The 56,640-nt window shown below is 73.9% G+C and carries 46 protein-coding genes, 3 pseudogenes and 1 riboswitch (1 of these 50 only partly in view); of the genes and pseudogenes, 20 read left to right on the forward strand and 29 right to left on the reverse strand.

Going from position 1 to position 56,640, the window contains the following annotated elements:
- Positions 1-101 precede the first annotated feature (101 nt).
- The 4 genes and pseudogenes from K7G61_RS17455 to K7G61_RS17470 all read left to right on the forward strand — a co-directional run.
- Positions 102-288, forward strand: a pseudogene (locus K7G61_RS17455) (helix-turn-helix domain-containing protein); the annotation flags it as partial.
- Between the two features lie 662 nt (positions 289-950).
- A complete protein-coding gene (locus K7G61_RS17460) occupies positions 951-1,103 on the forward strand; it encodes a hypothetical protein (protein WP_225847798.1) in 153 nt (50 codons plus the stop codon).
- Between the two features lie 167 nt (positions 1,104-1,270).
- The gene (locus tag K7G61_RS17465; RefSeq protein ID WP_225847799.1) at positions 1,271-1,543 is read left to right on the forward strand and encodes a hypothetical protein; all 273 of its coding nucleotides are present in this window, start codon (positions 1,271-1,273) and stop codon (positions 1,541-1,543) included.
- Positions 1,544-1,627: 84 nt separating this feature from the next.
- Positions 1,628-2,323: a hypothetical protein gene (locus K7G61_RS17470; protein WP_225847800.1), complete on the forward strand. Its 696-nt coding sequence runs from the start codon at positions 1,628-1,630 to the stop codon at positions 2,321-2,323.
- Between the two features lie 178 nt (positions 2,324-2,501).
- Here the strand turns inward: K7G61_RS17470 and K7G61_RS17475 are convergent.
- Positions 2,502-2,741: pseudogene (locus K7G61_RS17475) on the reverse strand (SCO4848 family membrane protein); the annotation flags it as partial.
- Positions 2,742-3,000: 259 nt separating this feature from the next.
- On the opposite strand from K7G61_RS17475, the gene K7G61_RS17480 reads away from it, so the two are divergent.
- Positions 3,001-4,323, forward strand: a complete 1,323-nt coding sequence (locus K7G61_RS17480) for a D-alanyl-D-alanine carboxypeptidase (protein ID WP_263984521.1) — start codon at positions 3,001-3,003, stop codon at positions 4,321-4,323.
- Between the two features lie 310 nt (positions 4,324-4,633).
- Here K7G61_RS17480 and K7G61_RS17485 read toward each other — a convergent pair.
- From K7G61_RS17485 to K7G61_RS17500, 4 genes and pseudogenes are all read right to left on the reverse strand, one after another.
- A pseudogene (locus K7G61_RS17485) lies at positions 4,634-5,557 on the reverse strand (YihY/virulence factor BrkB family protein); the annotation flags it as partial.
- Between the two features lie 9 nt (positions 5,558-5,566).
- A complete protein-coding gene (locus K7G61_RS17490; RefSeq protein ID WP_225847966.1) occupies positions 5,567-5,986 on the reverse strand; it encodes a GtrA family protein in 420 nt (139 codons plus the stop codon).
- A gap of 56 nt (positions 5,987-6,042) precedes the next feature.
- Complete coding sequence (locus K7G61_RS17495; RefSeq protein ID WP_225847802.1) at positions 6,043-6,990, reverse strand: decaprenyl-phosphate phosphoribosyltransferase; 948 nt, start codon at positions 6,988-6,990, stop codon at positions 6,043-6,045.
- Entirely contained in the window at positions 6,983-7,528 is a 546-nt protein-coding gene (locus K7G61_RS17500; RefSeq protein ID WP_225847967.1) for a phosphatase PAP2 family protein, read from the reverse strand. The genes K7G61_RS17495 and K7G61_RS17500 overlap by 8 nt, the downstream gene beginning before the upstream one ends.
- Positions 7,529-8,068: 540 nt before the next feature.
- On the opposite strand from K7G61_RS17500, the gene K7G61_RS17505 reads away from it, so the two are divergent.
- Positions 8,069-9,442 (forward strand): FAD-binding oxidoreductase, encoded by a 1,374-nt coding sequence (locus K7G61_RS17505; protein WP_225847803.1) that lies wholly within the window; start codon positions 8,069-8,071, stop codon positions 9,440-9,442.
- A 40-nt stretch (positions 9,443-9,482) separates the two neighbouring features.
- Positions 9,483-10,238 carry a decaprenylphospho-beta-D-erythro-pentofuranosid-2-ulose 2-reductase gene (locus tag K7G61_RS17510; protein ID WP_225847804.1) on the forward strand — a complete coding sequence of 252 codons (756 nt, stop codon included), beginning with the start codon at positions 9,483-9,485 and terminating at the stop codon, positions 10,236-10,238.
- A gap of 143 nt (positions 10,239-10,381) precedes the next feature.
- Here K7G61_RS17510 and K7G61_RS17520 read toward each other — a convergent pair whose 3' ends face one another.
- The 3 genes from K7G61_RS17520 to trpS form a co-directional block, all read right to left on the reverse strand.
- Positions 10,382-11,005, reverse strand: a complete 624-nt coding sequence (locus K7G61_RS17520) for a histidine phosphatase family protein (RefSeq protein WP_225847805.1) — start codon at positions 11,003-11,005, stop codon at positions 10,382-10,384.
- Between the two features lie 167 nt (positions 11,006-11,172).
- Positions 11,173-11,748, reverse strand: coding sequence for a 2'-5' RNA ligase family protein (locus K7G61_RS17525; RefSeq protein ID WP_225847806.1), 576 nt, complete (start codon positions 11,746-11,748; stop codon positions 11,173-11,175).
- A gap of 215 nt (positions 11,749-11,963) precedes the next feature.
- Positions 11,964-12,977, reverse strand: a complete 1,014-nt coding sequence (gene trpS, locus K7G61_RS17530) for a tryptophan--tRNA ligase (protein ID WP_225847807.1) — start codon at positions 12,975-12,977, stop codon at positions 11,964-11,966.
- Between the two features lie 187 nt (positions 12,978-13,164).
- Here trpS and rocD point away from each other — a divergent pair, with 187 nt between their 5' ends.
- Positions 13,165-14,415 (forward strand): ornithine--oxo-acid transaminase, encoded by a 1,251-nt coding sequence (gene rocD, locus K7G61_RS17535; protein WP_374204159.1) that lies wholly within the window; start codon positions 13,165-13,167, stop codon positions 14,413-14,415.
- Positions 14,416-14,602: 187 nt separating this feature from the next.
- On the forward strand, positions 14,603-15,511 hold the full coding sequence (locus K7G61_RS17540; protein WP_225847969.1) for a hypothetical protein: 909 nt from the start codon (positions 14,603-14,605) through the stop codon (positions 15,509-15,511).
- On the opposite strand, the gene K7G61_RS17545 is transcribed toward K7G61_RS17540, so the two are convergent.
- Positions 15,444-15,974, reverse strand: a complete 531-nt coding sequence (locus tag K7G61_RS17545; protein ID WP_225847808.1) for a carboxymuconolactone decarboxylase family protein — start codon at positions 15,972-15,974, stop codon at positions 15,444-15,446. The two genes, K7G61_RS17540 and K7G61_RS17545, sit on opposite strands and share 68 nt — an antisense overlap.
- A 50-nt stretch (positions 15,975-16,024) precedes the next feature.
- Here K7G61_RS17545 and K7G61_RS17550 point away from each other — a divergent pair, with 50 nt between their 5' ends.
- Positions 16,025-17,488 (forward strand): PLP-dependent aminotransferase family protein, encoded by a 1,464-nt coding sequence (locus K7G61_RS17550; RefSeq protein ID WP_225847809.1) that lies wholly within the window; start codon positions 16,025-16,027, stop codon positions 17,486-17,488.
- Positions 17,489-17,574: 86 nt separating this feature from the next.
- Here the strand turns inward: K7G61_RS17550 and K7G61_RS17555 are convergent, their stop codons facing one another.
- The 4 genes from K7G61_RS17555 to K7G61_RS17570 form a co-directional block, all read right to left on the reverse strand.
- On the reverse strand, positions 17,575-18,564 hold the full coding sequence (locus K7G61_RS17555; protein WP_225847810.1) for a malate dehydrogenase: 990 nt from the start codon (positions 18,562-18,564) through the stop codon (positions 17,575-17,577).
- A 237-nt stretch (positions 18,565-18,801) separates the two neighbouring features.
- Positions 18,802-19,743 carry a helix-turn-helix transcriptional regulator gene (locus K7G61_RS36485; protein WP_263984515.1) on the reverse strand — a complete coding sequence of 314 codons (942 nt, stop codon included), beginning with the start codon at positions 19,741-19,743 and terminating at the stop codon, positions 18,802-18,804.
- Between the two features lie 270 nt (positions 19,744-20,013).
- On the reverse strand, positions 20,014-20,427 hold the full coding sequence (locus tag K7G61_RS17565; protein WP_225847811.1) for a DUF3017 domain-containing protein: 414 nt from the start codon (positions 20,425-20,427) through the stop codon (positions 20,014-20,016).
- Entirely contained in the window at positions 20,417-21,295 is an 879-nt protein-coding gene (locus K7G61_RS17570; RefSeq protein ID WP_225847812.1) for a bifunctional methylenetetrahydrofolate dehydrogenase/methenyltetrahydrofolate cyclohydrolase, read from the reverse strand. The genes K7G61_RS17565 and K7G61_RS17570 overlap by 11 nt, the downstream gene beginning before the upstream one ends.
- Before the next feature lie 280 nt (positions 21,296-21,575).
- Here K7G61_RS17570 and K7G61_RS17575 point away from each other — a divergent pair, with 280 nt between their 5' ends.
- A complete protein-coding gene (locus K7G61_RS17575; protein WP_225847813.1) occupies positions 21,576-22,280 on the forward strand; it encodes an RDD family protein in 705 nt (234 codons plus the stop codon).
- 128 nt (positions 22,281-22,408) lie between these two features.
- On the opposite strand, the gene purH is transcribed toward K7G61_RS17575, so the two are convergent.
- The gene (purH, locus tag K7G61_RS17580; RefSeq protein WP_225847814.1) at positions 22,409-24,007 is read right to left on the reverse strand and encodes a bifunctional phosphoribosylaminoimidazolecarboxamide formyltransferase/IMP cyclohydrolase; all 1,599 of its coding nucleotides are present in this window, start codon (positions 24,005-24,007) and stop codon (positions 22,409-22,411) included.
- Positions 24,004-24,630, reverse strand: a complete 627-nt coding sequence (gene purN, locus K7G61_RS17585) for a phosphoribosylglycinamide formyltransferase (protein WP_225847815.1) — start codon at positions 24,628-24,630, stop codon at positions 24,004-24,006. Before purN ends, purH begins: the two co-directional genes overlap by 4 nt.
- A 368-nt stretch (positions 24,631-24,998) precedes the next feature.
- Here purN and K7G61_RS17590 point away from each other — a divergent pair, with 368 nt between their 5' ends.
- Entirely contained in the window at positions 24,999-25,892 is an 894-nt protein-coding gene (locus tag K7G61_RS17590; protein WP_225847816.1) for a hypothetical protein, read from the forward strand.
- A gap of 52 nt (positions 25,893-25,944) precedes the next feature.
- Here K7G61_RS17590 and K7G61_RS17595 read toward each other — a convergent pair whose 3' ends face one another.
- From K7G61_RS17595 to K7G61_RS17620, 6 genes are all read right to left on the reverse strand, one after another.
- The gene (locus K7G61_RS17595) at positions 25,945-27,348 is read right to left on the reverse strand and encodes a DUF6350 family protein (protein WP_225847817.1); all 1,404 of its coding nucleotides are present in this window, start codon (positions 27,346-27,348) and stop codon (positions 25,945-25,947) included.
- A 1,393-nt stretch (positions 27,349-28,741) separates the two neighbouring features.
- Positions 28,742-29,626: a succinate--CoA ligase subunit alpha gene (gene sucD, locus K7G61_RS17600; protein ID WP_225847818.1), complete on the reverse strand. Its 885-nt coding sequence runs from the start codon at positions 29,624-29,626 to the stop codon at positions 28,742-28,744.
- 26 nt (positions 29,627-29,652) lie between these two features.
- Entirely contained in the window at positions 29,653-30,825 is a 1,173-nt protein-coding gene (gene sucC, locus K7G61_RS17605) for an ADP-forming succinate--CoA ligase subunit beta (protein WP_225847819.1), read from the reverse strand.
- A gap of 362 nt (positions 30,826-31,187) precedes the next feature.
- Entirely contained in the window at positions 31,188-32,354 is a 1,167-nt protein-coding gene (locus K7G61_RS17610; protein ID WP_225847820.1) for a VWA domain-containing protein, read from the reverse strand.
- The gene (locus tag K7G61_RS17615) at positions 32,347-34,962 is read right to left on the reverse strand and encodes a DUF5682 family protein (protein ID WP_225847821.1); all 2,616 of its coding nucleotides are present in this window, start codon (positions 34,960-34,962) and stop codon (positions 32,347-32,349) included. The genes K7G61_RS17610 and K7G61_RS17615 overlap by 8 nt, the downstream gene beginning before the upstream one ends.
- A complete protein-coding gene (locus K7G61_RS17620) occupies positions 34,959-36,182 on the reverse strand; it encodes an AAA family ATPase (protein ID WP_225847822.1) in 1,224 nt (407 codons plus the stop codon). The genes K7G61_RS17615 and K7G61_RS17620 overlap by 4 nt, the downstream gene beginning before the upstream one ends.
- 161 nt (positions 36,183-36,343) lie before the next feature.
- Between K7G61_RS17620 and K7G61_RS17625 the strand changes: the two genes are divergently transcribed.
- Positions 36,344-37,696, forward strand: a complete 1,353-nt coding sequence (locus tag K7G61_RS17625) for an SWIM zinc finger family protein (protein ID WP_225847823.1) — start codon at positions 36,344-36,346, stop codon at positions 37,694-37,696.
- A 68-nt stretch (positions 37,697-37,764) separates the two neighbouring features.
- On the forward strand, positions 37,765-39,378 hold the full coding sequence (locus K7G61_RS17630) for a DUF5691 domain-containing protein (protein ID WP_225847824.1): 1,614 nt from the start codon (positions 37,765-37,767) through the stop codon (positions 39,376-39,378).
- Between the two features lie 621 nt (positions 39,379-39,999).
- On the opposite strand, the gene K7G61_RS17635 is transcribed toward K7G61_RS17630, so the two are convergent.
- The gene (locus K7G61_RS17635; protein WP_225847825.1) at positions 40,000-40,413 is read right to left on the reverse strand and encodes a cobalamin B12-binding domain-containing protein; all 414 of its coding nucleotides are present in this window, start codon (positions 40,411-40,413) and stop codon (positions 40,000-40,002) included.
- Between the two features lie 366 nt (positions 40,414-40,779).
- Between K7G61_RS17635 and K7G61_RS17640 the strand changes: the two genes are divergently transcribed.
- Positions 40,780-41,673, forward strand: coding sequence for an alpha/beta fold hydrolase (locus K7G61_RS17640; protein ID WP_225847826.1), 894 nt, complete (start codon positions 40,780-40,782; stop codon positions 41,671-41,673).
- Positions 41,674-41,827: 154 nt separating this feature from the next.
- Positions 41,828-43,438 (forward strand): M23 family metallopeptidase, encoded by a 1,611-nt coding sequence (locus tag K7G61_RS17645; RefSeq protein ID WP_225847827.1) that lies wholly within the window; start codon positions 41,828-41,830, stop codon positions 43,436-43,438.
- A 79-nt stretch (positions 43,439-43,517) separates the two neighbouring features.
- Here K7G61_RS17645 and pcrA read toward each other — a convergent pair whose 3' ends face one another.
- Entirely contained in the window at positions 43,518-45,992 is a 2,475-nt protein-coding gene (gene pcrA / locus K7G61_RS17650; RefSeq protein ID WP_225847828.1) for a DNA helicase PcrA, read from the reverse strand.
- A gap of 303 nt (positions 45,993-46,295) precedes the next feature.
- Here pcrA and K7G61_RS17655 point away from each other — a divergent pair, with 303 nt between their 5' ends.
- Both K7G61_RS17655 and K7G61_RS17660 read left to right on the forward strand, forming a co-directional pair.
- A complete protein-coding gene (locus tag K7G61_RS17655) occupies positions 46,296-47,438 on the forward strand; it encodes a C40 family peptidase (RefSeq protein WP_225847829.1) in 1,143 nt (380 codons plus the stop codon).
- A 215-nt stretch (positions 47,439-47,653) separates the two neighbouring features.
- Positions 47,654-47,809, forward strand: a riboswitch (cyclic di-AMP (ydaO/yuaA leader).
- 6 nt (positions 47,810-47,815) lie between these two features.
- On the forward strand, positions 47,816-48,874 hold the full coding sequence (locus K7G61_RS17660) for a C40 family peptidase (protein ID WP_225847830.1): 1,059 nt from the start codon (positions 47,816-47,818) through the stop codon (positions 48,872-48,874).
- Positions 48,875-48,975: 101 nt separating this feature from the next.
- Here K7G61_RS17660 and K7G61_RS17665 read toward each other — a convergent pair whose 3' ends face one another.
- The 3 genes from K7G61_RS17665 to K7G61_RS17675 all read right to left on the reverse strand — a co-directional run bounded on the left by K7G61_RS17665 (position 48,976) and on the right by K7G61_RS17675 (position 52,106).
- A complete protein-coding gene (locus K7G61_RS17665; protein ID WP_225847831.1) occupies positions 48,976-49,557 on the reverse strand; it encodes a Uma2 family endonuclease in 582 nt (193 codons plus the stop codon).
- Positions 49,558-49,970: 413 nt separating this feature from the next.
- Positions 49,971-50,774, reverse strand: a complete 804-nt coding sequence (locus K7G61_RS17670; protein ID WP_225847970.1) for a GH25 family lysozyme — start codon at positions 50,772-50,774, stop codon at positions 49,971-49,973.
- Positions 50,775-51,563: 789 nt separating this feature from the next.
- Entirely contained in the window at positions 51,564-52,106 is a 543-nt protein-coding gene (locus K7G61_RS17675; protein ID WP_225847832.1) for a DUF2231 domain-containing protein, read from the reverse strand.
- Positions 52,107-52,474: 368 nt separating this feature from the next.
- On the opposite strand from K7G61_RS17675, the gene K7G61_RS17680 reads away from it, so the two are divergent.
- Complete coding sequence (locus K7G61_RS17680) at positions 52,475-52,786, forward strand: hypothetical protein (RefSeq protein ID WP_225847833.1); 312 nt, start codon at positions 52,475-52,477, stop codon at positions 52,784-52,786.
- A gap of 22 nt (positions 52,787-52,808) precedes the next feature.
- Here K7G61_RS17680 and K7G61_RS17685 read toward each other — a convergent pair whose 3' ends face one another.
- Both K7G61_RS17685 and K7G61_RS17690 read right to left on the reverse strand, forming a co-directional pair.
- Positions 52,809-53,582: a response regulator transcription factor gene (locus K7G61_RS17685; RefSeq protein ID WP_225847834.1), complete on the reverse strand. Its 774-nt coding sequence runs from the start codon at positions 53,580-53,582 to the stop codon at positions 52,809-52,811.
- A complete protein-coding gene (locus tag K7G61_RS17690) occupies positions 53,579-54,898 on the reverse strand; it encodes an ATP-binding protein (RefSeq protein WP_225847835.1) in 1,320 nt (439 codons plus the stop codon). Before K7G61_RS17690 ends, K7G61_RS17685 begins: the two co-directional genes overlap by 4 nt.
- A gap of 124 nt (positions 54,899-55,022) precedes the next feature.
- Between K7G61_RS17690 and K7G61_RS17695 the strand changes: the two genes are divergently transcribed.
- Positions 55,023-56,396: a PspC domain-containing protein gene (locus tag K7G61_RS17695; protein ID WP_225847836.1), complete on the forward strand. Its 1,374-nt coding sequence runs from the start codon at positions 55,023-55,025 to the stop codon at positions 56,394-56,396.
- Positions 56,397-56,561: 165 nt separating this feature from the next.
- Here K7G61_RS17695 and K7G61_RS17700 read toward each other — a convergent pair whose 3' ends face one another.
- Positions 56,562-56,640: the final stretch of a DoxX family membrane protein gene (locus tag K7G61_RS17700; RefSeq protein WP_225847837.1), read on the reverse strand. It continues 461 nt past the right edge of the window; only the last 79 of its 540 coding nucleotides appear in the window; the start codon falls outside the window, past its right edge; the stop codon is at positions 56,562-56,564.

Here is a 56,640-nt window from a genome sequence, read left to right on the forward strand (position 1 = left end):
CACCTGCGGCTGTGCCACCGGGTGCGCGGCGCCGGGCTAGGCTCACCCGGGTGGAGGACGCGAGGAAGGGCCGCGGCGTGGCCGAGCCGGGATCCGGGGAACTGCCGGACGGGCGGGCCCGGCCCAGGACCGGCAAGAGCGAGCAGACCAGGGCGCTGATCCTGGAGACCGCGATGCGGCTGTTCCAGGAGCGCGGCTACGACAGGACCACCATGCGGGCCATCGCCCAGGAGGCCGGGGTCTCGGTCGGCAACGCCTACTACTACTTCGAGTCGAAAGAGTTGCTGCTCATCTCCATGGCCGAAGCGATCACGTGCCCGACCTGCCATGGCACGGGGAAGATCCTGCCTCCCCCGACTGACTCGCGTGAACACCAGTCGCCGGACGAGAAACCCGGATCAACCGGGACGGCGGGGCCTGAGCACACGGACCGTGCCGGAACATCGTCAGGCGCTCCCGGCGACGATGATGAAGATCGGGTAGAGCAGGCCGAGGCATCCGGTGACGAGACCAACGGCGGACCGGCCACGGTTGAGTTTGCTGGTCAGACCGAGGACGCCGAAGGTGACGGCGAGGCTGCCGGTGAGGAGCGGGATGGCTATGCCGAGGAACCCGGAGAGCACGGCGGTCAGTAGCGTGACGACGCCGAGGACGAGTGCGACGGGCCCGTAGAGGCTCGCGGGGCTGTCGGCCCCGTCAGGGGTTCCAGTGACCATGTCGGGGCTCCTCGCTGTTCGGCACCAACGCCGTCCGACGCGCGGGAATCGTGTTCCCGCAACGCCCATGCTGGCACCGTCCGTGGCCGCATCGGTGCGTAACGCGGGCGTGGATGCCGTGAGATCAACCTCACGTACGGTCGATGAGCCGGGGCTCAACACGGCCCGCAGCCGCGAGTTCGTCCGCCGCTCCGCCCGCTCGTCGCCCGCGTCATCGGCCTGTCCCGCTACCGGGTGTTCCGCCCGCTGGTGCGCGACGCCAAGTCCCTCATACAGGACTTCATCCTGCCGACCATGGGCCGGTCCGTGCCCAAGGCGGCACCCGCGTCCGCGCCCAAGACGGCATCCAAGGCGGCATCCAAGGCCGCGCCCGGATCCGCGTCCTAGGTGGCGGGTCGGGCCTGATCGCGGACGCAGGCGCGCGGGCCGCGCGCTGGTCACCGTGATGGAGCAATGCGCGGGGCGCCACGGGGGAAGCGGAGGCGGCTGCCGCGGACGTTCACCCAAATGCCACGTCGCGGTGGATATGGGGTGTCGTTGATGAGGGTGTGACGATGCCTGAACGCCCCCTCCCTCTCCTCGCCGTCGCCGCCGACGCCGCCGCGGAGCGCCGGCCGCCGGTGGCCGGAGCGGGGCCGCGACCGCGTAGATCCGTCCTCGACAAGCAACGGGAGGGTGCGGCGGCCCGGTGTGCCGCGGACGGCGGCGGGGACTTCGGGGCGGGTTCCTGCCGGACACCGCTGGAGGAGTTGCTCGCCGCCATCGGGCGGCTGGAGACCGACTTCCGGCTGCGCTGGGACGCGGCGGAGTTGGGGGTCGCCGGATGAGGCGGGCACCCGGGGATCCGGGAACACGGCCCGCGCGGGCGGCTCGCCGTCCGTGGGAGGCGGCGCGGGCCGGGCGGTGCCCGCATGTATGAGCACGACGAGTTGTACGGACCGCCGACCGTGCGGTTCCACGGGGTGCCCGCGGACGGGCCGCTGGAGGAGCCGGCGCCGGACGGCATGCAGGCCACCACGGGGCTGGTCGGCGGGCAGTGGGACATCGACGCGGAGTTCGAGCAGCTCTTCCGGCGGCCGGAGCCGCCGGTGGAGGAGCCGCCGATGGTGGCCGCGCCGGGCCGGCCCGCGCCTCACCGCAAGCGGCGGCCGCACCGGCTGCGCCAGATGGTCAAGGGGCTGCGGGTGCCGTGGGTGTCGGTGGTCAGCTTCTGCATCGCGCTGGCCACGGGCACGATCGCCTGCGTGGTGAGCCTGCTGGGCGCGATGGTCTCCTACGATCCGCTGCGGGTCCTGGCGTACCCCACCGCCCACAACCTCGCGTCCTCCTGGCCGCTGCTGGTCTACGGGCCCTGGCTCGCGGGCTGCCTGTCCGTGCTGCGGGCCGCGGCGCACCAGCGGCACGTGAGGGCGGCGTGGGGGGTGGTGACGGCGTTCTCGGCCGTGGCCGTCGTCCTGTGCGTCGCTGCCGCGCCCAGGACGCCCACCGCCATGGCCACCGCGGGACTGCCGCCGGTAGCCGCTCTGGCCTGCTTCCACCTGCTCTACCGTCAGGTCACCCTGGTCCACCCCCGCCACGCCAGGCTGCCGCGCCAGCGCAAGCACTGACCGCGTCGCGGACCGCGGTGGGGGCCGGGCGTCACGGCGCCCGGCCCCCACCGGGGTCTCACCTGTCGCGGGGTGTCAGTACGGGCGGTTCCTGCGCGGCCCGGGCGGGACCGCCGTCCGCGCCCGCGGTCGCGCCCTCGTCCGTACCGCCCGACGGGGGCTCCCCGGCCCGGCCCTCGCGGCGCAGCGCCAGCAGCCCCCGTACCCCCAGGAGCCCGATCGCCGTCCCCAGCAGGAAGGACACGATCGCCAGGGTCAGGTGGATCCAGAAGTACGCGGTGGGGTGCGCGTGCGAGCCGTTGTGGAAGGCGAGCCCGCTGCTGTCCTTCCAGAGGTTCTTCACAAAGGTCGTCCATACGATCCACGACCACACGCCGAAGGCGGCGAGGAACCAGGAGACGCGGCGGCTGAGCTTCATACGCCCCAGTATGTGCGGTGGGCCGGAGCGGACGGGAGCGGGGGGCCGGGGTTTCCGGGGCGCGGGCGTGCCAAGGCTCACCCGAACGGGGAGCGCCCCGGGTGACCGGGACCACGGGTACGGCAGGTAGGTTCTGCGAGTGCCCAAGTCCGTACGCACCGTTGCGACCGCCCGCGCCACAGGCGCCGGGTCCGTCCGTACAGCCGTCCGTACAGCCGTCCATGCCGTCCGCGGCACCCATGCCGTCCGTGGCGCCCGTCTGTCCCGCGGGGTCCGCACCGCGCTCGCGGGGTCGGTGACCGCCGCGCTGCTCGGCGGCACCGTGCTCGCCGGGACGGCGTCGGCGACCGCGTTCGAGCACCCGAAGGACACCAAGACGCCGCCCAGACCGCCGGCGCACATGTCGACGGTGGGCGGCGACCGGCTCGGGCTGCCCGGCACCCAGGTCGCCGCGGCGCCCGGGGTGCCCGCCCTGCCGGCCCGGCTCACCGCGCGGTCGTGGATCGTGGCGGACGCCGAGACCGGCGCGATCCTGGCCGAGCACAACGCGCACTGGCGGCTCGCCCCGGCAAGCACGCTGAAGATGCTGTTCGCGGACACGGTGCTGCCCAGGTTTCCCAGGTCCGAGGTGCACAAGGTGGCGCCCTCGGACCTGTTCGGCATGGGCGAGGGCAGCAGTCTGGTCGGCATCAAGGAAAACCTCACCTACACCGTCCGCGACCTGTGGCTCGGTGTGTTCCTGCGGTCGGGCAACGACGCTGTGCACGTGCTTGCCCACATGAACGGCGGCGTGCCCAAGACCGTGGCCGACATGAACGCCGAGGCGCACGAACTGCAGGCGGACGACACCCATGTCGTCACCCCTGACGGCTACGACGAACCCGGCCAGCTCAGCAGCGCCTACGACCTCACGCTGTTCGCCCGCCAGGGTCTGCAGAACCCGGACTTCCGCGAGTACTGCTCGACGACGAGCGCGCAGTTCCCCGGCGACTACAAGAAGGGCAAGGCCGGCAAGCCGACCAAGGTCCGTGACCACTTCGCCATCCAGAACACGAACCGCCTGCTCAGCGGGGACTACGACCTGTCCCCCTACCAGGGGATAGCGGGCGTCAAGAACGGCAACACCACCAACGCGGGCGCCACCTTCACCGGCGTCGCCCAGCGCGGCGGCCGCACCCTGCTGGTCACGGTGATGAACCCCAAGCCCGAGCACGACCTGGTCTACCGCGAGGCCGCCTCGCTGCTGGACTGGGGCTTCAAGGCGGCTCCGGTCGTCCAGCCGGTCGGCACCCTGGTGCCGCCGCTGAGCAAGCTCCCGCACCCGACTGCCACGTCGACCGCCTCGTCGGGCACCCGCGTCGGCGGCAAGGGCACCGAGGCCGCGATCACCACCTCGTCGTCCCGGGGCGGCCTGTGGACCGCGCTGGGAATCGCGGGCGGCACGGCGGTGGTGCTCACCGCGGTGATCATCGTCGTACGGCGCCGGCGTCCGCTTCCGTCCGCGGGCGGAACCATCGGTGACTACCGCCGCCGCTCCGGTGGGCGGCGCGGTCGTGGTCGTCGCCGCCTGCCGCCCGTATAGCCGCCGCCACCCGCCTGACGACGGCCCTTCCCACTCCGGCACCGGGCAGCGTCCTGGGGCGCGGGGGCTTCGAGGGGGCGCCCGGTCCCTTGCCGCCGCCCTGACCCGCGCCCCTGTCGTCCTTGCGGCCGCCGTCCGTGCGGCCGCCGCCGCTCCTGCCCCCGCCGCCCTTCGCGCCCTTCCTGCCCCCCTTGTGCCCGCGGCCGCCGGGCTCCTTGGTGCCGGGTTCTTGGGCGCCGGAGTCCTTGGTCTCCGTCTCCTTGGTGCCCGTCCCCTTGGTGCCCGTCTCCTTGGTGTCCGATTCCTTGGCGCCGGACTCCTCCCCGCCCCCGCCGACCAGCGGCAGGTCGGGGGCGTCGAGCACCGCGTCCTCCGCGTCCTCGGGCGCGTGCCGCGGGGTCGCCGTCCAGGCGGCGCAGAAGAGCAGCAGCTTGGCCATGAAGTTGAACCAGATGAGGAGGGCGACAGGCGTACCGAAGGCCCCGTACATGCTCTTGCCCGCCACTTGTTGCAGGTAGCTGCTCATCAGCACCTTCAGCACCTCGAAGCCCACAGCTCCGATGAGCGCGGCGACCACCACCGAGCGCCGCGGAGGTTCGACGCCGGGCAGCAGCGTGAGCAGGTACAGCAGGATGAGGAAGTCGGCGATGACGGCGATGGCGTAGCCGACGAGGGTGAGCAGGATCCGGCCCGGTCCGTGGCTGCTGAGGTCCGCCTTGTCGGCTGTCCAGTTGACGGCTGCGGTGGCGAAGAGGGAGGCGCCCAGCGAGATCAGCGTGGCCGCGCCCAGGCCCAGCAGGACGCCGCCGTCCATGAGCTTGCCGACGAAGGGGTTGCGCTCCTCGTTGTCCTTGCCCCACACCGCCCGCAGGCAGTCGCGCACCGAGCCGACCCAGCCCATGCCGGTGACCAGCAGCAGCAGACCGGCGATGATCCCGACCGTGCCGGCGTTGGCGACCAGGCCGTGGATGTCGATCTGCTTGGAGATGCCGGGGATCTGCTGGCTGATCTTGTTCTCCAGCGTGTTGAGCTGCTTCGGCGAGAGGAGGGCCGCGCCTATGGCGGCGGACAGGGCCAGCAGCGGGAAGAGCGCCAGGAAGCTGGTGAACGTCATGGCCGCGGCCAGCCGCGACCAGTGCACCGACTGCAAGTGCGCGAAGGCACGCCATGCGTGCGTTCGCATCAGCCGCGCCACGCGCGGGCCGATCCAAGGCAGCCGGGTCAACCAGTCCATGGCGCTCGGCTACCCCCCTTCGACCCGGACACGCTCGCCCGGCGCGCCCCGATCGGGTGAGGGCCCGTTGAAGACAAGGGTGCGGGTCCCCCAGAACCGAAGGAGCGTGGCCAGGGCCATGCCGACCCCGGCGCCGGAGACCACGTCGGCGCGCTCGGAGCCGAACCCGAGGACGTAGTGCGACAGGCCCAGGCAGAGAAGCTGCACCAGGGCTCCGGCGACGTTGACGGCGAAGAAGAGGCCGTACTGCCGGACACGCCCGGCGCCATGGCCGCGGCCGCGATACGTGCCCAGGGCGTTGCCCACGTAGGCGATCGCGCAGGCGCCCAGGAAGGACAGCGACTTGGCGGTGAGCGGGCCGAGGCCGCAGGGGCCCCGCAGCCATACGAACAGGCCCAGGTCGACGCCATAGGCAGCGCCGCCGGCCATGGCGAAGCCGAGGACCTCCGACAGCGTGGGGCGGGCGGCGCGCACCACTCGCCCCCTCAGGTGTCGACCACGGCGAGTACGTACAGGGCGCCCCACGCCATCCCGATGACGACCAGCGCGCCGTCGCGCAGCACCAGGTCCTCGGGCGCGCCCGCGGCGCCGGAGTCCGCGAAGACGGCGTAGCGCAGCACCGAGAGGATGAAGGGCACCATGGACAGCTGCCGCCACGGCAGCCACCCGTGCGGCGCGGCGCCGGTCTCCATCGCCCACAGGCAGTAGGCGAGGACCGCCACCCCGGCCGCGAGCTGCCAGACGAACCGCAGGTAGCCGGGGGTGTACGAGCCCAGCAGGGCACGCGAGGCGCGCAGGTCCGCGCCCTCGGCGGCGGCTTCCTCGGACATCAGCACGAGCTCGGAGTAGCGCTTGGCGGCCACCATGAACAGCGCGCCGAAGCCCGAGGTGACCAGGAACCAGCGGGACAGCTCGATGCCCAGCGCCAGGCCGCCCGCCATGGACCGCATCAGGAACCCGGTGGTCACGATCACCAGGTCGATCACCAGGAGGTGCTTGAGCCACACGCAGTAGGCGAGCTGCATCACCACGTATCCGGCCAGCAGGGCGGCGGTGTTCGGGTTGCAGGTGACGGCGGCGACGGCGGGGGCGAGCACGGCGAGGCCGCCGCCCGCCGCATAGGCCGCGGGTACCGGGACCTGGCCCGAGGCGACCGGCCGGGCGCGCTTGACCGGGTGGGCCCGGTCGGCCTCCGCGTCCCGGGCGTCGTTGATCAGGTAGACGGCGGCGGCGCAGGCGGTGAACAGCACGAAGACCAGGCAGAGCCGGAGGATCTCGCCCGTGGACAGCAGTCTCGCGGCGGCGAAGGGCGCGGCCAGGACCAGGCCGTTCTTGACCCATTGACGCGGGCGGGCGGTCCGCAGCAGGCCGGCGGCCAGGGCGTACGAGCCGGGGACGGACTTGTCGAGGGCGGCGGCGCCGGGCTCAGCCATGGCCGCCACCGGCTTCCGCGATGCGTTCGGGCAGGGCCCACGGCCGGCCCAGGCGGGCGGCCGCGGCTCCCAGCAGGACGCCGAAGGCCACGTCGGAGGGGTAGTGCACGCCCGCGACCAGGCGGGACAGGCACACGCCGACGGCGAGCGGGCGGAAGGGGACGCGGGGCGCCAGCGCGGTGAAGGCCACGGCGGCGGCAGCCGAGGAGGCGGCGTGCGAGCTGGGGAAGCTGTGGCGTCCGGCGGTACGGACGAGGGGTGCGGACGGCCGCGCCCCGGGGCGGGGGAGGCAGGGGCGAGGACGACGGAAGAAACGTTTCAGCACCATGCTCGCGACGTGCGCGCCCGCCACCAGCGCGCTCGCCCGCAACCAGGCGTCGCGCCGCCCGGCGTCCAGGCACGCCCCGCCCATTCCGGCGGCCAGCCACACCCCCGCGTGCTCCCCCGCCCGGCCCAGTTCCCGCGCCACCGCGGCGACCCCGGGAGCGTCGCCGCAGGCACGGAAGGCGTCGAGAAGCCGGCGATCGGCCTCCCATATGGCCTCCCTGGCTCCCCTGACGTCCCTGGCCGCCTTGGCCGCCTTGGTCACCTTGGTCACCTTGGTCACCTTGGCCGCCGGACGCCTGAGCGGCGGCGGGACCGGCGGACGCGAGGCATCGGGCGGCCCGCCGCCAAGGACTCCGGAGCCGGCAGCGGCGGCACGGGCCACGGCGCGGGTCGGCGTACGGGGCGCGGAAGAGGCCGGGGCACGGCTCGGCGTACGGGGCGCGGAAGAGGCCGGGGCACGGCTCGCGGCAGGGGCCGCCGAGACACGGGGCGTGGCAGGGGTCGTCGCAGTGACCGTCGCAGGGGTCACGGGGGCCGCCCCCGTGGGAGCGGTGGCGGCGTCGGGACAGCGCATCGGCGGGCTCCCCTCACACATGGACACACAGGGTTCGCACATGGTCGAAGCGCCCTTTTCCGGACGAGGAGTGCTTACCGTGCCCCCGTGATCAACACGCCCTCCCCGCTCATCCGTTCGGGTGACAAATGCCGTATATGCCCCGAGTAGGGGGCACCGGGCGATACGGTCGCAGACATGTCCGTATCCGCCGCCACGGCCACCCGCCTGTCCGGCTGGGGCCGCACCGCCCCGACCGCCGCACGGCTGCTGCGCCCCGGTTCGTACGAGGAGGCGGTCGAGGCGGTGCGGGCGGCCGCCGACACCGGCGGCCGGGGGCTGATCCCCCGCGGCCTCGGGCGGGCTTACGGGGACGCGGCGCAGAACGCCGGCGGCGCGGTCCTCGACATGACCGGCCTCGCCCGCGTCCACGAGATCGACGCGGTCAACGGGCTGGTGGTGTGCGACGCCGGGGTGTCGCTCCACCGGCTGATGGAGGTCCTGCTGCCGCTCGGCTGGTTCGTTCCCGTCACACCCGGGACCCGGTTCGTGACGGTCGGCGGCGCGATCGCCGCGGACATCCACGGCAAGAACCACCATCTGTCGGGGTCGTTCACCCGGCACGTGCGGGCCCTGGAGCTGCTCACGGGCGACGGCGAGACCCGGCTGGTCACCCCTGAGGACGAGCCGGAGCTGTTCTGGGCGACCGCGGGCGGGATGGGCCTGACGGGTGTCGTCCTGGCCGCGACCCTCCAACTCCTCCCGGTCGAGACGTCCCTGATGACCGTCGACACCGAGCGGGCCGCCGACCTGGACGACCTGATGGCCAGGCTGTCCGCGACCGACCACCGGTACCGCTACTCGGTGGCCTGGGTCGACCTGCTGGCCCGCGGATCCAGGACCGGGCGCGCGGTGCTCACCCAAGGCGAGCACGCGCCCCTCGACGCCCTGCCGCCGCGCCTGCGCGCGACCCCGCTCGCGTTCCGCCCCGGCACCCGGCTGCCCGCCCCGCCGCGCGCCATGCCCGGCGGCCTGCTCACCCCGGCGAGCGTCGGCCTGTTCAACGAGGTGTGGTACCGCGCGGCGCGGGAGCGGCGCGGCCGGCTGCGCCGGCTCTCCTCCTTCTTCCACCCCCTGGACGGCGTCCCGCACTGGAACCGGATCTACGGACCCCGCGGCTTCGTCCAGTACCAGTTCGTCGTCGGCCGGGGCCAGGAGGAGACGCTGCGCGGGATCGTGCGGACGCTGAGCACGCGGCAGTGCCCGTCGTTCCTCGCGGTGCTCAAGCGGTTCGGCGCCGGCGACCCGGGCTGGCTGTCGTTCCCGATGCCCGGCTGGACGCTCGCCCTGGACATCCCCGCCGCGCTGCCCGGCCTCGGCTCCCTGCTGGACGAGCTGGACGAGCGGGTCGCCGCCGCGGGCGGCCGTGTCTACCTCGCCAAGGACTCCCGGCTGCGGCCCGAGGCGGCGGCGCGGATGTACCCGCGGTTGGCGGAGTTCTCCGCGCTGCGGCAGCGGTACGACCCCAAGGGCGTCCTCACGTCGGACCTGGCGCGGCGGCTCGGGCTCTGACGGCGCGCCCGCGGCCCGGCACCATACGAGGGAGGCACGGATGAAGGACGCCTTCGGGGCGCCGCAGTCGCTGCTGGTGCTCGGCGGCACCTCCCAGATCGGGCTGGCGACCGCCCGGCGGCTGGTCGCGCACCGCACCCGTAACGTCTTCCTGGCCGGCCGCCCCTCACCGGAACTCGACGCGGCCGCCGCGGAGTTGCGGGGCCTCGGCGCCGCGGTGCGGGTGGTGGGCTTCGACGCCCTGGACCCCGGCCCCCACGAGGAGGTCCTGGGCAAGGTGTTCGCCGAGGGCGACGTGGACGTGGTGCTGCTCGCCTTCGGGGTGCTCGGGGACCAGGCCCGCGACGAGACCGACCCGGCCGCGGCGGTCCGGGTGGCCGCCACCAACTACACCGGCGCGGTGTCCGCGGCCCTCGTGTGCGGCACCGCCCTGCGCCGCCAGGGCCATGGTTCCCTCGTCGTGCTCTCCTCCGTGGCCGCCGAACGCCCCCGGCGCTCCAACTTCCTCTACGGCAGCGGGAAGGCCGGTCTCGACGCCTTCGCCGTCGGCTACGCCGAGGCGCTGCGCCCCGCGGGTGTCCACGTCCTGGTCGTCCGCCCCGGCTTCGTCCGCACCCGTATGACCGCCCACCTCCGCCCCGCCCCCTTCGCAGTCGCCCCGGAAGCGGTGGCCGAGGCGATCGAGACCGCCCTGCGCCGCCGCACCGAGCTGCTGTGGGTCCCCGGGCCGCTGCGCTACGTCATGGCGGCGGTCCGCCACCTGCCCCGCCCGCTCTTCCGCCGGCTGCCGTTCTAGGCGGGCGCGGCTTCACCGTGGACAGCAGCTCGCCGGTGCGCGGGTGGCGGGCGGTAAGGTCCATCGCGCAGAACGCGCCGTCGTGGACGCGCGGCGCCAGGCGGTCACCTCCGATGGATCGGCATCGGTCCCGTCCACGGGCCTCAGACGTGGAACTCCGGCGGGAAGCCGGTCCAACGGAGATCGGCGGGGAGGTGGCCGGTGTCGTTGAAGACGAGGACCGCCGGGGGGCGGTCAGGTGCGTAGCGGATGACGGTCAGGGCCGCGTTGGCATGGTTGATGCCCAGCCATCGCCACTTCGGCGCGTCCAGGGCGGCTCGGACGAGCCAGCCGACGAGGAAGTTGTGGGTGACGACGAGCTCGTGCCGCGGTTCGTCTCCGACGACGGTCCCGGTGAACTCTGCGAGTGCCGCTGCGGCGAGCCCGGGGCCCTGCTCGCGTTCCTCGGCCGTGAACTGGTGCAGGAACTCGATCCAGGCGTCCGCTGCCTCCGGCGGCAGCTCCTCGCGTGTCGGCAGGTAGGGGAGGTAGTCGCCGGCCGCTTCGGAACGACGGCAGGGAACTCCGTCGAGCCGCTCACCGACCAGCCGGGCGGTCTGTTCGGCACGGGCGAGAGGGCCGTGGTGTATCGCCGCCAGCGGGACACCGCGGAGCCGCTCCCCCAGCAGGGCGGCCTGGCGGCAGCCCGCATCACTCAATTCACTCTCATCCGGCGATGCCTCGGCGTGGCGGGCGAGATACAGGTAGCGGGCGGTCCTACCCGGCATGGATGCGTCCTTCCACCAGTCCACAAGATCGACTTCGTGGAAGGACGCCGACCCGCCCGGACCGGTTCCACGAGGGGGGAGTCGGGCTCCGAGCCGGGTCAGCGCAGGACGCCGGCGACCGGGCCATGGCGGGTGGCCCGGGCCCTCCGGGGGCCGGGTGGGCCGGGTCAGAGGCGGGAGGCCGTCCGGATCCCCTGCTGCTGCGGAAGCGCGGGCCGCTCCTCGCCGCCGAACAGGAAGTCGCGCATCCGGCGCCAGACCCCGTCGCCCGGGTCCTGCTCGTACAGGGCGAACCCGGAGGCGGTCCAGGCCGCGCTGAACTCGGCGAGCTCCCGCTGCGCCCGGTCCATGGCGGCGTCCGCGATCCCGTGCGCGACGGTGACGTGAGGGTGGTAAGGGAACTGCAGCTCGCGGGCGACGGGCCCGGAGCGCACCCGCTCCTGGAGGTCGGCGCAGGCGGCGCCGCCCTCCGCGACCCGTACGTAGACGACCGGTGTGAGCGGGCGGAAGGTGTCGGTGCCGTGCAGCCGCATGACGAAGGGCCGCCCGGCCGCGGCGACCCTGGCCAGGTGCAGCCGGAAGGCCGGCAGCTCCTCGCCGGGCACCTCCGTCGGGGGCAGCAGGGTGATGTGCGTCGGGATGCAGTACGCGGCCGGATCGCCGAAGGCCGCCCTGGACTCCTGGAGCAGCCGCCCGTACGGCTCCGGGACCGCGATGGACACGCCGATGGTCGTGACACCCACTGCGTACACCCCTTCCCCAGGTCGCAAAGGCGGCCCCGATCACGGGGCCTGTTTCAGTGTCGCGCGCAACCGGGCGTACCGGACAGCGGCGTACGTCACAGCGGACGTACCGCCCGTTCCCCGTCGCCGATCCGCCGTTCCTCCCGCTCCCCCGCCCTTTCCCCCGCTTCTCCTGCGTCCCCGTTCCCGTTCCCGTCCCCGGTGCGAACCGCCGGCTAGTGCTTGGCCGGCAGGAAGCCGATCCGGTCGTACGCGGCGGCCAGCGTCTCGGCCGCCACGGCCCGCGCCTTCTCGGCCCCCTTGGCCAGAACGGAGTCCAGTGTCTCCGGATCCCCCAGGTACTCCTGCGTACGCTCGCGGAACGGTGTGACCCACGCCACGAAGATCTCCGCGAGGTCGGTCTTGAGCGCACCGTAGCCCTTGCCCGCGTACCGGTCCTCAAGTTCGGCGATTGTGGTGCCGGTGAGTGCGGAGTGAATGGTGAGCAGATTACTGATGCCCGGTTTGCCCGCTTCGTCGTACCGGATGACGGTGTCCGTGTCCGTGACCGCGCTCTTGAACTTCTTCGCCGAGACGGACGGCTCGTCCAGCAGGTTGATCAGGCCCTTCGGGGTCGCCGCCGACTTGCTCATCTTCGCCGTCGGGTCCTGGAGGTCGTAGATCTTCGCGACCTCCCTGACGATGTGCGGCGCCGGCGTCCTGAACGTCTCGCCGAAACGCTGGTTGAACCGCTCGGCCAGGTCCCGGGTCAGCTCGATGTGCTGCCGCTGGTCCTCGCCCACCGGCACGGTGTGCGCCTGGTACAGCAGGATGTCGGCGACCTGCAGGATCGGGTACGTGAACAGGCCGACGGTGGCGCGGTCCGCGCCGTGCCGCGCCGACTTGTCCTTGAACTGCGTCATCCGCGACGCCTCGCCGAAGCCGGTCAGGCAGTTCATCACCCAGCCGAGCTGGGTGTGCTCGGGCACGTGGCTCTGCACGAACAGCGTGCAGCGGTCCGGGTCCAGGCCCGCCGCCAGCAGCTGGGCGGCGGCCAGCCTGGTGTTCGCCCGCAGCGCCACGGGGTCCTGCGGCACCGTGATCGCGTGCAGGTCGACGACCATGTAGAAGGCGTCGTGGGTCTCCTGCAGCGCCACGTACTGACGGATCGCGCCGAGGTAGTTGCCCAGGTGGAAGGAGCCGGCGGTGGGCTGGATGCCGGACAGGGCACGGGGACGGTCGAGGGCCATGCCCTCATTCTCTCAGGTCGGGGTCCCGCTCCCACACCCCCGAGAGGATGCCTGTGGACAACCGCGAGGGCGTGCCGGGGTGAGGTTTCAGGCCGGCGCGGGCGAGCGACCATAGAGGCGGGGGCACCACCCATGCCCCCTGCCCGGCCTCCTGACGCACAACGAACGGAGTACGCACGTGACGACGATCCCCGGCTCCGCCGCGACCGGCGCGACCACCGAGACGGGCGCAGGTACCGCCACCGACCGCCAGATCGCGCGGGCGGAGGCGTACAGCGCGCACAATTACCACCCGCTGCCCGTCGTGATCGCCTCCGCGGAGGGCGCCTGGGTGACGGACGTCGAGGGGCGCCGCTACCTCGACATGCTCGCCGGGTACTCGGCGCTCAACTTCGGCCACGCCAACCCGCGGCTGATCGCCGCCGCCAAGGCGCAGCTCGACCGGGTCACGCTCACCTCCCGCGCCTTCCACCACGACCGCTTCGCCGAGTTCTGCGCCGCGCTCGCGCAGCTGTGCGGCATGGAGATGGTGCTGCCGATGAACACCGGCGCCGAGGCGGTGGAGACGGCGGTCAAGACGGCGCGCAAGTGGGGCTACCGGATCAAGGGCGTGCCCGACGGCAGGGCGAAGATCGTGGTGGCCGCCGACAACTTCCACGGCCGCACCACCACGATCGTCTCCTTCTCCACCGACCCGGACGCCCGGGCCGACTTCGGCCCCTACACGCCGGGCTTCACCGTCGTCCCGTACGGCGACCTGGCCGCCCTGGAGGCCGCGGTCGACGACGACACCGTCGCCGTCCTCCTCGAACCCATCCAGGGGGAGGCCGGCGTCCTGGTGCCGCCGCCCGGCTATCTGTCCGGCGTCCGCGCCCTGACCACCGCGCGCAACGTGCTGTTCATCGCCGACGAGATCCAGTCCGGCCTCGGCCGCACCGGCCGCACCTTCGCCTGCGAGCACGAGTCGGTCGTGCCCGACATGTACGTGCTGGGCAAGGCGCTCGGCGGCGGTGTCGTCCCGGTCTCGGCCGTGGTCTCCTCCCGCTCCGTGCTCGGCGTCTTCCGGCCGGGCGAGCACGGCTCCACCTTCGGCGGCAACCCGCTGGCCTGCGCGGTCGGCCTGGAGGTGATCGCCATGCTGCGTACCGGCGAGTACCAGCTGCGCGCCGCCGAACTCGGCGCGCACCTGCACGCCGAGCTGGGCACGCTCACCTCCTCGGGTGCGGTCACCGCCGTGCGCGGCCGCGGCCTGTGGGCGGGCGTCGACATCGCCCCCTCCCTCGGCACCGGCCGCGCCGTGACCGAGCGCCTGATGACCCACGGCGTCCTCGCCAAGGACACCCACGGCTCCACCATCCGGCTGGCACCGCCCCTGGTCATCTCGAAGGAGGACCTGGACTGGGCGCTGGCGCGGCTGCGCACCGTCCTGGGCGTCTGAGCGCGGGCCGGGCCCGCCGCCTATGCCGCGACCGGGCCGGCCGCCGCATAGGACGCCGATACAGGGCGGCGGCGCCTGTCCGCGGTCCGCGCGTGGCGGCGGGAGGCGGCCGTACGGTCCGGCCCCCACGGCCCGCCCGTGCGGTCCGGCCTCTTGGAAGCCATAGAGTCGGGGCGTGGTGACCGGAATGCTCAGCGCGCTCGGCGCGGCTGTCTGCTTCGGGGTGGCGACCGTGCTCCAGGCGGTGGCCACCCGCGCGGCGCAGCCGGGCAGCGGCTCAGGCGTGGACCCGCGGCTGCTGGTGCGGGCCGTCCAGGAGTGGAAGTACGTGGCGGGGCTGGCGCTGGACGCGGCCGGCTTCGCCCTGGAACTGGTCGCGCTGCGCTCGCTGCCGATCTACGCGGTGGGCGCGGCGCTGGCCGCCAGCCTCGCGGTGACCGCGGTGACGGCCAGCCGGCTGCTGGGCGTCCGGCTGGCGGCCCGGGAGTGGGGGGCCGTGGGCGCGGTGTGCGGCGGGCTGGCGCTTCTCGGCCTGTCCTCGGGCGGCGAGGGCGGCGGCCACGGCGGTACGGCCCTGCGCTGGGGCACGCTGGCCGCCGCGGCGGCGGTCCTGGCGGCGGGCGCTCCGGCCGGCCGCCTCACGGGTCGCGCGCGGGCGGCGGTCCTGGGGCTGGGCTCCGGCCTGGGCTTCGGCGTCGTCGAGGTGGCCGTCCGGCTCGTCGACGGCTTCTCCCCCTCGTCCCTGTTCACCAACCCCGCCCTGTACGCCCTGCTTGTCGGCGGCGCCGCGGGCTTCCTGCTCCTGACCTCGGCCTTCCAGCAGGGCTCGGTCACCGCGGCCACGGCCGGCATGGTCATCGGCGAGACCGTCTGCCCGGCCCTGGTCGGCGTCCTCGCCCTGCACGACCGCACCCGTGACGGCTGGGGCCCGGCCGCCGTCCTGGGCTTCGCCGCCGCCTTGGCGGGCGCCCTCGCCCTGGCCCGCTTCGGTGAGGTCGGCCCCGTGCCCCGGCCGCCGGACGACGGGCCTACTCCTCCAGCGGCGCCGGCGACATCCGGCACGTCACACCGATCCGGGTCCACGCGTTCATCGTGACGCACATGGCGATCAGGCGCGGGAGCTCGTCCTCGTCGAAGAGGCGCGCCGCCTCGTCGTAGGTGGCGTCGGGCACCCCGTGGTGGCCGAGGTGGGTGACCGCTTCGGCGAGGGCGAGGGCGGCGCGTTCGCGGGCGGTGAAGAAGGGCGTCTCGGGCCAGACGGTCATGGCCCGCAGCTTGCGCCCGGGGACGCCGAGCGCGAGGGCGTCGGTGCTGTGCTTGTCGACGCAGAAGGCGCAGCCGTTGAGCTGGGCGACGCGGACCCGGACCAGTTCGCGCACCACCGGGTCCAGGCCGTGGGCCGCCGCCCTGTCGAGGGCGAACATGGCCTTGTAGAAGTCGGGGGCCTTGTCGTTGAGGTCGATCCGGCGCGGCGGGGCCGGAACAGGGGCGCCGGCGGCGCCGGAGTCGGTGCCGGTGCCGGTGCCGGAGTCGGTGCCGGTGTCCTGGAGAGTCGTCATGATCCCGACCGTAATGGCGAAGTGGCGCGCTCCCGTGGTCCACTTGCCGGGTGGAGTCATGGGCCATCGAGGACCGGCGAGGCGGGGACTACGACCTGCTGCTCGATCTCGCGCAGGAGCGCGGCCGGGCGGGCCTGGAGCGGGCGCTGCGGGAGGCCGTACGGGCGGGCCGGCTGGCGGCCGGGACGCGGCTGCCGTCGAGCCGGGTGCTCGCCCGCGACCTGGGACTGGCCCGCAACACCGTCGCCGGCGCCTACAGCCAGTTGGTCGCCGAGGGCTGGCTGACCGCGCGCCAGGGCTCGGGGACGCGGGTGGCCAGGCGCACGGAGGAGGCCCCCGCCGCCCGGGTGGTACGGCGGCGCCGGGGCGCGGGCCCGGCGCCGGTGGCTCCGGCGGAGTTCGCCCCGGACCCGAGCGGGCTGCCGTACAACCTGTTCCCGGGTTCGCCCGACCTCTCGTCGTTCCCGCGCGCCGCCTGGGCGGCGGCCGCCCGGCGCGCGATCATCGCGGCGCCCAGCGAGGCGTTCGGCTACTCCGACCCGCGCGGCCGCCCGGAGCTGCGGACGGCGCTGGCCGCGTACCTCGCGCGGGTCCGCGGGGTGCGCGCCGACCCGGAGACGCTGGTGATCTGCACGGGATACGTGCAGGCCGTCGGGCTGCTGGCCCGGGCGCTGCACGCCCGGGGCGCGCGCCGGGTCGGGGTCGAGGAGCTCGGCTTCCCCAACATCCGCACGCTGGTGCGCAGCGCCGGGCTGGAGACGGTGCCGCTGCCGGTCGACGCCGACGGCGCCGACGTCCGCGGCCTGGACGAGCGCACCGCGGCCGTCCTGCTCACGCCCGCCCACCACTTCCCGACCGGCGCGCTGCTGTCGCCGGGGCGCCGTACGGCCGTGGTGGCGTGGGCGCGTGCCACCGGCGGCGTGGTGCTGGAGGACGACTACGACGGGGAGTTCCGGTACGACCGGCAGCCCGTGGGCGCCCTCCAGGGGCTCGCCCCCGGGCACGTGGTGTACGCGGGGACGGCGAGCAAGAGCCTGGCGCCCGCGCTGCGGCTGGCGTGGATGGCCGTACCGCCGCACCTGCTGGACGCGGTGGTACGGCAGAAGCGGCTGGCCGACCACCACTCCCCGGTGCTGGACCAGTTGACGCTCGCGGAGTTCCTCACGTCGGGGGCGTACGACCGGCATGTGCGGCGGATGCGGCTGCGCTACAGGTCGCGGCGGGACCGGCTGGTGGCGGCGCTCGCGACACGGGTGCCGGGGGTGCGGGTGTCGGGCATCGCGGCCGGGCTGCACGCGGTCCTGCGGCTCCCGCCCGGCACCGCGCCGCTGGACACCCTCGTGGCCCGCGCCCACCGCCGCGGCCTGGCGCTCAGCGGCCTCCCCACGTACGGGGCGGCGCCGGACGTCCCGCCCGCCCTGGTCATCGGCTACGGGTCCCCGCCCGAGCACGCTTTCGGCGGCGCGGTGGACCTGCTGTGCGAGGTGCTCCGCGAGTCGGGAGCGGACGCGTAGGACGCGGCACGACGCGCGTAAGGGGCCCCGCACCAGGGGCGGGACCCCTTACAGGCGCTTATGGGTCGCCGTGGACGCCGGGAGCGTCAGATGAGGCCGAGCGCGCGGACCGCCTCGCGCTCGTCCTGGAGCTCCTTCACCGAGGCGTCGATCCGCGGCCGCGAGAAGTCGTTGATGTCCAGGCCCTGGACGATCTCCCAGGCGCCGTCCTTGGTGGTCACCGGGAAGGAGGAGATCAGGCCCTCCGGGACGCCGTAGGAGCCGTCGGAGACGACCGCCATGGACGTCCAGTCGCCGTCGGCGGTGCCGTTGACCCAGGTGTGGACGTGGTCGAGGGCGGCGGAGGCGGCCGACGCGGCCGAGGAGGCGCCGCGGGCCTCGATGATGGCCGCGCCGCGCTTGGCGACGGTCGGGATGAAGGTGTCGGCCAGCCACTTCTCGTCGTTCACGACCTCGGCGGCGTTCTTGCCCGCGACCTCGGTGTGGAAGACGTCCGGGTACTGCGTCGCGGAGTGGTTGCCCCAGATGGTCATGCGCTTGATGTCGGAGACCTGCGTGCCGGTCTTCTTCGCCAGCTGCGCGATCGCCCGGTTGTGGTCCAGGCGGGTCATCGCGGTGAAGCGCTCGGCCGGTACGTCGGGCGCGGCGGCGCGCGCGATCAGCGCGTTCGTGTTGGCCGGGTTGCCGACCACGAGCACCTTGACGTCGTCCGCGGCGTGGTCGTTGATCGCCCGGCCCTGCGGCTTGAAGATGCCGCCGTTGGCGGAGAGCAGGTCGCCGCGCTCCATGCCGGCGGTGCGCGGGCGGGCACCGACCAGCAGGGCGACGTTGGTGCCGTCGAACGCCTTGGTGGCGTCGTCGGTGATCTCGATGCCGCGCAGCAGCGGGAAGGCGGCGTCGTCCAGCTCCATCGCGGTGCCCTCGGCGGCCTTGAGCGCCGGGGTGATCTCCAGCAGCCGGAGCTTCACCGGCACGTCCGCGCCGAGCAGGTGACCCGCGGCGATGCGGAAGAGGAGGGCGTAGCCGATCTGGCCGGCCGCTCCGGTGACGGTGACGTTGACGGGAGTGCGAGTCATTGCCTTCTCCTGGCCTTTTCCTGCGGGGGTGGCCGGCCGCCCCGGCAAGTGGCCCGAGCGGCCCTTCACGTGGATCTCTCGGCGATCTCTCGGCGATCTCTTGGCGTCAAGAGAGCCACCCGTCAGGCTATCGCCTGCGGGACCGGCGGATCACGCGCGGTCGTGTGGGGCGGGTCACCCGGCGGCACGGCTCGTCCCCCAGGGCGCGCCATGCGCGCCCGCGTCCCGGCCGCGGCCCTACCCGACGCACACGCCGAGGACGATCACCCGCAGGCACAGCCGGGACGAGGACGGAGCCGGGGACGGCGACGGCGACTCGGACGGCGACCCCGGCGCGCTCGGAGGCGGCGAGGCCGTGGGCGAACCGCCGGGAGGTGCCCCCGTCGCGCCCGTTCCGCCGCCGGTCGTGCCCGCGCCCCCCGCACCGCCCCCCGCACCGCCTCCCGTCGGCGCGGGCTGTGCCCCGCCGGCTCCGGGCGCCGCGGACGGGGACTGCGGCCCGAGCGCGGGCGAGGGCCGGTCCGTTGCGCCCGCGCCCCCGGCTGCGGCCCCGGCGTCCGCGCCCCGGGCGGCGTCCCCCGGCGTACCGCCGGAGGCGGCCGGAGCGGAAGGGGCGGCTCCCGGGGCGCCCGACGAGCCGCGGGAGGCCGACGGCCCCGGGGGGCCGGAGACGGCCGGAGCGGCGGACGGGCCGGAGACGTCCCTGGCGCCGGGCGCCCGCCCCGTGCTCGGCCCGGCGGTGATCATCACACCGACCAGCGCGGCCACGGCCAGCGCCCCGGCTGCGACGAGCAGCAGCAGGCGCCGGCGGCTCGCGGGGAGCCCCTCGTCGGCCCCGAGCGGGTCGAGCGGGTCGGGGTGCGGCACCGGTTTGCCGCGCCCCCGCCCGCCGGCACCCGAACCTGCCTTCCGTGCCAGCTCGTAGAGCGCGCCGACCCGGTCGTAGTCCGCGCCGGACGCCTGGGCGAGCACCTCGACGGCGTCCAGCGGCGGCAGACGGCGCCCGGCGAGGGCCAGCGACCACGTCTCGGCCGACTGCCCGGTCCGCGCCGCGAGGGACGGCACGGTCAGCCCGCTGCGGTCCTTCATCCGCCGCAATTGCGTCGCCAGCCGCCGCACGTCCACCGGGATGCTGTCGGCCAGCGGCTCCCACTGCCCCATCGACGCCCCCTCCACCATGGCGCCGCCCGGTCCGTTGCCGCGCCGTGGCCACGCTAGAACGCCAGTGCCCCGCCTCGCGGATTTTTCCGGACAGTGCGCACGAAAGGCGTACGGAGTGATAAGAGCACCACCCGGCCCCTGTACGCAAAAGCGCGCTCCCGCGTGCGCCCGTACCGTCCGTGGGCGCCTACTCCGGCGTGCGGGCGGCCGGTACGCCCGCGTCCCGCCCGCGCGTACACCCCCTGAGCCGCGCGTCCCGCGCTCACGTACGCCCCCGCAGCCACCGGCTCACTGCACGCTGAAGTGGATCACGTCCTCCAGGAAGGGGATGCGGACCAGCGGGTCGGGCTGGGCCATCAGGGCCAGCAGCACAATGGCCGAGCCGAGGATGCCGTACGTCAGCACGTCCGTGAACCGGCTGCGGACCGCCAGCATGCCGACGGCGGTGACCGTCCACCGCAGCAGACCGCCCACCAGCAGCGAGACGCCGACGATGATGGCGCCGGCGCGGAACGCGCCGGTCGCTGTGGTGATCAGGCCCGTGGCGGTGCCCGCGACGACAAGGAGGATCGGCCACTGGCGCACCGGGGCCGGGGCGTCGCCCCCGGCCGCCCGTCCGCCGCCCTCGGGGCGCGCGGTGGACGTGGTGACCGCCGGCCGCCCGCCCGGACCGCGCTCGACCGGCCGCCCGTCAGTGGACATGGCCCGCGGCCCGGTCCGCTGCGCCGCGTTCCGCCGCCTCCACCACGTTCTGCAGCAGCATCGCCCGGGTCATCGGGCCGACGCCGCCGGGGTTGGGCGAGAGCCAGCCGGCCACCTCGGCGACACCGGGGTGCACGTCGCCGACGATCTTCCCGTTCTCGTCGCGGCTGACACCGACGTCCAGCACGGCCGCGCCCGGCTTGACGTCCTCCGGCTTGACCAGGTGCGGCACACCAGCGGCGGCCACGATGATGTCGGCCTGCCGCAGCTGCGCGGACAGGTCGCGGGTGCCGGTGTGGCACAGCGTCACCGTGGCGTTCTCGGACTTGCGGGTCAGCAGCAGCCCGATCGACCGCCCGACGGTGATGCCGCGCCCGACGACCGCCACATGGGCGCCGTTGATCTCCACGCCGTGGCGGCGCAGCAGTTCGACGATGCCGTTGGGGGTGCACGGCAGCGGCCCCTGCTCGCCCAGGACCAGGCGGCCCAGGCTCATCGGGTGCAGCCCGTCCGCGTCCTTGGCGGGCTCCATCAGTTCGAGCACCCGGTTGGTGTCGATGCCGGCGGGGAGGGGGAGCTGCACGATGTAGCCGGTGCACTCCGGGTTCGCGTTCAGCTCGCGGACGACCTCCTCGATCTCGTGCTGGGTCGCGGTCGCCGGAAGCTCGCGCTGGATGGAGCCGATGCCCACCTGCGCGCAGTCGCGGTGTTTCCCGGCCACGTACCAGCGGCTGCCCGGGTCGTCGCCGACCAGCAGGGTGCCGAGGCCGGGGTTGATCCCGCGCGCCTTGAGCGCCTGGACGCGGGTGGTCAGTTCGGACTTGATCGCGGCGGCCGTGGCCTTGCCGTCGAGAATCTGGGCGGTCATGCCTCCATACTCCCGGATCCGGGCCGCGCCCGACCAATCCCCCCGGCCGATTCCCCACCGCCCCCCGCCGCCCTCCCACCCTCCCCCGGCCGCTCTCCGCCCGATCGCCGGGGCGCGCGCACCGGTCGGCGCCGCCCCCGGCGCGGACTCACAGCGTCTCGTCCCCCTTTGTCCCTTGCGCCCGGACAGCGCGCGGCCCCACGATGTGCCGGTCCCCATGCGTCCCCCGGCACGTCCCGCCTCCGCCGGGGGCCCGCCCGTCCCGCTCGAAGGAAAGCACGTGAATCAGCCCCCAGGCCCCGGTCCCTACGACGGCCCGCCGCAGCAGCCGTACGGCGGTCAGCCCCAGCAGCCGTACGGTTATCCGCAGCAGTCCCCGTACCCGCAGCAGGAGCCCTACGGGCAGCCGGGCTACGGGCAGCCCGGCGGCTACCCGGGCGCCGCTCCCGGCTACCCGCCGCAAGGCTACGGATACCCGCCGCCCGGCGGCCCGCTGCCCGGGATGCCGCCGCTGGCGAGCTGGGGCGCGCGGGTGGGCGCCGCGCTGCTGGACGGGCTGTTCTTCCTGGTGCCGATGGGCCTGCTCATCGCGGGCTACGTCCAGTTGGCCATCAAGATCAGCAAGCGCTGGGACGACTGCGACAAGCTCAACATCCCCCGCAGCGACTGCCCCACCCCCAAGGCGCCCGGCAGCTCCATCGCCCTCATGATCGTCGGCGCCCTGCTCAGCCTCGCGCTGGGGCTGTGGCTGTGCTACCGCGAGGGGAAGACCGGCCAGACCCCGGGCAAGCGCATCGTCGGCATCCGCCTCCTGCGCGAGTACGACGGCTCCGCCCTCGGCTTCGGCCTGGCCTTCGGCCGCCGGCTGCTGCACTTCCTGGACGGCATCTGCTACATCGGCTACCTGTGGCCGCTGTGGGATCCCAAGAACCAGACGTTCGCCGACAAGATCGTGCACACGGTGGTCATCAAGGACCAGCAATGAACAGCGCTCGGCGAACGACCCGCTGACCGCGTGTAAGGCGCGCAGACGGCCGCACCCTATGCGCCGGGCCGCACCCGACGCATAGGGTGCGGCCCGGCGGTCGTGTGCGACCTCAGTGGAACGCGGCCTCAGTGGAAGAAGTGCCGGGTGCCGGTGAAGTACATGGTGACGCCCGCCTTCCGGGCCGCCTCGACCACCAGCTCGTCGCGGATGGAACCGCCCGGCTGGGCGACCGCCTTGACGCCCGCGGCGGCCAGGACCTCGAAGCCGTCGGGGAAGGGGAAGAAGGCGTCGGAGGCCGCGTAGGAGCCGGCCGCGCGCTCCGCCCCGGCGCGTTCGACCGCGAGCTTGGCGGAGTCCACGCGGTTGACCTGGCCCATGCCGACACCGACGGTGGCGCCGTCCTTGGCGAGCAGGATCGCGTTGGACTTCACCGCCCGGCAGGCCCGCCAGGCGAAGGCGAGTTCGGCCAGCCCGTCCGCGTCCAAGGCCTCGCCGGTCGCCAGCGTCCAGGTGGCCGGGTCGTCGCCCTCCGCCTGGAGGCGGTCCTTGGTCTGCGCCAGGATCCCGCCCTCCACGGGCCGGTACTCCAGCGCGGCGCGCGGCGCCTCGGGGCAGCGCAGCACCCGGATGTTCTTCTTGCGGGCCAGCACCTCGACGGCGCCGTCCTCGTAGTCCGGCGCCACGATGACCTCGGTGAAGATGTCCGCGACCTGTTCCGCCATCGCCACCGAGACCGGCCGGTTGACCGCGATCACCCCGCCGTACGCGGAGACCGGGTCGCAGGCGTGCGCCTTGCGGTGCGCCTCGGCCACGTCGGAACCGACGGCGATGCCGCAGGGGTTGGCGTGCTTGATGATCGCCACGCACGTCTCGTCGTGGTCGTACGCGGCGCGGCGCGCGGCCTCGGTGTCGACGTAGTTGTTGTACGACATCTCCTTGCCGTGCACCTGCTCGGCGCCGGCCAGCCCACCGCCGGTGCCGTCGCCGTACAGCGCCGCGCCCTGGTGCGGGTTCTCGCCGTAGCGAAGGGTGTTCAGGCGCTCGTACGTGGCGCCGATGAAGTCGGGGAAGTCCCCGTCGCCGTCCGCCGCATAGGAGGAGGCGAACCAGGAGGCGACCGCGACGTCATAGGCGGCGGTGTGCTGGAACGCCTCGGCGGCCAGGCGCTTGCGGGCCGCCAGGTCGAAACCGCCGCTCTTGACGGCGGCGAGCACGTCCTCGTAGCGGCCGGGGCTGGTGACGATGGCGACGCTGTGGTGGTTCTTGGCGGCGGCGCGCACCATCGACGGGCCGCCGATGTCGATCTTCTCGACGCACTCGTCGTCACTGGCGCCCGAGGCGACCGTCTCGCGGAAGGGGTACAGGTTGGACACGACCAGCTCGAACGGGCGGATGTCCAGCTCGTCCAGCTGGCGGCGGTGGTCGTTGAGGCGGAGGTCGGCCAGGATGCCGGCGTGCACCCGCGGGTGCAGGGTCTTCACCCGGCCGTCCAGGCACTCGGGGAAGCCCGTGAGCTCCTCCACCTTGGTGACGGGCAGGCCGGCCGCGGCAATGGTCGCGGCCGTCGACCCGGTGGAGACCAGCTCGACCCCGGCCTCGTGCAGGCCGCGGGCCAGCGCCTCCAGGCCGGTCTTGTCGTAGACACTGATCAGGGCGCGGCGGATGGGCTTGCGGCCGCCCTCGGCGGTGGTGGTGCCGTCGGCGTTCGTAACGTCGGCGCTCATGCCGGAATCAGAACCTTTCGTCCCTCGATGCGGTAGCCGTCGCGTGACAGCCGCCCTACTACGTCGACGAGCAGTCGTCGCTCGACTTCCTTGATGCGCTCGTGGAGCGCTTCTTCCGTGTCGTCCGGCCGAACCTCGACCACGCCCTGGGCGATGACCGGGCCGGTGTCGACGCCGTCGTCGACGAAGTGGACGGTGCACCCGGTGACCTTGGCGCCGTACGCGAGCGCGTCGCGCACGCCGTGCGCCCCGGGGAAACTCGGCAGCAGCGCCGGGTGGGTGTTGACGAACCGGCCGCCGAACCTGGCGAGGAACTCCTTGCCGACGATCTTCATGAAGCCGGCCGAGACGACCAGGTCGGGCTCATGGGCGGCGACGGCCTCGGCCAGGGCCAGGTCCCACGCGGCACGGGAGTCGTGGTCCCGCACCCTGACGACGAAGGTGGGCAGGCCGGCGCGTTCCGCCCGTTCGAGGCCGGCGATGCCGGTGCGGTCGGCGCCGACGGCCACGACGGTGGCGCCGTAACCGGGGTCGGCGGCAATGGCGTCGAGCAGGGCCTGCAGGTTCGTGCCGGAACCGGAGACGAGGACGACGAGGCGGGCGGGGGCGTTACGGGGGGCCACGGGCGGGAGCTCTCTCGGGGTGCGGCTCGTGATGGGGCTCAGGCTTGGATGATCCTACGAGGACGGGGCCGGCCGGATTCCGGGGAACCCTACGAGGCCGCCGACCGTCAGCAACGATACCGGCACTCCCGGCGGCCCCCACGGGACGGGGGAGCGGCCGGAGGGTAGCGTCTGCACCTGGCAGTGGTATCGCACGGCCGCGGTCGGGGGTCCGCGGGACACGGCAAGGACGCGGGAACCTCGCGTCGGCGACATATTTCGTTCACGGACATCGTTCATGCGGACCGGCGGTACGGGCGGTCACAGGCACCGCCCGCACCACAGGCGCCGGTCATGCATCGGTCACGAGGAGAGTCGAGCCCAAGGGGATGGCGCTTTACATCATGAGCAGCGGCCGTATTCACATCGCGCTGCGCGCGCCGGAGGGCGATCAGCGGGACAACCCGTTCGCGCCGCCGCCCGAGGGAGCACCGGACCGCCCCTGGCAGCCCAGGCTGCCACAGGGGCAGGACGGCGGGAGCCGGGGCGAGGGGGGATCTCGTGACGGCGCCCGGGGTTCCGGCGAGCACGGCCAGGGCGATCAGGGCGATCAGAGCGGCCCGGCCGGTCAGGGGCCGGGGCGGCAGGGCGGCGCGGGGGGCCGAGGCGGCGCCGGAGGCGGGAGCGGGCCGGACGGCCAGGGCGCCCCGCCGCCTCCCGTGTGGGGCAGCCAGTGGAGCAGCCGGCAGCCGCAGTCCGGGCGTCCGGAGCCGTTCGCCCGCCGGCCCGACGCGCCGCCGACCGGTCCGCAGGGCCAGGGCCCGCGGTTCGACCCGACGGACCCGGCGCAGCGGCGCTCCCGCTACGCCCTGGTCTGCGGCGGATGGGGCCTGATCTTCGTCCTCTTCGGCTGGATCGCGGTGGGCTTCCTGCTGGGCGCCCTCGCCCTCTACTGGGGCGTCTCCGCGCTGCGGATGTCCCCGGAGGACCGCGCCCGCGCCCGCGCGTCCGCCGCGTCCGCGCTGGCCGACGCGACCCAGACCCCGCGCCCCGCGCCGCCCGCCCCGGGGCCGGACGCGCAGCGCTCCTTCCTGACGGCGGCCTGGACCGGCATCATCGCCTCCGCGATCACCCTCGCCCTGGTCGCGACCGCCTACGCCTTCCAGCTCGCCTACCGCGACTACTACACCTGCAAGTCCGACGCGCTCACGACGCCCGCGTCCCAGTCCTGCGAGAAGCTCCTCCCGGCCCCGTTCCGCCACCTCTCGGCGTTCCACGACTGACGGGGCCCGGGCGGCACCGCCTTGAGCGCCCTCACTCCTCACTCCTCACTCCTCACTCCTCGGGCGGCGGGAGCGGCTCGGGCGGAGCCGGCCACGGCAGAGGGTCCGGCAGGGGCGGGCCGTCCTGCTCGGGGGGCGGGAAGAGCGCCACGCGCGTCCGCGTGAGCTTCCGTGCCGTGGCCGCGGCCGGCGCCGGGCCGGTCGGTGATTCGGTCGCCGGGCCGGTCGGCGAGGGGGCCGGGGCCGGTACGGACGGCGGGGGCGCCCCGGGCGTCGGCGTCCGGGTCGCCGTCTTCGGCGGTGACGGGTGGGGGCGGGTACGGCGGCCCGGTCCGAAGCGGCGTACGACAAGTGCGCCCGGCAGGCCCAGGGCCAGGGCCCAGGCGGTGGCGAGCGCGCCCGCGTACCACCAGGTGGGGCCGAAGTCGGCGAGCAGGCCGGTGCCGAGGGCGCCGCCCGACCAGGCGGCGAGGACGGCGAACGCGAGGCCGTGCAGGAGCGCGGCCCCGGCGGCGGCGCGCACGGCCCGGCCGAACGCCAGCGGCTCGCGGCCGAGACAGACGGCGAGCCCCGCGGCGGCCAGCACGGGCACGGCGAGCGCCGCCCAGCCCGCCCCGGCGGCACCCGGCGACGGCACGGCGGCCAGCAGCGGGAAGTCGGGCAGGACGGGGTGGCCCGAGGTGCCGGCGGGCGCGACCGCCGTCCCCGTCCCGACGGCGAACCCGGCGCCGACCGCGTAGGACCCGCCCCACACCGCGAGATTCGGGACGAGGACGACGGCGAGGAGGAACAGCGAGAAGCGGCCCACCAGCGGGGTGCTGAGCCGGGCGTACGTGGCGCCGGACCGGCCCGCGTGCCAGGCGAGCGAGGCGCCGCCCAGAAGCGCGCCCCCGGCCAGGAGCACGCCGGTGGCGACGGCGGCCGCACGCAGCGCGGCGCGCGCCTCGCCCGCGTACCCCCGCAGCCGTCCGAAGGGCCGCCCGCACCCCGTCCACGCCCCGCACCCGGCGGCGCCCGCCGCGAAGAGCGGCACGTAGAGCGCGGTGAGCGGCGCCACGTGGACGGGACCGCTCGCCGTGTACGTCACCGCCAGCGCGACGACCGACAGGTACCCGGCGAGCACCCAGCCGCCCACCACCGCCGCCTCGCGCGGCTCGCTCGCGTCCTCCGCCACGACGGCCGACACCGTGCCCCGGTACAGCAGCCACGCGGGCAGCGCGCTCAGGAGCAAGGGCGTCAAGGCGATGGGCGCAGGGTCACCCGAAAGCGTTTGGGTGCGGACCAGGTCCGCACCCTGGGCCAGCAGCCAGAGCCCGGCGCCGACGTGCAGGGCCCCGCCGAGGTCGCTGTCGGGGAACGGCGAGCCGATCCACAGCAGCAGCACGACCGCGGCCGGCACCCCCAGTCCGAGCCCGGCGGCGACGGCCCCGGCGGCGAGGGCCGACACCCGGGCCACCGGCCACCGCCGGCCCGCCTCCCGTTCCGGAGCCGGGCGGGGCGGCCGGGCAGCGGAGCCGGAGCCGGCCCCGGCTCCGGCGGGAGGAGGGGCAGGCGTGGGCCCGGGCGCGGACCCGGGATCCGGGGCGGGCGGCCGGGGATCGGGGGCGGGCGCCGGGTCCGGGCCGTCGGAGGAGTCCGTCATGGCGTCCCATGATGCCGACCGCACCCGTTTCGCCCAGGGAACAGGTGAACAGCCGCCGTGTCGCACACGATAAGGCTTATGCGTCTTTTGTTCCGATCATCAGCCGACCGGTCCCCCGGGCTCCCGACGGACACCGGCCGATGAGTCCGCGCAGGAAGTCCCCGGCGACGGCCCGGGCGGCCTCGGAAGCCCGGGAGAGGGCACCTGAGGCGGCCCCTGGGAAGACCCCGGAGAAAGCCCCGGAGGGCGCCCCGGAGGGCGCCCCGGAGGGGAACGACGGGGGCGGCGGGGGCGCGGCCGGCGTAACCCCGCAGGGCGGACCCGGGCCCGTACAGGAGCGCGCGGACGAGGCCGGAACGCCGGCCCGTACGCCCGAGGACGCCTTCGACGGGCTGTACGCGCGCTCCGCCGACGGCCTGGTACGGCAGGTGGTGCTGCTGACCGCCGACGCGGGGCTCGCGGGCCGGGCCGTGACGCGCGCCTTCGACCTGGCCTGGCAGCAGTGGCCCGAGGTCGCCCGGGACGGTGATCCGGTCGGATGGGTGCGCGCGGCGGCGTACGACTTCGCGCTCGCGCCCTGGCAGCGGTGGCTGCCCGGACGTTGGCACCCGAGGCCCGCGCCCGTGGGAGCGCTGGCGGCCGCGCTGCTCGCGCTCCCGCCTGCCCGGCGCCGCGCGGTCGTGCTCCGGGACGCGGTGGGACTCAGTCCGGCCGAGGTGGCGGTGGAGGTCGAGGCCGGCGCGCCGGCGACGGCCGCGCGGATCGCCGGCGCGCGGGAGTCCCTGGCCGCTGCACTGCCGGCTCGGGATCCGCGGCAGGGCGGCGGGGAGAGCGGCGCGGGAGGAGACGCGGCGGACGGCGGCGGGGCGGCGGTCGCGGCGGCGCTGCGGGCGCTGCTGGAGGACGGCGGGCCCGGGCCGGGGCTCGTATCCGTACCCGTACCCTCACCGGCCGCCGTGCGGGAGGCGAGCGAGCGCGGGGCGCGGCGGCGGGTGGTCGCGTCATTGGCGCTGTCCGGGCTCATCGCCGCGGCGACCGCGGTCGCCGTCCTCCTGGGACCGGCAGCGGGCCACGGGCACGGGGCCGGAGCGGGACAGGAACCGCGCCAGGGGTACGGGGCCGGACAGCACGACGGCGCGGGCCCGTCCCCCTCGGGGGAGCGGGCCCGCGCCGTCGAACGGCGGGACGGGCGGCCGGCGGCCGCTGGTCAGCCGGCCAGGATGGCCCGGGCGAGGCGGGCGGTCTCGGACGGCGTCTTGCCGACCTTGACGCCGGCGGCCTCCAGGGCCTCCTTCTTGGCCTGGGCGGTGCCGGAGGAGCCGGAGACGATGGCGCCGGCGTGGCCCATGGTCTTGCCCTCGGGCGCGGTGAACCCGGCCACGTAACCGACCACCGGCTTGGTCACGTTCTTCTCGATGAAGGCCGCGGCCCGCTCCTCGGCGTCGCCGCCGATCTCGCCGATCATGACGATCAGGTCGGTGTCGGGGTCGGCCTCGAACGCGGCGAGCGCGTCGATGTGGGTGGTGCCGATGACCGGGTCGCCGCCGATGCCGACCGCGGAGGAGAAGCCGATGTCGGACAGCTCGTACATCATCTGGTACGTCAGCGTGCCGGACTTCGACACCAGGCCGATGCGGCCGGCGGAGGTGATGTCGGCCGGGATGATGCCGGCGTTGGACTGTCCGGGGCTGATCAGGCCGGGGCAGTTGGGGCCGATGATGCGGGTCTTGTTGCCCTTGGCCTGGGCGTGCGCCCAGAAGACGGCGGTGTCGTGGACCGCGATGCCCTCGGTGATCACGACGGCGAGCGGGATCTCGGCGTCGATCGCCTCGATGACCGCGCCCTTGGCGAAGGCCGGCGGGACGAAGATGACGCTGACGTCGGCGCCGGTGGCCTCCATGGCCTCCTTGACGGTGCCGAACACCGGTACGGAGCGGCCGTCGAAGTCCACCGTCTGGCCCGCCTTGCGCGGGTTGGTGCCGCCGACGATGTTGGTGCCCGAGGCGAGCATGCGGCGGGTGTGCTTCATGCCCTCGGAACCGGTCATGCCCTGGACGATGACCTTGCTGTCCTTGGTGAGGAAGATAGCCATGATTGTGTCTCGGTCCTCGTCCCTTGTTACTTCGCGGCCAGCTCGGCGGCGCGCTCGGCGGCGCCGTCCATGGTGTCCACCTGCTCCACCAGCGGGTGGTTCGCCTCGGTGAGGATGCGGCGGCCCTCCTCGGCGTTGTTGCCGTCCAGGCGGACGACCAGGGGCTTGGTGACCTCCTCGCCCTTGGACCGCAGCAGCTCCAGGGCCTGCACGATGCCATTGGCCACCGCGTCGCAGGCGGTGATGCCGCCGAAGACGTTGACGAACACGGACTTCACGTCCGGGTCGCCGAGGATGATCTCCAGGCCGTTCGCCATGACCTCGGCGGAGGCGCCGCCGCCGATGTCGAGGAAGTTGGCCGGCTTGACGCCGCCGTGCGCCTCACCGGCGTACGCGACCACGTCCAGGGTGCTCATGACCAGGCCCGCGCCGTTGCCGATGATGCCGACCTGGCCGTCGAGCTTGACGTAGTTCAGGCCCTTGGCCTTGGCGGCGGCCTCCAGCGGGTTGGCGGCGGCCTTGTCCTCCAGCGCCTCGTGGTCGGGCTGGCGGAAGTCGGCGTTGGCGTCGAGCGAGACCTTGCCGTCGAGCGCGATGATCTTGCCGTCACCGGTCTTGACCAGCGGGTTCACCTCGACCAGCAGGGCGTCTTCCTTGATGAAGACGGTCCACAGCTGCTGCAGCACGTCGGCGACCTGGTCGGCGACCTCCGCCGGGAACTTGGCGGCCGCGACGATCTCGGCGGCCTTCTGCGGGGTCACGCCCTCCAGCGCGTCCACCGGGATCCTGGCCAGCGCCTCGGGGTTCTCCTCCGCGACGACCTCGATCTCGACGCCGCCCTGCACGGAGGCCATGGCCAGGAAGGTGCGGTTGGCCCGGTCGAGGAGGAAGGAGACGTAGTACTCCTCCTTGATGTCGGCGGTCTGGGCGAGCATCACCTTGTGGACCGTGTGGCCCTTGATGTCCATCCCGAGGATCGCCTCGGCCTTGGCGACGGCGTCCGCCGGGTCGGCGGCCAGCTTCACACCGCCGGCCTTGCCGCGGCCTCCCGTCTTGACCTGCGCCTTGACGACCGCCCGGCCGCCGAGTCGCTCCGCCACCGCGCGCGCCGCCTCAGGCGTGTCGATGACTTCACCGGCCAGCACCGGTACCCCGTGCTTGGCGAAGAGGTCCCTCGCCTGGTACTCGAACAGGTCCACGCGCGTCCGTCTCCCTTTTCCCTGGTGTTCCCTGGATTGTCCCTGGATGTCAGGAGCGTCTCGGGCTGCTGCCGCCGGGTGTACAGCGCTGCCAGATCCGCCTGGGCGTGCCGCTACGGGCAGGGCGACTGCACTGTCACAAGGGAAGCGCACACGGTGACCGAGGGCGCGGCATGTCCGTCTTGCAGGTTATCGCCGTCGGTACTGCCGACCTAAATCGCGGGTCGCGTGATGGCGGTGAGAACAGTCACAACCTTGCGTCCGTGAGGCGCTCGGGGGGCGGGCCGACGGGCACGGGCGGGCGAGGCCCCGGGCTCGGGCTCGGGCTCGGGCTCGGGCGGCCGGGGCGCACCGGCCGCGGGTCAGGCGGGCACGGCGGGCACCGGGAGCGGGCGCTTCTCTATCGCGGCGGCCATGACCTCGGGGAAGAGGTCGGGCGTGCAGGCGAACGCGGGGGCTCCCAGGGACGCCAGCGCCGCCGCGTGCTCCCTGTCGTACGCGGGCGCCCCCTCGTCCGACAGCGCGAGCAGCGCCACGAACTGCGCTCCCGACGCCTTCATCGCGGCCACCCGCTTCAGCATCTCGTCGCGTATCCCGCCCTCGTACAGGTCGCTGATCAGCACCACCACGGTCTCGGCGGGGCGCGTGATCAGCGTTTGGCAGTACGCCAGCGCGCGGTTGATGTCGGTGCCGCCGCCGAGCTGGGTGCCGAACAGGACGTCCACCGGGTCGTCGAGCTGCTCCGTCAGGTCGACCACGGCGGTGTCGAAGACCACCAGCTTGGTGGCGATGGACCGCATCGAGGCCAGCACGGCGCCGAAGACGGAGGCGTAGACGACCGAGGCCGCCATCGACCCCGACTGGTCGACGCAAAGGATCACGTCCTTCTTCACGGCCTGGTCGGCCCGGCCGTACCCGATCAGCCGCTCGGGCACCACCGTGCCGTACTCGGGCAGGTAGTGCTTGAGATTGGCCCGTATCGTGCGGTCCCAGTCGATGTCCCGGTGGCGGGGGCGGCGCACCTTGGCGCTGCGGTCCAGCGCGCCGGTCAGGGTGGCCCTGGTCCGGGTCGCGAGCCGCTTCTCCAGGTCCTCGACGACTTTGCGGACCACCGCCCGCGCGGTCTCCTTCGTCGTCTCGGGCATCGCCTTGTTCAGCGACAGCAACGTGCCCACCAGGTGCACGTCCGCCTCGACCGCCTCCAGCATCTCCGGCTCCAGCAGCAGCGCGGACAGCCCGAGCCGGTCGATGGCGTCCCGCTGCATCACCTGCACCACGGAACTGGGGAAGTACGTCCTGATGTCCCCCAGCCACCGGGCCACCTGCGGTGCCGAGCCGCCGAGCCCCGCCCCCCGCTCACCGCTCCCGCCGCCGGCCGCGGCGCCGCCCGCCCGCCCGGCCCCGTACAACGCGGTGAGCGTCCGGTCCATCGCCGCGTCCCGCCCGGCCAGTTCGTGCCCGGTGCCGTCCGCCGGCCCGCCGCCCAGCACCAACCGCCAACGGCGCAACCGCTCTTCGGTGTCAGTCATCGTCACGGCCTCCTGAGGCGCGGGTGGGAAGGTCTTCGGGTACTGGGGCGCCGGGCATGCCTCCGGCCGCGGGCGCCGGTGCCGTCCGCGGAACCGGCCCCGGAATCCCGGCGGCCGCCAGGTCGGTGGTCGTCGTGGTGCCGAGCAGGAGCCTTACGGTGTGGGCGGCGGCGTCCGCGCGCGCACGGTCGACGCCGGGCCCGAAACCGGGCAGGCCGACCTCGGTGGCGTCCCGGCGACGGCGCTCCCCGGCCGGGCCGCGGCGCACCAGCTCCCCCACGGTCCTGCGCACCCCGGGCTCGAACTCGGCGAACGTCCGCCGCAGCAGCGGCAGCACGTCCGTGAACGCCTCCCCGCTCACCCCGGCCAGCCAGCCGTCCACCAGCCCGAGCAGCCGCTCGTCGTGCACCAGCAGCATCCCGCCGCCGGCCAGGAAGCCCTCGATCCAGGCCGCGGACTCGGCCGGACCGGTGCCCGCGGACAGCGCCAGACCCATGAGCCGCGCGGCCTCACCGGCACCGAGCCGGCCCTCGTCCAGGAGCAGCCGCGCTGCGGAGCCCCGCAACAGCCCTGATATCGCGCCGTCCCGCTCGGCCAGGCCGCGCAGCATCCCGGACCACGCCTCGCGCAGTTCCCGTGCGCGGGAGCCGTCCGGGAGGAGGGCCATCGCGCGGTGGACCTCGTCCATGTGGACGCGCAGGGCCGCGGCGCCGTCCGCGTCGAGACCGGCGCAGGCCGGGGGGAACCCGACGCATATGCGCTGGGCGAGGCCCTCCGCGACCCGGGCGAGGGCGGCGGAGTCGGTGCCGCGCACGTCGCCGTAACGGACCGCGCGCACCAGGGCGGGGAACGCGGCGGCGAGGTGGGCGACGTCCGCGTCCAGGGCGGCGCGGTCCGCCAGCGCCCGCATCACCGTGGGCAGGGCGCCGGCCAGCCCGGCCGGCAGGCACCGCTCGGCGACCGAGGTGACCTCGGCGAGCGTGGTGGCGCGGACGGCCTCGTCCTGCGCCCGGGCGGTCGCCGCCGTCTCCACGGTGGTGCCCCAGATCCCGGCCTCCGCGACGCGTATCGCCACCTCCGGTTCCCACCGCAGCCGCCAGCTCTCCCGGAACGTCCCCTTCCCGGCCCGCCCCGCGGCCGGCTCGCCCCAGCCGATCCCCAGCATCCGCAGCCGGTGCAGGAGTTGGCTGCGGGCCGCGTCGACGTCCTTGCGCAGGTCCAGGTCGAGCTCGCGCTCAAGCGCCTCGGGCTTGAGGCGCAGCCTGCGCTGCTCACGGGCCAGGTCGCGGGCGAGCGGCACGGCGGGGGCGTCCGGCGGGACGTCGCCGAGCACGTCGCCGACCACCAGCCGGTCCCGGATCAGGGCCAGTGGCACGTCCGACCCGTCGCACATGACCGCGCGGACCGCGTCCATGGTCTCGCCGAGCCCGGCGAGCGGCCGGCCGCGCATCGCAGCCAGGGTGTCGGCCAGCCGCACGGCCTCTATGACGTGCGCGGACGACACCGGCAGGTCCTCGTCCCGCAGCAGCCCCGCGACCTTGGTCATCCACCGCGTCACCGGGCGGTCGGGCGAGGTGAACAGGTGCTGGTACCAGCCCGGCGAGTCGATCCCCGCCCCGTATCCGCCGGCCCGGGCCAGACGGCGATGGGTCCAGGGCACCCATGTCGTCTCCACCTTGGCCTTGGGCAGACCCTTCAGCAGCTGCCGGTCCGCCGCCGCCGTCGTGCGCGCGGCCAGCGCGGGGACGTGCCAGGCACCGCACACCACCGCCGTCCTGTCGTGCGCCCTGCGGGCCTCGCGGACGCGCAGCCGCATGTGCGCCTCCCGCAGCGGGTCCTGGTCGTGCCCGCCGTCGCCGTAGGTCTCGCGGATCATCCCCATGGCCTCGGCCAGGGCCTCGAACGGCGCGAGCGCGTCCCCGCCCTCGGCCTGCGCCCGGTGTTCCACGGCGTCCTCCCACCACCGCTCCGGATCGTCGTACCCGGCGGTCCTGGCGAGCACCGCCAGCGGATCCACCCGTACGGCCTCGGCGTCCCCGGCCGGCTCCTCCGGATCCGGGCAGTCCTGGGGGTCCGGGCGGTCCTCCGGGTCCGGTCCGGCGCCATGGCCGGGCGCATTCCCGGGGGCCGCCTCGTCCTCGACGGCCGTACGCAGGGCCAGCGTGTGCGCGGCCGGCAGGTCGATGAACCGCACGTCCGCACCCGCCTCCAGGGCCCACCGCAGGGCCACCCACTCGGGGGAGAACTCGGCGAAGGGCCAGAAAGCCGCACGAGCCGGGTCGTCCAGGACGTGCGCGAGCAGCGCGACCGGCGGCCGCATCTCCGCGTCGGCGGCCAGCGCCACGAGGGCGTCGGCCTCCGGCGGCCCCTCGATGAGGACGGCCTGCGGCCGGTAGGCGTCCAGCGCAGCCCGCACGGCCCGGGCCGAACCGGGGCCGTGGTGGCGCACCCCCAGCAGCACCAGGTCCCCGGTCCGCGCTCCGGACGCACCGCGGGAGCCCGAAGCCCGGGACGCGACCGCAGGCGCGTCGCGAGCCTGTCCGGCCGCCCGGCCGGCCGCCGCCAGGTCGCGGGCCTGCGGGGTGCCGCTCGCGGCAAGGGTGCTCATGCCGACACCTCGCGGCAGGCGCGGTAGAAGTCCTTCCAGCCGTCGCGCTCGCGGACGACCGTCTCCAGGTACTCCTGCCAGACGAGGCGGTCGGCGGCCGGGTCGCGGACCACCGCGCCCAGGATGCCGGCCGCGACGTCACCGGCCCGCAGCACACCGTCGCCGAAGTGGGCGGCGAGCGCCAGGCCGTTGGTGACGACCGAGATCGCCTCGGCCGTGGACAGCGTGCCCGAGGGGGACTTGAGCCTGGTGCGGCCGTCCTCGGTGACGCCGCCGCGCAGCTCCCGGAAGACGGTGACGACGCGGCGGATCTCGTCCGTACCCCGCGAGGCCGCGGGCAGGTCCAGGCCGTGGCCGATCTGCTCGACCCGGCGGGCGACGATGTCCACCTCCTCCTCCGCGGTGGCGGGCAGCGGCAGCACCACCGTGTTGAAGCGGCGGCGCAGCGCGCTCGACAGGTCGTTGACCCCGCGGTCGCGGTCATTGGCGGTCGCGATCAGGTTGAACCCGCGCACGGCCTGGGTCTGCGTACCCAGCTCCGGTATCGGCAAGGTCTTCTCGGACAGGATGGTGATCAAGGTGTCCTGCACGTCGGCCGGAATACGGGTCAGCTCCTCCACACGGGCGATCCGTCCCTCGGCCATCGCCCGCATCACCGGACTCGGCACCAGCGCGTCCGGGCTCGGGCCGTGGGTGAGCAGCTGCGCGTAGTTCCACCCGTAGCGGATCGCCTCCTCCGGGGTGCCGGCCGTGCCCTGGACCAGCAGGGTGGAATCGCCGCTGACCGCCGCGGCCAGGTGCTCCGACACCCATGTCTTGGCCGTGCCGGGCACGCCGAGCAGCAGCAGCGCACGGTCGGTGGCGAGAGTGGTGACGGCGACTTCGACGATGCGCCGCGGGCCCACGTACTTCGGGGTGATCACGGTGCCGTCGGGCAGTGTGCCGCCCATCAGGTACGTGGCCACGGCCCAGGGCGACAGCTTCCAGCGCGCCGGCCGCGGCCGGTCGTCCGCGGCCGCGAGCGCGGCGAGCTCGTCCGCGAAGGCGTCCTCGGCGCACGGCCGCAGCGCCTGCCCGCTCTTCTCCCCGTCCCCGCTCTTCTCTTCGTGCGCGTCGAGCAGCGCGCTCGGCCGCGCGCCCGCGTCCGCGAGCGGGCCGCCCTGCCGGTCCCGCTCGGTCGCGATGCCGGTCCCGGCCCCGGCCCCGGTCGTTTCTGACATGGCTCTCCCCCAGTCGATCGATACGTCGAAATGCGGGAAAAATCCCGCCGCACGACCTCTCGGCCGGTGCTGTGTTCCACCATGCACCCCGCCACTGACAATCGGTCACTTTCCGCGATCCGCGCAGCTCAGAGCGATTGTCAGTGGCTCCCCCTACCGTGATGGGCATGGAGACGGACGCACGGTGGACAGCCGATCAGGTGCTCGCGCTCGCGCCTGACGACTCATCGAGGAAAGCGGGCGCGCGGCTCGCCACGCCTGCGCCGTGGACGGGCACGGGGACGGCGGGCGCGGCGGTGTGGGGGCAGTGCAGGGGCAGTGGGAGCAGGCCGTATCAGACGGCGGTCGACCTCAGCGGTCCCGCGTTCCGCTGCACGTGTCCGAGCCGCAAGTTCCCGTGCAAGCACGCGCTGGGTCTGCTGCTGCTGTGGGCCGGGGGCGATTCGGGGCCGGTCGGCGCCGCCGCCGCGCCGGACTGGGTGGAGCAGTGGACCGCGGCGCGCCGGGAGAAGGCGGCGCAGCGCGGGGCCGAGCCGCCGGCCCGGGCCGCAGCGGGCCCGGCCGACCCGGAAGCGGCGCGGCGGCGGGCCGACCGCCGGGCGGTCCGGGTGGAAGGGGGCGCCGCCGAGTTGGAACAGCGGCTCACCGACCTGCTGCGCGGCGGTCTCGCGGGCGCCGACCGCGCCGGGTACCAGCCGTGGGACGAGATCGCGGCGCGCATGGTCGACGCGCAGGCACCGGGACTGGCCGCGCGCGTACGGGAGGTGGGGGCGGTGGTGGCCACCGGGGGCGACTGGCCGTCACGGATGCTGGAGGAGACGGCGCTTCTGCACCTGCTGGCCCGCGGGTTCCTCGGCCGGGAAGGGCTGCCGGGCCCGCTCGCGGACACCGTGCGGACAAGGGTCGGGTTCACGGTGGACGCGGCGGAGCTGCTGGCCGGTCCGACCGTGCGGGGCCAGTGGCTCGTCCTGTCGCAGCACGACTCGGCGGACGACCGGCTGACCACCCGGCGGATCTGGCTGCACGACGAGGAGGCCGACCGGTTCGCCCTCCTGCTGTCGTTCGGAGCGGCCGGGCGGGCGCCCGAGCTGGTCCTCCCGGTGGGCACGGTGATGGACGCCGAGCTCGCCTACCACCCGGCCGCCCTGCCGCTGCGTGCCGCTCTGGGCCCGCGCCACGGCGTCCAGGCGCCGTCCCGCGTGCCCGCCGGCACCACGGTCGGCACCGCCCTGGCGGCGTACGGCTCCGCGCTGGCCGACGATCCCTGGCTCGACGCCTTCCCGGTCCTGCTCTCCCCCGTGGTGCCGCTGCCCGGCGCCGACCGCTGGCAGCTCGCGGACGACGGCTCGCGGGACGCCGTCCCGGTGGCCGCCACGGGCTCCGCGCAGTCGCTGTGGCGCCTGGCCGCGGTGTCGGGCGGTCACCCCCTGACCGTCTTCGGCGAGTTGGGCCCGACCGGCATACGCCCGCTGACGGCATGGGCGGGCGGCTCGCCGGAACCCGTCGCCTTGTAGGGCGCCGTCGCCTTGCGGGGCGGGGCCCGCTCCTCGGGACACATGACGCAGCGGACAAGGGGGAATCGATGGACGTGAAGTGGGACGACCTGGTGGGCAGCGCCCTGCTGGGCACGGAGCGGCGGCGCCCGCCGGGCGTGGTGGGGGACGCGCAGGAGGCGGCGGCCGGCCTGCTGGACGCCGCGGCGAGCGGAGTGGTGCGGCGCAGGGCCGGCCTCACCCCGGGGGTTGCCGGGGAGCGGCCCAGGCCCGCGCCGGCGGACCGTCGGCCGCCGCTGCCGGACGCCGCGCGGCGGCGGCTGGCGATGCTGCTGGCGGACCGTGCGGGGGACGGTTCGCGGGCCTGGCGCAGGGGGGCGGCGCCCAACCTCGCGGAGCTGCTGCCCCAGTGGCTGGGCGCGGCCCGCGCGGAGGGATACGCCGCCCCGCCCGAGTTGCTGCCGGCGCTGCTGGACGCCGCCAGGGCCCGCACCGACCTGCGGGCCGACGCCCTGGCGCTGGCGGGGCCGCGCGGCCTGTGGCTGGCGGAGCTGAACCCCGACTGGAAGTTCGCGTTGCGCGCGGGCCGGGCCGGGGCGGCTCCCGGCCGGGTCGCGGAGGAGCCCGAGGCGGCGCGGCGTCTGTGGGAGGAGGGCTTGTTCGCCGAGCGGGTCGCCCTGCTCACCCGGCTGCGGCTGGCCGACCCGGCCGCCGCGCTGGACCTGCTGGCCTCGACCTGGCGCGGGGAGCGGGCCGAGGACCGGCTGATGTTCCTGGACTCCCTGCGGACCGGGCTGGGTCCGGCGGACGAGGAGTTCCTGGAGGAGGCGCTGTCCGACCGCAGCCGCAATGTGCGGGCGACGGCCGCGGAACTGCTGTCGGCGCTGCCCGGGTCGGCACTGGCCCAGCGCATGGCGGCGCGCGCCCGCAGCTGTGTGTCGCTGGGTCCGGACGGAATCATGGTCGAGGCGCCGTACGAGTGCGATGCGGCGATGGAACGCGACGGGGTGGCCGCCAAACCGCCCAGCGGCAGGGGCGAACGGGCCTGGTGGCTGGGCCAGTTGGTGGACGCGGCGCCGTTGGCCGTGTGGCCGGCCCGGTTCGGCGGGCGCACCCCCGAGCAGATCGTCGCGCTGCCCGTGCTCGACGACTGGCAGGGGGACCTGCACGCCGCCTGGTGCCGGGCGGCGGTGCGCCAGCGGGACCCGGCGTGGGCGCGGGCACTGCTCGGGCCGCCGCCGGCCCCGGCCGCGCCCGTCGCGGCGGTCGGCGACCCGGCGAAGCTCCTGTCGATCCTGCCCGTACGGGAGCGGGCGGAGTGGGTGGCGGACTTCATAGCGACGCACGGCTTGTCCGAAGCGTTCCAGATGCTGGGTGTGTGCGCGGTCCCGTGGTCGGACCGGCTGGGCGCGGCGGTTATCGACGCGCTGGACGTGGCCCGGGACGTGGGCAGCTACCCCTGGAGCTTCAGCGGCGTGATGGGCCTGGCCGAGCGGTGCCTCGACCCGGCGGCGGCCGACCGCGTGGCCCTGCTCGCCGCCGCCCCGGAGGAGCGGCCGGACAGCGCGCCGGGAGCGAGCGCGTACTGGGCGGAGGCGTTCCAGCGGCTGACCGGCACGCTGCGGCTGCGCGCACTCATGCTTGCCGAGCTGCGCCCGGGAAGTACCGCCCCGGGCTCACCCGGACGGGCGGAGAACGAGTGAGAGACAAGCGAAGGGGGCGTTGAGACGGCGGGCGGGATGCGGCCTGCAGGTGCGGCCTGCGGATGCGGCCCACGGGAGGGGGCGCGCGTACGCCCTGCGGATGCGGCCCGCGGGAAGGGCGGGTGCAGCCCTCGGGTGCGGCCCGCGGGTGCGGCCAGGGGGAGGGGCGCACCCGTCCAGGTGGGTTCCCCCGGGCCCAGGGGGGGCGGAGCCGGCGGATGCCGTCTCCGGTACGCCACCGCGCCGTAAGGCCGCCCCACCGCGCCTCGGGCCACCCAGCCTCAGGCCGTCCCGCGCCACGCCGTAGGGCCGACGCGCCGCGCCGCTGCCACGCGCCAGCCGTCAGCGCCCGCCACGCCGCGCCTCAGGCCGCCCGCACCTCCTCGGGCCGAGCCACGCCGTCAGGCCGCCGCGCCTCGGACCGCCCCGCCTCGGGCCACCCCGCCGCGCCATGCCGCAAGGCCGCCACGCCGCGCCTCGGGCCACCCCGCCGCGCCGCTGCCACGCGCCAGCCGCCACCCCGCCACGCCCCGCCCGCCGCGTGCGTCGGGGCGTCCCGCCGCACCGTAGCCCGGGGCCGCCACCGGCCCGGCGGCGGCAGCGGGCACCCGTATGGCGGGATCAGGCGTCGGCCGTTTGGGGGACGTTGGCGTTCACCCAGGCGACGACGTCGCTCGTGGGGGTGCCGGGGGTGAAGATCGCGGCGACGCCCAGTTCCTTCAGGGGAGGGATGTCCGCCTCGGGGATGATGCCGCCGCCGAAGACCTTGATGTCGGTCGCGTCGCGCTCCTTGAGCAGCTCTATCACCTTGGCGAAGAGCGTCATGTGAGCGCCGGAGAGGATGGACAGCCCGATCGCGTCGGCGTCCTCCTGGATGGCCGTGTCGACCACCTGTTCCGGCGTCTGGTGCAGGCCGGTGTAGATGACCTCCATGCCGGCGTCGCGCAGGGCCCGTGCGATGACCTTGGCTCCGCGGTCGTGGCCGTCGAGACCCGGCTTGGCGACCACCACGCGGATCGGTCCGGACACACCCATCACTGCCTCCATGGCTACGGCCCAAGGGCCTGGGACTCGGGTCACCGCGACGGGGCGGCGTACCACACCGTGTGAACGCACGTTATCGCCCCCGTCCGGCGCACGTCAGTTTTACGCCGGGCTCCGAGGGGGAAATCACACAATGGGACACATTCAGCAGGACCGGGCCCGCCAGAGCCCCTCCGGCGCGGGACACGCCGGAGCGGCGGTGCCGGGCTCGGGCACGTTCCGCAGGAGCCGCTGTCAGGACGCCGCATCTCCGCGCTCGCAGCCGCAGGGCGTGGCGGTGCGGCCTCCGCTCCGGCTCCCGCCGAGGGCGTCGCAGGGCCGAGACAGACCCCGTGGCGCCACGACGGGAGGTGGGTCATGGCCGCCCAGTCCTCAGATGTACAGCCATTCGGGGAAGATCCGGGGGACGAACCGGGCGACAGTCGCTGGGGCCCGCTGAGCTGGGGCAAGCACGGCGCCGATCTGCTCCGGGTGACCGCCATCGACCTGGCCGTGCTCGCCGGGCACATGCTGCTCTACCCGACCGGGATACTCCCCGAGCGCATCCCGTCACCGTCCGCGAGCCCGGACCCGCCCAAGGGCGACCGGCTGACGAAACCGGCCGGCCCGCCGACCCAGGGCCTCGGCCGCCCCCCGGTGCTCCTGCTGCACGGCTTCGTGGACAACCGGTCGACGTTCACCCTGTTGCGCCGCTCGCTCCAGCGGCACGGCTGGAAGAGGGTGCAGGCCCTCAACTACTCCCCGCTGGCCGGGGACATCCGCAACACGGCGCAGGTCCTGGGCCCGCACATCGAACAGATATGCGAGCAGTCGGGCCATGGCCGGGTGGACATCGTGGCGCACAGCCTGGGCGGGCTGATCGCGCGGTACTACGTGCAGCGTCTCGGCGGTGACACGCGGGTACGGACGCTGGTCACACTGGGCACGCCGCACGCCGGCACCCGGTCGATCCCCGCCCTGGCCCCGCATCCGCTGGCCCGGCAGATGCGGCCCGGCTCCGAGGTGCTGGAGGAGCTGGCGCGGCCGGCGAAGGGGTGCAGCACCCGGTTCGTGGCCTTCTGGAGCGACCTCGACCAGCTCATGATCCCGGCGGAGGCGGCGCGCCTCGAACATCCCGACCTGACGATCGCGAACATCGCCGTGAGCGGAATCGGACACCTGTCCCTGCCGGTACACGGAACGGTGGCCGCGCAGATACGGCGGGCACTGGCCGGGGAGGGCCCGGCGGACGGCACCGTCGACGCCGCATAACGGACACATAACGGTCGAATATCAACCGAACACCGGGCAAGGTGGACGCCAGATCCCGGCCGGAGATTGTCGGGGCCGGGTGAGGACAGCTACAGTCGCCGCTAATTCTCCTGCTGCCGAGGCGAAAGAGAAGCTGGCGGTGAACGATCGGCCCATGTCGGGGTACCCCCCCGGCCTCAACGCCCACGAGTACGACGCCTATTCCACGGGCTCCTACCGCACCGCCGGCACCACCTTCCCCACCGCGTACAGCACGTCCGACACGTACGGCGCCCCTGCCGCAAACGAGGCGTACCAGGCGTACGAGGCGTACGACCCGTACGGGCAGGGCGGCGCCGGGACCGGGCCGGCTCCCGAGCAGAGCGCGTACGAGCAGTTCGACCAGACGAACGGGTACGGGTTCGGGTACGGCTACCCCACGGAGTACGGCACCGGCTACGACCAGACGGGCACGTACGCGATGTACGACCCGTACGCGTACGCCACCGCCCAGCCCACCCAGCAGGCGACCGGGACGGCCTCCTACGACACGGCCTCCTACGACACGGGCGTCTACGACACCGGTGTTTACGACACGGGCACCTACGACAGCACCGCGCTGTGGCCGGGCGGCATCCCGCAGCAGGCGACGCAGTCCCCGCAGGCGGACTGGGACTCCGGCGGCTATCCGGCCTACGGGTACGGCGACGGCAACGGCTACGGACCCGGTTACGAATACGGATACGGGTACGACGCCAACGGCGACACCGGGATATACGAGCAGTTGGGCGGCGTCACGGCTACCGAGCCCTCGTACCACCCGGCGGGCACCGGCACCGGCACCGATGGCCACGCAGACGCAACCGCAACCGCAGCCGATGACCACGAAGGCGCAGCCGGCCCGTACGCCTCCGCGGACGGCCCCGCGTACGCCCCTGGCGTCGTCGACACCGAGAGCGACCTCGGCGTCGACGACGGCGACCTCGACCCCGACGAGCACGTACGGCACGACTACGCCGCGGACGGTCCCGCAGGGGACGGCGGCGGCCCGGTCGCGCGCAGCAGGCGCCGCAAACCGGCGAAGCGCTCGGCGTTGCTGACCATCGCCGTGCCGTCGGTGGCCGTGATGGGCGTGGCCGCGGTCGGCGCGGCGGCGGTCGGCGGTGTGGGCATGGCCCAGGGTTCGTCCAAGGCCCAGGCGGACGCCGGGAGTTCGGGCGGCAGCCAGCCGACCACGCAACTGGACCGCCAGCTCAGCGGGGTCAGCCGGGACGCCGACGACTTCGCGACCCGCGCCAGCCGCACCCAGCAGCGGCTCGACCTGAAGGACCGGCAGGCCGCGGCGGCGAAGGCCAAGCAGGAAGCGGCGGCCCGCAAGGAGGCGCTGCGGCCGAAGTTCGTCCTGCCGGTGACGCAGAAGGGCCTGAGCGCGTACTTCGGCCAGGCCGGCGAGCACTGGATGATGCTGCACACCGGGATCGACTTCCCCGTGCAGGTCGGCACGCCCGTGATGGCGGCGACCGACGGCACGGTGCGCACGCAGTGGAACCCGTCCTACGGCAACATGGCGATAGTCACCGCTCCCGACGGGACGGAGACCTGGTACTGCCATCTGAGCAGTACCAAGATCCGCAGCGGCAAGGTGAAGGCCGGCACGGTCATCGCGTACTCCGGCAACACGGGCAACACCACCGGCCCGCACCTCCACTTCGAGGTGCGGCCGGACGGCGGCCGGCCCATCGACCCGCTGCCGTGGCTCCTCGCACACGGCCTCGACCCGCGCTAGTCACTCACCGGCACCGCACCCAGCGCCCAGCACCCGACCCGCCGCCGACCGCCGCCGCGGTCCCACCGGCCGGCGGCGGCTACAGCTTCTCCACCGGCGCGTACCGCAGCAGCAGTTGCTTGGGGCGGTCGTCGCCGAAGTCGATGGTGGCCTTCTCGTCGCCGGGGCGGCCGGTGACCGCGATGACCGTCCCGAGCCCGAACTGGTCGTGGGTGACGCGGTCGCCGACGGCCAGCGAGATGACCGGGCGGTCGCCGGAGCGGCGGGTGGCGAACCCGTTGGAGCCGGAGGAGCCGTTGGAGCCGGACCGGCCGCGGGCGGCCAGCGTCGAGGACAGGGACGCCGCCGCCTTGGAGACCGCCCCACCGCCGCCGGCGGCGACGGACGTCGCGGAGGAACCGGTCCGCTTCCACTCGACCAGCGGGTCCGGGATCTCCTCCAGGAAGCGGGACGGCGGGTTGTACGAGGGCTGCCCCCACGCGCTGCGCATGACCGAGCGAGTCAGGTAGAGGCGCTCACGGGCCCTGGTGATGCCGACGTAGGCGAGCCGGCGTTCCTCCTCCAACTCCTTGACCTGGCCGAGGGCCCGCATGTGCGGGAAGACCCCGTCCTCCAGTCCGGTGAGGAAGACGACCGGGAACTCCAGGCCCTTGGCGGTGTGCAGGGTCATGAGCGTGATGACCCCGCCGCCCGCCTCCTCGTCCGGGATCTCGTCGGAGTCGGCGACGAGCGCCACCCGCTCCAGGAAGTCGGCCAGCGTGCCGGGCTCGTCCTCGGCCCGCTCCTGCTCGAACTCCAGCGCCACGGCGGCGAGTTCCTGCAGGTTCTCCACCCGGGTCTCGTCCTGCGGGTCGGTGGACGCCTGCAGTTCGGCCAGGTAGCCGGTGCGCTCCAGCACGGCTTCGAGGACCACGGCCGGCCCGGCGCCGGACTCCACGATGGTGCGCAGCTCCTCCATGAGCGTGTTGAACCGCTTGACGGCGTTCGCCGAGCGCGCGGCCATCCCGTACGCCTCGTCGACGCGGCGCAGCGCCTGGGGGAAGGAGATGCGCTCGCGCGCCGCCAGGGCGTCGATCATCGCCTCGGCCCGCTCGCCGATGCCGCGCTTGGGCACGTTGAGGATCCGGCGCAGCGGCACCGTGTCCTCGGGGTTGGCCAGGACCCGCAGGTACGCGAGGACGTCGCGGACCTCGCGCCGCTCGTAGAAGCGGACGCCGCCGACCACCTTGTACGGCAGCCCGACCCGGATGAAGACCTCTTCGAAGACACGGGACTGGGCGTTGGTGCGGTAGAAGACGGCCACGTCGCCGGGGCGGGCCTGCTCGGCGTCGGTGAGCCGGTCTATCTCGTCGGCGATGTACTGCGCCTCGTCGTGCTCGGTGTCGGCGACGTAGCCGACGATGGCCGGGCCGTCGCCGGCCTCGGTCCACAGGTTCTTGGCGCGGCGGCTCGCGTTGCGCTCGATGACGGCGTTGGCGGCCGACAGGATGGTCTGGGTGGAGCGGTAGTTCTGCTCCAGCAGGATGGTGCGGGCGTCCGGGTAGTCCTCCTCGAACTGGAGGATGTTGCGGATGGTGGCGCCGCGGAAGGCGTAGATGGACTGGTCGGCGTCACCGACCACGCACAGCTCGGCGGCGGCCTCGCCGGTGCCGACCAGCTCGCGGACCAGGGTGTACTGGGCGTGGTTGGTGTCCTGGTACTCGTCGACCAGGACGTGCCGGAAGCGGCGCCGGTAGTGCTCGGCGACATCGGGGAACGCCTGCAGCAGGTTGACCGTGGTCATGATGATGTCGTCGAAGTCCAGCGCGTTGGCCTCGCGCAGCCGCGCCTGGTACATCGCGTACGCCTCGGCGAGCTTCTTCTCGAAGGTGTTCTCGGCCTGGGCGGCGAAGGTCTCCTCGTCGATGAGCTCGTTCTTGAGGTTGGAGACCTTGGCGCTGAAGGACTTCGGCGGGAACTGCTTGGGGTCCAGGTCGAGGTCCCGGCAGACCAGCGCCATGAGCCGCTTGGAGTCGGCGGCGTCGTAGATCGAGAACGACGAGGTGAAGCCGAGGACCTTGGACTCGCGGCGCAGGATGCGCACGCAGGCGCTGTGGAAGGTGGACACCCACATCGCGTTCGCCCGCGGGCCGACGAGCTGCTCGACGCGCTCCTTCATCTCGCCGGCCGCCTTGTTGGTGAAGGTGATCGCGAGGATCGAGCCGGGGTGCACGTGGCGGGTGGCGAGCAGGTGGGCGATGCGGTGGGTGAGTACCCGGGTCTTGCCGGAGCCGGCGCCCGCGACGATGAGCAGCGGCCCCCCGGAGTGCACGACGGCGGCGGCCTGCTGCTCGTTGAGCCCCTCCAGGAGCTGCCGCGGGTCCGTCGCCGGGCGCGGGGCACCGTCCCGGTAGTACGAGTCCCGCGGCGGCCCGTCGAAGCGGTCGCCGAACAGTCCGTCGGGTACGTGCTCGGGGCCGTCCTCCTCCTCGGGCGGCGGGGGCTGCTCGGCGCCGGCGGGCCCGTGGGGGGCGTCGAACCCGGCCAGGAAGTGTTCGTCAAAGAGGCTGCTCATCGTCTACCGAGTCTAGGCGCCCCGGGTGACAGGCACGTGCGTTCCGGGTCGGCCGGGGGCCGGGGCGCCCGCTCGGGCCCTCGCCGCCCCCTACCGTCCCCCGTAACCCCTTGCCGCGGCTTCTCCCCGCGCCCCCCTCGTCACGCTCCGCGACCGCCACCCGTCCCCGCGTATGGCAACCGCAAAAGATTACGAAAAGGTATCGGGCCTATCGGACATCGCCCTTCCGTACGGGAGCGCGCTTTGGCTAGCGTGCGGCGCCAGCAAGCGCCCGAATGGGTGTCCGAAAGGAGCCGCTCCTCCATGGCGACGCACCGCAAGGCCAGAACCGCGCTGCTCAGCTCTCCGGGGCCGCGCGCGGCGGTCGGTCTCACCACCGCCGCACTGGCGACCGTGACCCTGCTCAGCGAGAGCGCGAGCGCCACCCCCGCGCCGAGCAGGCCCGCGCAGCCGTCCATCGCCGAGGTGAAGGCGAAGGTCGACTCGCTGATGCACCAGGCCGAGGTGGCGACCGACAAGTACAACGGGGTCAAGGAGCTGACGGCCCAGCAGAACGCGACCGTCAACAAGCTGCTGGAGCAGGCGGCCCGCAAGACCCAGGCACTCAACGACGCGCGCCGGCAGCTCGGCCGGTACGCGGCCGCGCAGTACCGCGACGGCGGCGACGACACCACCACCCGCTACCTGATGTCCTCCGACCCGCAGGACCTGGTCGACCAGGTCCACCTCACCGGTGTGCTGGCCGACCGGCAACGGCAGGCCGTCGAGTCCTACCGGGAGCAGCAGGCCGCCGCCACCCAGCAGCGCGTCGCGGCGGCCAAGAGCCTGGCCGCCCTGACCGCACGGCAGGCCCAGCTCAAGGCGGCCAAGGCGGACGTGCAGAGCAAGCTCTCCGAGGCACAGCACCTGCTCAACAGCCTGACCGCGCAGGAGAAGGCGCGGCTGGCGGCGCTGCGGGCCAAGCAGGAGGCCGCGGCCAGGGCGGCGGCCAAGAAGCTGGCGGAACAGCTCGCCGCCAAGCAGAAGGCCGCCCAGGAGGCCGCGGCGAAGGCGGCCGCCGCCAACGGCACGCCCGCGCCGTCCGCGCCCGGCACCTCCTCGCAGGCCGACAAGGCGATCGCCTTCGCCCGCAACCAGCTCGGCAAGCCGTACGTGTGGGGCGCGACGGGCCCGGACTCGTACGACTGCTCGGGGCTGACGCAAGCGGCGTACAAGGCGGCCGGCATCGACCTGCCGCGCACCACCTGGGACCAGGTGAACGTCGGGACGCGGGTGTCGGAGTCGGACCTGCGGCCGGGCGACCTGATCTTCTTCTACAGCGACATCAGCCACGTGGGCCTCTACATCGGCAACGGCGAGATGATCCACGCGCCGCACACCGGAACCGTGGTCAAGATCGCCCCGATCACGGAGATGCCCTTCTACGCGGCGGTCCGTCCGTATTGAACGCCGGATTCCGGAAAGACGGTCCCGGTCCGCATTCGCGGGCCGATGACCGATCACACCCGCATGTCCGGCAATGACCCACCACGTCCCGCACAAGCAGTAATGTCACAAAGCGATTTCGGTCACATTGCGATCCAAACTTCCCATCACTCGAAAGAGTTGACTACGGTAGCCCGCTAGGTGACGCGCCTCCCGCCGGTGAAAGGGCCGGCAGCACGCCACCTCCGCTTAATCCGGCCGGCGGCCGGAGCCGGGGACCCAACAGCGTTTTGGGGTGAATCGGGACAGACGCCGACAGGCGTCGACCCGTAGGGCGGCCTTCCCAGCCCGAACCCGTCAGCTAACCCGGTCAGCGGTCCACGGAAGGAGTCGCCTCCTTGGCGTCGCACCGCAAGCCGCGTACGTCTCTACTCGCCGCGACCGCCCCGCGCGCCGCGGTCGGCGTCACCGCGGCGGCACTCGCCTCGGTCACCCTGCTCAGCGAGAGCGCGAACGCGGCGCCCGCGCAGCCGTCGATCAGCCAGGTGAAGGCGCAGATCGACAAGCTGAACCAGCAGGCCGAAGTGGCCACGCAGCAGTACGACCAGGCCAAGGAGAAGACCGCCGACCAGCGGACGAAGGCCGACCAGCTGCTCACCCAGGTCGCCGAGAAGACGCAGGCGATGAACGACACGCGGCGGATCCTGGGCCAGTTCGCCAGCGCGCAGTACCGCGACGGCGGCCTCGACCAGACCACGCAGCTCTTCCTGTCGGACGACCCCGAGCAGTTCCTGCAGCAGAACCACCTGATGGACCGCCTGTCCAGCACGCAGGAGCAGGCGCTGAAGACCTTCAGGATCCAGCAGGAGCAGGCGAGCATCCAGCGGCAGCAGGCCACCGCGAGCCTGAACGAGCTGACCGCCGCGCAGAACAGCCTGGCCGCCCAGAAGAAGAACGTGCAGAGCAAGCTGGCGGCCGCGCAGAAGCTGCTGAACAGCCTCACCGCTGCCCAGCGGGCGAAGCTGGCCAAGCTCGACCACCCGTCGTCCTCGTCGTCCTCGTCGTCCTCGTCGTCGCCGTCCTCGTACACCTACAACGGCCCCGCCTCGGGCCGGGCCGCCGCCGCGATCCAGTTCGCGCTGGCCCAGCGCGGCAAGCCGTACGTCTCGGGCGGCACCGGCCCCAACGCCTACGACTGCTCGGGGCTTACGCAGGCGGCGTACAAGGCGGCCGGCATCACCATCGGCCGCACCACCTGGGACCAGGTCACGGACGGCGTCGCCGTCTCCAAGTCCGACCTGCGGCCCGGTGACCTGGTGTTCTTCTACTCCGGCATCAGCCACGTGGGCATCTACCTCGGCAACGGCCAGATCGTGCACGCCCCGCACACCGGGGCGGTGGTCGAGATCGCGCCGATGGACTGGATGCCGTTCGCGGCGGCCCGCCGGATCGCCTGACCCGCCACGCCCGGCCGGCCTGCTGATCGACCGATCGGCCGGCCGGGCCCCCGGGCACGGCAACCGGCACCCGCGAGGGCTGTCCCGCTGGGGGACGTCGCTCAGTCGGCGTAGTCCTTCAGTTTTTCCGCATGCAGCGTGATTCCGACCGGGGCCGGAAGTTCGATGTCAGCGCCGAACGGACGTGAGGTGACATTGCGGTACTTGCCGTCTTCCGGCTCACTGAAGACGGTGATCGTCAGATCCTCGCGGTCAACGAGAAGGTAGACGGGGATACCGGCGGCCGCGTAACCGTCGCGCTTCTCGTGACGGTCGCGCCGATCGGTGTCGGCGTCGTGGGAGGTGACCTCGACGGTCATGAGCACGCCGTCGGGCTCGGCCCATTCACCCTGGCCCGCGAAGTGTCCCTCGGGCGCCAGCGTCCCGTCGGGCCGTGCGCGCCCCTTGCGGTACGTCCCGATGCTGAGGCCACGCTCCGTGTAGAGCGTGAGTTCAGGACGATGTTGCATGCAGCGCCTCACGAGCCACATGACGATTTCATCGTGATTCCCGTCGGGCACGGGCTTGACCTCGATCTTTCCGTTGATGAATTCCAGCCGTACCGTCTCGGGAGCCGTGGCTTCGATCTGCTCGAACTCCTCGACAAGCATCTGCGGCCGGTCGTCAGTGGTCCTCGGGGTCATGGCGTCGCCTCCTCCCCCCCATAGTGCCCTTCTTTCGGGAGGCGCGTGCGTCACGCTCACGCGGTGATCCTTTCTCGCATACGGATGGCCGTCCGGAGCCGCTCGGTTCGCACAAACCCGCCCCTCGACACGACTCCGGGCATCCCGTATCCCGTATTCCGTACCAATTCTCCGGTTCATAAGCCCGGATCCCGCACACTACGGACATGTGACCCTTTGCCGCAAGCCGGTCACCGGGCGTCATCTCCCCTGTCCCCGGGCACGGTTGAGCGGGCCACGGGCATCCGCGGACTACGGGCGGAGGGCAGGGGGGAGCCCCGGGGGGAGCGGGAACGGCTCCCCCCGGGGCTCTTGCGGGCCGCGGGCGCGTCAGGCGGTTCTCGGGCTGCGCTCAGGTGGTTTTCGGGCGGTGTTCAGGCGGTGTTGTTGGCCAGGGCCACCAGGCGGGAGTGGTCGCCGTTGAAGCGGTCGCGGTCCACGGCGCCCGAGACGCCGCTCACCGATCCGGAGTCGGTGTACTGCCAGATCGTCGCGTACGGGAAGCCGTTGGGGATGACGGGGTCGGCCGCGGAGGTCCAGCTCGCCGCCCAGAGCGGGCTCCTCGAGGACATGCCGCTCCAGCCGCCGGTGCATGAGTTCCACCAGCTCGCGCTGGTGTAGATGACCACGTCACGGCCCGTCTTCGTCTTGTAGGTGTTGTAGAAGTCCAGGATCCACGACTGCATCGCGCTGACCGACTTGCTGTAGCAGCCGCCCTCCAGGTCGAGCATGCCGGGCAGCGTCAGGTTGTCCGCCGACCAGGCGCCGCCGTTGTTGGCGAAGTACGTCGCCTGGGTCGCGCCGCTGGACAGGTCCGGCCGCGCGAAGTGGTACGCGCCCCGGATCACCTTGTTGTTGTAGGCGTGCAGGTAGTTCGCGTTGAAGTCGGGGTCCTTGTACGAGGTGCCCTCGGTGTCCTTGATCCAGGCGAACTGGATGCCCGCCGCCTTCACCGACGCCCAGTTGATGGTGCCCTGGTAGTGCGAGACGTCGATGCCCGGCGGGGGGCTGGAGGCGAAGTCCGGGCTGACCACGCCCTGCGGGGTGAGCTGGAGCGGGCGCGTGTCCGGTTTGAAGTCCTTGCCGTCCTGGATGTAGCCGACGCCCGCGTATCCCTGGCCGAGCGGGACGGGGTCGCCCGACGGCGCGGACCGCGCGGAGGCCGTGCCCGCCGTCATGGTCACGGTCAGCGCGACGCTCGCGCCGAGGACGCCGATCACCGTCAGGGCTTGGGTGGTGCGCGTTCGCGAGAACAAGGCTCCTCCTGGGCGTTTTCCGGTAACGAGGGGACGGGTGACACGAACTGCTGATCTACTCGCGTAGCTATGAGGCTGACATTCGCCGGCGCTGCTTCGGTACCGCTACTGGGGGGGAGGTGCGGGTCGCGGGCACCCGGAGTGCCGGGCACGGGGGGCTGCTGGGCGTGCCGTGCGGGCGTGCGTGAGTGCGGGCGTGCGTGTACGCGCGTGAGGCCGCGGCGGGCCGAGCCGGCCAGCCGCTTGTCGCGGACGCGACAATAATAGGCAGAAGTTACCCACGGGAAAGGGGTTTCCGGCACCATCTCTGGTCCAGTCCACCGCCCGCCCCGCGGGCCTGGGACGATCGGCGCCGCCGCCCCGAACTTTCACGGCCTGGAAGCCCCCCGTTCCGCCACCGGCCGGACGCTGTGCGGGAGAGGACCGTGCCCGTTGGGCACCGGCGGGCCGGCGCGGGCAGCCGCGCTCCGTGAGGCCGAGCGGGTTTCGGGCGCCCCCCGAAGCACGGAGGCGCAGTTCCGTTCTGCCATGAGCACGATGTCGCAGATCCTCGCGGAGGCACAACGGGACATCGGCCTGTGAGGCGGCACCCGCTCGTGATGGCGCCGCCCCGTGCGGTGCTCCGGGGCGGCGGCGGGTGTCGGGTGTGGGGGGTCGAGGGCCGAGGGCCCGGTGGTCGGGGGTCCGAGGGGTGGGGTCGGTGGGCCGCGTTCAGCCCTTGTGGTGCTGGGGGCTGGAGGAGAAGCCGCCCGTCCAGGCGGCCTTCGCGCCCGAGTCGCCTATTCGGTAGACGTCCACGACCGCGCCGACCGCGATGACCACGGTGACGACGGCCGCGATCACGCGGAACCAGGTGGTGGAGGCGAACGCCAGGGAGCCGGACGCCGGAGCGGCCGAGGCGGACGCGGCGGCCGGGTCCGGCTCCTGCGGCGCCCGGCGGCCCAGCCACCACACAAGGGCGGTGACCAGGAAGAGACCGGTCGCCCACGGCAGCAGTCCGTCACCCAGTTCGGTGTGCTTGCGCAGCAGGGGGGAGTCTCCGACCCGGCTCTCCAGCCACTCGCCGGCGTGCGTGGTGACCGGGACCATCCCCAGTGTCACCAGCCCGAGCACGGGCAGCGCGAGCCCGAGGCGGCGGGCCCAGCTCGGCCGGACGGCGCAGGCGACCGCGAGCAGAGCGGTCAGCGGCACCAGAACCACGACGAAATGAACGAAGAGGACATGGGCCGGCAGCCCGTTGAACTTGGTCAGCATGAGCCGCACGCTGTCACACCAACTTCTGAGTCCCCTCTGAGAACAGGGGTTACTCACACACTGGACCGCGTGCCGGCGTACGCGCCGGTCGAAGGGGCCAATGTACCGGCGCACGCGGCCGCCGTGCGGGCCGTGGCCGGGCGGAAGGCCGCAGGGCCGGGCCATGTGGACGCCGGCTCTCCGGCTCCGCCGCCCGGGCCGGACGGAAGAAATACGGGGACGGGGGCTTCGCGGGCGGCCGTCCAGGGGGCGAACGGCACGGCACCGTAACCGTTCGCCCGATACGCGCCCCCGCGCGGCCGGGGAGGCGTAACGTCGGCTGTCGCCCCTGGGGGCGGACGCGGAAGCAGACGACGAGGAGGTCGGACATGCGTGCCCTGACGGCGGGTTGGGGTGACTGGCTGTCGGTGTTCGAGCAGCACTACAAGGCGCTGCCGGCCGCGGTCGAGGACAGCGGGTGCCCCAACTGCGGCGCGCGGCGACTGCGGCTGACGTTCACCGGCACGGAGGAGGAGCGGATCGGCTACGCCGCCTTCTGGTGCGACGGCTGCCTGTTCGGCATCCACCTCAGCCGCTGCGAGGTCCCCGAGGGCGTGCCGATGGAGTCCCTGCACACGCCGGTCGAGCAGCGCTCGGTCCGGGTCCCCAACTACACGCTGCTGTGGCCGGACGACCACTGACCCGGGACCGGCCCGCCCCCGGTCACACCAGCCTGCGGGCCGTCGCCCACCGGGTGAGCTCGTGCCGGTTGGAGAGCTGCAGCTTCCGCAGCACCGCCGAGACGTGCGACTCGACGGTCTTCACCGAGATGAAGAGCTGCTTGGCGATCTCCTTGTACGCGTAGCCGCGCGCGATCAGCCGCAGCACCTCGCGCTCGCGCTGGGTGAGCCGGTCCAGGTCCTCGTCGACGGGCGGGGCGTCGGTGGAGGCGAAGGCGTCCAGCACGAAGCCGGCCAGCCGCGGCGAGAAGACCGCGTCCCCGTCCCTGACCCGGAAGATCGAGGCGACCAGGTCGGGTCCTGTGATGGTCTTCGTGACGTAGCCGCGCGCGCCGCCGCGGATCACGCCGATCACGTCCTCGGCGGCGTCGGAGACCGACAGCGCGAGGAAGCGCACCGGCCGCTGCGGGTCGGCCATCAGCGCGGCGCACCGGCGCAGCACCTCCACGCCGCCGCCGCCCGGCAGGTGCACGTCGAGCAGGACGACCTCCGGCCGGGTCGCGGTGACGACGGAGACCGCCTGCTCCACGTCGGCGGCCTCGCCGACGACCTCCACGCCGGTGGCGTCGGTCGCGCCGATCTCGGCCTGCACCCCGGTGCGGAACATCCGGTGGTCGTCGACGAGCACCACCCGCACCCGCCGCGCGCCCTCCCCCGTACCGCCGCCGGCGTCCGTGCCGCCTCCGGCGCCCCTCCCGGTGCCGGCGTCCGTACCGCCCCCGACCGAGCCCCCGCCCGTGCCCTCGCCCGTGCTCATGCCGCCACCCTCTCCATCTCCAGTTCCACTTCCGTACCCCCGCCGGGCGCGGGCCGCAGCCGCGCGGAGCCGCCGTTGCGCTGCATCCGGCCGATGATCGACTCCCGTACGCCCATGCGGTCGTCCGGGACCTGGTCGAGGTCGAAGCCCGGGCCGTGGTCGCGCACCGAGACGAAGACGCGGGCGTTCTCGACCTCGGCGTAGACCTGGACCGGCTCTCCGGCCGCGCTGCCACCGTACTTGGCCGCGTTGACCATCGCCTCACGTGCGGCCTGCATCTGCGCGCCCAGTTTCTCGTCGAGCGGGCAGTCGCCGACGCAGACCACCTCCACGGGCACCCCGTGCGCGTCCTCGACCTCGGCGGCGGCTGCGCGCACGGCCTCGGCGACGGTCGCCGGCTCGTCGTCGCGCCCGGTGCCGTCGGGGCGGTAGAGCCAGGCCCGCAGCTCGCGTTCCTGGGCGCGGGCCAGCCGGGAGACCTCGCGCGGGTCCTCGGCGTGCTTCTGGATCAGGGTCAGGGTGTGCAGGACGGAGTCGTGGACGTGCGCGGCGACCTCCGCGCGCTCCTGGGCACGGATGCGCATCAGCCGCTCCGCCGACAGGTCCTGGGTCATCCGCACCAGGTAGGGGCCGGCTATCAGCGCCACCCCGACCAGGACGGCCAGCGCCGCCTGCAGGATGCCGCCGAGGTGGCTGCCGTTGCCGCGCACCACGATGAAGCCGGTGACGCCCGCCACGACCAGGAAGACGCCGGCCGCGGCCCGGGCCAGCGGCCAGAACCGCTTGCGGTGGCTCATTTCCAGCCAGCGGGCCTTGCGCGCGTTGTCGGCCTGCCGCCACACCAGCGCGACACCCAGCCCGATCACCAGCAGCGGCCAGACCGCGCGGTTGGCGGCGCCGAGGTTGAGGTTGTCGATCAGGACGCCCGTGCCGACGGCGAGCGCCACCAGCGCGATGATCTGCCCCTTGTCGGGGCGCTTGCCGGCCAGCCAGGAACGTGCGTCGCGCGGCTCCTTGGCCTCGGCGACCCCGCCGAGGCCGAGCGGCACGAAGAACCAGAACAGTGCGTAGAGCAGCACCCCGATGCCGTTGAAGGCGGACAGCACCATGAACAGCACCCGTACCCACAGCACCGGCAGTCCGAGGTGGCCGGCCAGGCCGCGCGCCACGCCGCCCACCCACCGGCCCTCCGAGCTGCGGTAGAGCTTGCGCACGTCGGGCTCGGGCGGCGGGGCGAGGAAGGACGCGCCGGTGGGTCCGGCGGATCCGGCCGGGCGCCCGGGATGGGTGGCGGACGGCGGGCTGCTGGCTGACATGCCTCCGATCGTCACACAGCGGCACCGCCCCCGGCATCAGGGTTGTCCCCCGGGATCGGATCAGGGACGGACCAGGGTCGGGCCCGGTGCCGCGGGGCCGGTGGAAGCGGTCACCATGGGACGCATGACCGACGAGCCGCCGAAGGCACAAGCGCGGGACCGGGACCCAGGCCGGGACCCGGGACGCGACCCGGACCGGAACGGGGACGGTGACCGGCCCCGGGACGGGGACGGAACCCGGGACGGGGACCGGCTCCGGCTGACGCGCGCCCGCCACCACAAGGTCCTGGCCGGCGTCTGCCAGGGCGCCGGGCGCTACTTCGGCGTGGACCCGGTGATCTTCCGCATCGTGCTGGCCGTGCTCTCGCTGACCGGCGGCATCGGCCTGATCGTGTACGGGCTGGGCTGGCTGGTGATGCCGCAGGAGGGCCCGGGCGGCCGGGAGGAGGAGAGCGAGGCGCACCGGCTGCTGTCCGGACGCATCGAGGGCGCCCCGCTGGCCGCCGTCCTGATGACGCTGGTCGGCTGCGGCCTGTACGCGTCGATGCTCGGCAACAGCGGCAACCAGGCGTTCTCGCTGATCCTGCTGGCCGCGACCGCGGGCGCGGTCTACTGGTCGCAGCGCCGCCGGGTCGCGGTGGCGGCCGGCGAGCAGGCGGCGGCGGGCGGCGGCGTGGGCGGGGTCTCCACCGCCGTGGCCAACGCCGTCGCGGACGCGCCGCCCGCCGCGCAGGCCCCGCCGGAGCCGGGCGGCTCGCCGTCGTGGTGGCGCGACCCGGCCGTCAAGGAGCCGTACCTGTGGGGCCCCGACGACGGCCCGTACTCGGACACCGACCGCGCGGCATGGCGGGAGCGCAAGAAGGCGGAGCGCCGGGAGAAGGCCTGGGTGCTGCCCCTGCTGACGTTCCTGCTGGCGGTGACCGCCGCGACCGTCGGCACGGGGGCGTCGTGGCCGTACCGGACCGCCGGCGCCAGCCTGGAGATCGGGCTGGCGGCGGCACTCGGGGTGTTCGGTGTCGCGTTCGTCATATCGTCGTTCGCGGGCCGGGCGCGCGGCGGCACGGTGTTCTTCTCCTTGCTGACGATCGCCGCCCTGATCGGCGCGTCCGCGCTGCCCAAGGAGGGGCACGGCATGGGCGGGCGCACCTGGCGCCCGGTCCAGGTCGCGGCGGTGCACGAGGCGTACTCCCTCGGCGGCGGCAAGGGGACGCTGGACCTGACGGCACTCGACCTCAACGGGGCCACCGTGTCGACCCGCGTGACGGTGGGCGTGGGCGAGGTCGAACTGCGGCTGCCCGCGGACGCCACCGTGCATCTGCACTACGACCTCGGCATCGGCAACGTGTCCCCGCCGGACAGGATCGACCATGGAGACGACGGCGTGAACGTCGGACAGCACAAGCAGGTCACGTACGCCCCCGCCCCGGGCACCTTGTCCACGGGGACGATCGACGTGCGGGTGAAGCTGGGCGTGGGCCATGTGACGGTGGACCGATGAGGCGGCACCGCTTCGAGCCGGCGGCCCTCGTGATGGGCCTGGTCCTGCTCTTCATGAGCACCGCGTTCGTTCTGGACTCCTGCGGGGTGTGGAACCTGTCGTACCCGCGTCGCTCGGTGCCGATGGCGGTCGCCGGGATCGCCCTGGCGGCGGCGACCGCGATCCTCACGCAGGGGGTGCGGTTCGTACGGAGCCTGCGCGCGCGGAGGCGGGCCCGCGAGCACCCGGCACCCGGCGACCACCG

This window comes from Streptomyces sp. HPF1205, assembly GCF_020400825.1.
Classification (GTDB): domain Bacteria; phylum Actinomycetota; class Actinomycetes; order Streptomycetales; family Streptomycetaceae; genus Actinacidiphila.

Bases quoted from the DNA above. Each gene is read 5' to 3' on its own strand.
- K7G61_RS17465 (WP_225847799.1), top strand. From the start codon at position 1,271: ATGCCTGAACGCCCCCTCCCTCTCCTCGCCGTCGCCGCCGACGCCGCC.
- K7G61_RS17470 (WP_225847800.1), top strand. From the start codon at position 1,628: ATGTATGAGCACGACGAGTTGTACGGACCGCCGACCGTGCGGTTCCAC.
- K7G61_RS17490 (WP_225847966.1), bottom strand. From the start codon at position 5,986: ATGGCCGGCGGCGCTGCCTATGGCGTCGACCTGGGCCTGTTCGTATGG.
- K7G61_RS17495 (WP_225847802.1), bottom strand. From the start codon at position 6,990: ATGGCTGAGCCCGGCGCCGCCGCCCTCGACAAGTCCGTCCCCGGCTCG.
- K7G61_RS17505 (WP_225847803.1), top strand. From the start codon at position 8,069: ATGTCCGTATCCGCCGCCACGGCCACCCGCCTGTCCGGCTGGGGCCGC.
- K7G61_RS17510 (WP_225847804.1), top strand. From the start codon at position 9,483: ATGAAGGACGCCTTCGGGGCGCCGCAGTCGCTGCTGGTGCTCGGCGGC.
- K7G61_RS17520 (WP_225847805.1), bottom strand. From the start codon at position 11,005: ATGCCGGGTAGGACCGCCCGCTACCTGTATCTCGCCCGCCACGCCGAG.
- trpS (WP_225847807.1), bottom strand. From the start codon at position 12,977: ATGGCCCTCGACCGTCCCCGTGCCCTGTCCGGCATCCAGCCCACCGCC.
- K7G61_RS17540 (WP_225847969.1), top strand. From the start codon at position 14,603: ATGCTCAGCGCGCTCGGCGCGGCTGTCTGCTTCGGGGTGGCGACCGTG.
- K7G61_RS17545 (WP_225847808.1), bottom strand. From the start codon at position 15,974: ATGACGACTCTCCAGGACACCGGCACCGACTCCGGCACCGGCACCGGC.
- K7G61_RS17555 (WP_225847810.1), bottom strand. From the start codon at position 18,564: ATGACTCGCACTCCCGTCAACGTCACCGTCACCGGAGCGGCCGGCCAG.
- K7G61_RS36485 (WP_263984515.1), bottom strand. From the start codon at position 19,743: ATGGTGGAGGGGGCGTCGATGGGGCAGTGGGAGCCGCTGGCCGACAGC.
- K7G61_RS17565 (WP_225847811.1), bottom strand. From the start codon at position 20,427: ATGTCCACTGACGGGCGGCCGGTCGAGCGCGGTCCGGGCGGGCGGCCG.
- K7G61_RS17570 (WP_225847812.1), bottom strand. From the start codon at position 21,295: ATGACCGCCCAGATTCTCGACGGCAAGGCCACGGCCGCCGCGATCAAG.
- purH (WP_225847814.1), bottom strand. From the start codon at position 24,007: ATGAGCGCCGACGTTACGAACGCCGACGGCACCACCACCGCCGAGGGC.
- K7G61_RS17590 (WP_225847816.1), top strand. From the start codon at position 24,999: ATGGCGCTTTACATCATGAGCAGCGGCCGTATTCACATCGCGCTGCGC.
- sucD (WP_225847818.1), bottom strand. From the start codon at position 29,626: ATGGCTATCTTCCTCACCAAGGACAGCAAGGTCATCGTCCAGGGCATG.
- K7G61_RS17610 (WP_225847820.1), bottom strand. From the start codon at position 32,354: ATGACTGACACCGAAGAGCGGTTGCGCCGTTGGCGGTTGGTGCTGGGC.
- K7G61_RS17615 (WP_225847821.1), bottom strand. From the start codon at position 34,962: ATGAGCACCCTTGCCGCGAGCGGCACCCCGCAGGCCCGCGACCTGGCG.
- K7G61_RS17620 (WP_225847822.1), bottom strand. From the start codon at position 36,182: ATGTCAGAAACGACCGGGGCCGGGGCCGGGACCGGCATCGCGACCGAG.
- K7G61_RS17625 (WP_225847823.1), top strand. From the start codon at position 36,344: ATGGGCATGGAGACGGACGCACGGTGGACAGCCGATCAGGTGCTCGCG.
- K7G61_RS17630 (WP_225847824.1), top strand. From the start codon at position 37,765: ATGGACGTGAAGTGGGACGACCTGGTGGGCAGCGCCCTGCTGGGCACG.
- K7G61_RS17635 (WP_225847825.1), bottom strand. From the start codon at position 40,413: ATGGGTGTGTCCGGACCGATCCGCGTGGTGGTCGCCAAGCCGGGTCTC.
- K7G61_RS17640 (WP_225847826.1), top strand. From the start codon at position 40,780: ATGGCCGCCCAGTCCTCAGATGTACAGCCATTCGGGGAAGATCCGGGG.
- K7G61_RS17645 (WP_225847827.1), top strand. From the start codon at position 41,828: ATGTCGGGGTACCCCCCCGGCCTCAACGCCCACGAGTACGACGCCTAT.
- pcrA (WP_225847828.1), bottom strand. From the start codon at position 45,992: ATGAGCAGCCTCTTTGACGAACACTTCCTGGCCGGGTTCGACGCCCCC.
- K7G61_RS17655 (WP_225847829.1), top strand. From the start codon at position 46,296: ATGGCGACGCACCGCAAGGCCAGAACCGCGCTGCTCAGCTCTCCGGGG.
- K7G61_RS17665 (WP_225847831.1), bottom strand. From the start codon at position 49,557: ATGACCCCGAGGACCACTGACGACCGGCCGCAGATGCTTGTCGAGGAG.
- K7G61_RS17670 (WP_225847970.1), bottom strand. From the start codon at position 50,774: ATGACGGCGGGCACGGCCTCCGCGCGGTCCGCGCCGTCGGGCGACCCC.
- K7G61_RS17675 (WP_225847832.1), bottom strand. From the start codon at position 52,106: ATGCTGACCAAGTTCAACGGGCTGCCGGCCCATGTCCTCTTCGTTCAT.
- K7G61_RS17680 (WP_225847833.1), top strand. From the start codon at position 52,475: ATGCGTGCCCTGACGGCGGGTTGGGGTGACTGGCTGTCGGTGTTCGAG.
- K7G61_RS17685 (WP_225847834.1), bottom strand. From the start codon at position 53,582: ATGAGCACGGGCGAGGGCACGGGCGGGGGCTCGGTCGGGGGCGGTACG.
- K7G61_RS17690 (WP_225847835.1), bottom strand. From the start codon at position 54,898: ATGTCAGCCAGCAGCCCGCCGTCCGCCACCCATCCCGGGCGCCCGGCC.
- K7G61_RS17695 (WP_225847836.1), top strand. From the start codon at position 55,023: ATGACCGACGAGCCGCCGAAGGCACAAGCGCGGGACCGGGACCCAGGC.